The 56,881-nt window shown below is 62.5% G+C and carries 52 protein-coding genes, 5 tRNA genes and 1 other RNA gene (2 of these 58 only partly in view); 35 read left to right on the top strand and 23 right to left on the bottom strand.

Annotated elements, in window-relative coordinates; translation table 11 throughout:
- The 3 genes from A3M3_RS0118070 to aceE all read right to left on the bottom strand — a co-directional run.
- Nucleotides 1-271 carry the start of an ACP S-malonyltransferase gene (locus A3M3_RS0118070; protein ID WP_028267516.1) on the bottom strand. Its footprint begins 659 nt before the window's first position, so 271 of the gene's 930 nt are visible here — the first part of the coding sequence; it begins with the start codon at nt 269-271; its stop codon lies off the left edge, out of view.
- 88 nt (nt 272-359) lie between these two features.
- Entirely contained in the window at nt 360-1,604 is a 1,245-nt protein-coding gene (locus A3M3_RS0118065) for a PucR family transcriptional regulator (protein ID WP_028267515.1), read from the bottom strand.
- Between the two features lie 184 nt (nt 1,605-1,788).
- A complete protein-coding gene (gene aceE / locus A3M3_RS0118060) occupies nt 1,789-4,572 on the bottom strand; it encodes a pyruvate dehydrogenase (acetyl-transferring), homodimeric type (protein ID WP_197023290.1) in 2,784 nt (927 codons plus the stop codon).
- Nucleotides 4,573-4,945: 373 nt separating this feature from the next.
- Here aceE and A3M3_RS0118055 point away from each other — a divergent pair, with 373 nt between their 5' ends.
- The 8 genes from A3M3_RS0118055 (at nt 4,946) to A3M3_RS0118020 (ending at nt 10,696) form a co-directional block, all read left to right on the top strand.
- A complete protein-coding gene (locus A3M3_RS0118055; protein ID WP_028267513.1) occupies nt 4,946-5,368 on the top strand; it encodes a DUF3052 domain-containing protein in 423 nt (140 codons plus the stop codon).
- The gene (locus tag A3M3_RS0118050) at nt 5,365-5,868 is read left to right on the top strand and encodes a peroxiredoxin (protein ID WP_035742011.1); all 504 of its coding nucleotides are present in this window, start codon (nt 5,365-5,367) and stop codon (nt 5,866-5,868) included. The genes A3M3_RS0118055 and A3M3_RS0118050 overlap by 4 nt, the downstream gene beginning before the upstream one ends.
- 5 nt (nt 5,869-5,873) lie before the next feature.
- The gene (locus A3M3_RS0118045) at nt 5,874-6,830 is read left to right on the top strand and encodes an NAD-dependent protein deacetylase (RefSeq protein ID WP_028267511.1); all 957 of its coding nucleotides are present in this window, start codon (nt 5,874-5,876) and stop codon (nt 6,828-6,830) included.
- Between the two features lie 56 nt (nt 6,831-6,886).
- Nucleotides 6,887-6,962, top strand: a tRNA-Val gene (locus tag A3M3_RS0118040).
- 257 nt (nt 6,963-7,219) lie between these two features.
- Nucleotides 7,220-7,435, top strand: a complete 216-nt coding sequence (locus A3M3_RS0118035) for a hypothetical protein (RefSeq protein WP_028267510.1) — start codon at nt 7,220-7,222, stop codon at nt 7,433-7,435.
- A gap of 102 nt (nt 7,436-7,537) precedes the next feature.
- On the top strand, nt 7,538-8,062 hold the full coding sequence (locus tag A3M3_RS0118030) for a methyltransferase family protein (protein WP_051423262.1): 525 nt from the start codon (nt 7,538-7,540) through the stop codon (nt 8,060-8,062).
- A 313-nt stretch (nt 8,063-8,375) separates the two neighbouring features.
- The gene (locus A3M3_RS0118025) at nt 8,376-9,173 is read left to right on the top strand and encodes an IclR family transcriptional regulator (RefSeq protein ID WP_028267508.1); all 798 of its coding nucleotides are present in this window, start codon (nt 8,376-8,378) and stop codon (nt 9,171-9,173) included.
- 167 nt (nt 9,174-9,340) lie between these two features.
- Nucleotides 9,341-10,696 (top strand): MFS transporter, encoded by a 1,356-nt coding sequence (locus A3M3_RS0118020; RefSeq protein ID WP_035742009.1) that lies wholly within the window; start codon nt 9,341-9,343, stop codon nt 10,694-10,696.
- A 148-nt stretch (nt 10,697-10,844) separates the two neighbouring features.
- Here the strand turns inward: A3M3_RS0118020 and A3M3_RS0118015 are convergent, their stop codons facing one another.
- Nucleotides 10,845-11,912 carry a D-2-hydroxyacid dehydrogenase gene (locus tag A3M3_RS0118015; RefSeq protein ID WP_028267506.1) on the bottom strand — a complete coding sequence of 356 codons (1,068 nt, stop codon included), beginning with the start codon at nt 11,910-11,912 and terminating at the stop codon, nt 10,845-10,847.
- Between the two features lie 71 nt (nt 11,913-11,983).
- Between A3M3_RS0118015 and A3M3_RS0118010 the strand changes: the two genes are divergently transcribed.
- From A3M3_RS0118010 to A3M3_RS0118000, 3 genes are read left to right on the top strand one after another with little or no spacing between them, the layout of a single operon-like run.
- Nucleotides 11,984-12,895, top strand: coding sequence for an NAD(P)-dependent oxidoreductase (locus A3M3_RS0118010; protein ID WP_028267505.1), 912 nt, complete (start codon nt 11,984-11,986; stop codon nt 12,893-12,895).
- 14 nt (nt 12,896-12,909) lie between these two features.
- Nucleotides 12,910-13,680, top strand: a complete 771-nt coding sequence (locus A3M3_RS0118005) for an SDR family oxidoreductase (RefSeq protein WP_028267504.1) — start codon at nt 12,910-12,912, stop codon at nt 13,678-13,680.
- Nucleotides 13,680-14,753, top strand: coding sequence for an L-idonate 5-dehydrogenase (locus A3M3_RS0118000; protein ID WP_028267503.1), 1,074 nt, complete (start codon nt 13,680-13,682; stop codon nt 14,751-14,753). Before A3M3_RS0118005 ends, A3M3_RS0118000 begins: the two co-directional genes overlap by 1 nt.
- A gap of 50 nt (nt 14,754-14,803) precedes the next feature.
- Here A3M3_RS0118000 and A3M3_RS0117995 read toward each other — a convergent pair whose 3' ends face one another.
- Entirely contained in the window at nt 14,804-15,532 is a 729-nt protein-coding gene (locus tag A3M3_RS0117995; protein ID WP_028267502.1) for a FadR/GntR family transcriptional regulator, read from the bottom strand.
- A gap of 223 nt (nt 15,533-15,755) precedes the next feature.
- Between A3M3_RS0117995 and gndA the strand changes: the two genes are divergently transcribed.
- Both gndA and A3M3_RS0117985 read left to right on the top strand, forming a co-directional pair.
- Nucleotides 15,756-17,192, top strand: a complete 1,437-nt coding sequence (gndA, locus tag A3M3_RS0117990; protein ID WP_028267501.1) for an NADP-dependent phosphogluconate dehydrogenase — start codon at nt 15,756-15,758, stop codon at nt 17,190-17,192.
- 124 nt (nt 17,193-17,316) lie between these two features.
- Nucleotides 17,317-18,150, top strand: a complete 834-nt coding sequence (locus A3M3_RS0117985; protein ID WP_028267500.1) for an oxidoreductase — start codon at nt 17,317-17,319, stop codon at nt 18,148-18,150.
- Here the strand turns inward: A3M3_RS0117985 and epsC are convergent.
- From epsC to msrA, 3 genes are all read right to left on the bottom strand, one after another.
- A complete protein-coding gene (gene epsC, locus A3M3_RS0117980; protein WP_028267499.1) occupies nt 18,147-18,731 on the bottom strand; it encodes a serine O-acetyltransferase EpsC in 585 nt (194 codons plus the stop codon). The genes A3M3_RS0117985 and epsC overlap by 4 nt on opposite strands.
- Before the next feature lie 50 nt (nt 18,732-18,781).
- On the bottom strand, nt 18,782-19,717 hold the full coding sequence (gene cysK / locus A3M3_RS0117975) for a cysteine synthase A (protein WP_028267498.1): 936 nt from the start codon (nt 19,715-19,717) through the stop codon (nt 18,782-18,784).
- A 75-nt stretch (nt 19,718-19,792) separates the two neighbouring features.
- On the bottom strand, nt 19,793-20,317 hold the full coding sequence (gene msrA / locus A3M3_RS0117970; RefSeq protein ID WP_028267497.1) for a peptide-methionine (S)-S-oxide reductase MsrA: 525 nt from the start codon (nt 20,315-20,317) through the stop codon (nt 19,793-19,795).
- A 146-nt stretch (nt 20,318-20,463) separates the two neighbouring features.
- On the opposite strand from msrA, the gene A3M3_RS0117965 reads away from it, so the two are divergent.
- Both A3M3_RS0117965 and A3M3_RS0117960 read left to right on the top strand, forming a co-directional pair.
- Complete coding sequence (locus tag A3M3_RS0117965) at nt 20,464-21,381, top strand: Nif3-like dinuclear metal center hexameric protein (RefSeq protein ID WP_028267496.1); 918 nt, start codon at nt 20,464-20,466, stop codon at nt 21,379-21,381.
- A 188-nt stretch (nt 21,382-21,569) separates the two neighbouring features.
- A complete protein-coding gene (locus A3M3_RS0117960; protein WP_028267495.1) occupies nt 21,570-22,307 on the top strand; it encodes a zinc ribbon domain-containing protein in 738 nt (245 codons plus the stop codon).
- Between the two features lie 71 nt (nt 22,308-22,378).
- Here A3M3_RS0117960 and A3M3_RS0117955 read toward each other — a convergent pair whose 3' ends face one another.
- A complete protein-coding gene (locus tag A3M3_RS0117955) occupies nt 22,379-23,143 on the bottom strand; it encodes a YaaA family protein (protein ID WP_028267494.1) in 765 nt (254 codons plus the stop codon).
- An 87-nt stretch (nt 23,144-23,230) separates the two neighbouring features.
- Here A3M3_RS0117955 and rnpB point away from each other — a divergent pair.
- The 4 genes from rnpB (at nt 23,231) to A3M3_RS0117940 (ending at nt 26,613) form a co-directional block, all read left to right on the top strand.
- An RNA gene (gene rnpB, locus A3M3_RS27075) (RNase P RNA component class A) lies at nt 23,231-23,622 on the top strand.
- Nucleotides 23,623-23,867: 245 nt separating this feature from the next.
- Complete coding sequence (locus tag A3M3_RS0117950; protein WP_081736863.1) at nt 23,868-25,364, top strand: glyceraldehyde-3-phosphate dehydrogenase; 1,497 nt, start codon at nt 23,868-23,870, stop codon at nt 25,362-25,364.
- 87 nt (nt 25,365-25,451) lie between these two features.
- Nucleotides 25,452-25,661 carry a hypothetical protein gene (locus A3M3_RS0117945; RefSeq protein ID WP_028267492.1) on the top strand — a complete coding sequence of 70 codons (210 nt, stop codon included), beginning with the start codon at nt 25,452-25,454 and terminating at the stop codon, nt 25,659-25,661.
- Between the two features lie 154 nt (nt 25,662-25,815).
- Nucleotides 25,816-26,613: an HNH endonuclease family protein gene (locus tag A3M3_RS0117940; RefSeq protein ID WP_028267491.1), complete on the top strand. Its 798-nt coding sequence runs from the start codon at nt 25,816-25,818 to the stop codon at nt 26,611-26,613.
- A 72-nt stretch (nt 26,614-26,685) separates the two neighbouring features.
- Here A3M3_RS0117940 and def read toward each other — a convergent pair whose 3' ends face one another.
- The 3 genes from def to orn form a co-directional block, all read right to left on the bottom strand.
- Nucleotides 26,686-27,258 carry a peptide deformylase gene (gene def / locus A3M3_RS0117935; RefSeq protein WP_028267490.1) on the bottom strand — a complete coding sequence of 191 codons (573 nt, stop codon included), beginning with the start codon at nt 27,256-27,258 and terminating at the stop codon, nt 26,686-26,688.
- A 122-nt stretch (nt 27,259-27,380) separates the two neighbouring features.
- Nucleotides 27,381-27,453, bottom strand: a tRNA-His gene (locus A3M3_RS0117930).
- A 131-nt stretch (nt 27,454-27,584) separates the two neighbouring features.
- Complete coding sequence (gene orn, locus A3M3_RS0117925; RefSeq protein ID WP_081736862.1) at nt 27,585-28,211, bottom strand: oligoribonuclease; 627 nt, start codon at nt 28,209-28,211, stop codon at nt 27,585-27,587.
- A 151-nt stretch (nt 28,212-28,362) separates the two neighbouring features.
- Between orn and mptB (A3M3_RS0117920) the strand changes: the two genes are divergently transcribed.
- The gene (gene mptB / locus A3M3_RS0117920) at nt 28,363-29,979 is read left to right on the top strand and encodes a polyprenol phosphomannose-dependent alpha 1,6 mannosyltransferase MptB (protein WP_028267488.1); all 1,617 of its coding nucleotides are present in this window, start codon (nt 28,363-28,365) and stop codon (nt 29,977-29,979) included.
- 443 nt (nt 29,980-30,422) lie between these two features.
- Here mptB (A3M3_RS0117920) and A3M3_RS0117915 read toward each other — a convergent pair whose 3' ends face one another.
- Nucleotides 30,423-31,736, bottom strand: coding sequence for a glycosyltransferase family 87 protein (locus tag A3M3_RS0117915; RefSeq protein WP_028267487.1), 1,314 nt, complete (start codon nt 31,734-31,736; stop codon nt 30,423-30,425).
- A 336-nt stretch (nt 31,737-32,072) separates the two neighbouring features.
- Here A3M3_RS0117915 and mptB (A3M3_RS25790) point away from each other — a divergent pair, with 336 nt between their 5' ends.
- Nucleotides 32,073-33,644, top strand: a complete 1,572-nt coding sequence (gene mptB, locus A3M3_RS25790; RefSeq protein WP_051423261.1) for a polyprenol phosphomannose-dependent alpha 1,6 mannosyltransferase MptB — start codon at nt 32,073-32,075, stop codon at nt 33,642-33,644.
- A gap of 7 nt (nt 33,645-33,651) precedes the next feature.
- Here the strand turns inward: mptB (A3M3_RS25790) and A3M3_RS0117905 are convergent, their stop codons facing one another.
- Nucleotides 33,652-34,329 carry a DNA alkylation repair protein gene (locus A3M3_RS0117905; RefSeq protein WP_028267486.1) on the bottom strand — a complete coding sequence of 226 codons (678 nt, stop codon included), beginning with the start codon at nt 34,327-34,329 and terminating at the stop codon, nt 33,652-33,654.
- Between the two features lie 136 nt (nt 34,330-34,465).
- Here A3M3_RS0117905 and map point away from each other — a divergent pair, with 136 nt between their 5' ends.
- Nucleotides 34,466-35,233 carry a type I methionyl aminopeptidase gene (gene map, locus A3M3_RS0117900; protein ID WP_028267485.1) on the top strand — a complete coding sequence of 256 codons (768 nt, stop codon included), beginning with the start codon at nt 34,466-34,468 and terminating at the stop codon, nt 35,231-35,233.
- A gap of 538 nt (nt 35,234-35,771) precedes the next feature.
- Here the strand turns inward: map and A3M3_RS0117890 are convergent.
- Nucleotides 35,772-35,844 (bottom strand) — tRNA-Arg (locus tag A3M3_RS0117890).
- Nucleotides 35,845-36,061: 217 nt separating this feature from the next.
- On the opposite strand from A3M3_RS0117890, the gene A3M3_RS0117885 reads away from it, so the two are divergent.
- The 3 genes from A3M3_RS0117885 to ettA all read left to right on the top strand — a co-directional run bounded on the left by A3M3_RS0117885 (nt 36,062) and on the right by ettA (nt 38,983).
- Complete coding sequence (locus A3M3_RS0117885) at nt 36,062-36,628, top strand: single-stranded DNA-binding protein (RefSeq protein ID WP_028267484.1); 567 nt, start codon at nt 36,062-36,064, stop codon at nt 36,626-36,628.
- A 355-nt stretch (nt 36,629-36,983) separates the two neighbouring features.
- Nucleotides 36,984-37,253, top strand: coding sequence for a DUF6993 domain-containing protein (locus tag A3M3_RS25785; protein ID WP_035742006.1), 270 nt, complete (start codon nt 36,984-36,986; stop codon nt 37,251-37,253).
- A gap of 47 nt (nt 37,254-37,300) precedes the next feature.
- Nucleotides 37,301-38,983: an energy-dependent translational throttle protein EttA gene (ettA, locus tag A3M3_RS0117875; protein WP_028267482.1), complete on the top strand. Its 1,683-nt coding sequence runs from the start codon at nt 37,301-37,303 to the stop codon at nt 38,981-38,983.
- 90 nt (nt 38,984-39,073) lie between these two features.
- Here ettA and A3M3_RS0117870 read toward each other — a convergent pair whose 3' ends face one another.
- A complete protein-coding gene (locus A3M3_RS0117870) occupies nt 39,074-39,982 on the bottom strand; it encodes an acyl-CoA thioesterase (protein ID WP_028267481.1) in 909 nt (302 codons plus the stop codon).
- A 63-nt stretch (nt 39,983-40,045) separates the two neighbouring features.
- On the opposite strand from A3M3_RS0117870, the gene A3M3_RS0117865 reads away from it, so the two are divergent.
- Nucleotides 40,046-40,720 carry a hypothetical protein gene (locus A3M3_RS0117865; protein WP_028267480.1) on the top strand — a complete coding sequence of 225 codons (675 nt, stop codon included), beginning with the start codon at nt 40,046-40,048 and terminating at the stop codon, nt 40,718-40,720.
- Between the two features lie 5 nt (nt 40,721-40,725).
- Here A3M3_RS0117865 and A3M3_RS0117860 read toward each other — a convergent pair whose 3' ends face one another.
- From A3M3_RS0117860 to pepN, 4 genes are all read right to left on the bottom strand, one after another.
- Entirely contained in the window at nt 40,726-41,145 is a 420-nt protein-coding gene (locus A3M3_RS0117860; protein WP_155854466.1) for a globin, read from the bottom strand.
- Between the two features lie 55 nt (nt 41,146-41,200).
- Nucleotides 41,201-41,929: a mechanosensitive ion channel family protein gene (locus tag A3M3_RS0117855; protein ID WP_051423259.1), complete on the bottom strand. Its 729-nt coding sequence runs from the start codon at nt 41,927-41,929 to the stop codon at nt 41,201-41,203.
- 126 nt (nt 41,930-42,055) lie between these two features.
- On the bottom strand, nt 42,056-42,535 hold the full coding sequence (locus tag A3M3_RS0117850) for an OsmC family protein (RefSeq protein WP_028267477.1): 480 nt from the start codon (nt 42,533-42,535) through the stop codon (nt 42,056-42,058).
- 96 nt (nt 42,536-42,631) lie between these two features.
- Nucleotides 42,632-45,193, bottom strand: a complete 2,562-nt coding sequence (gene pepN / locus A3M3_RS0117845) for an aminopeptidase N (protein WP_231497352.1) — start codon at nt 45,191-45,193, stop codon at nt 42,632-42,634.
- Between the two features lie 140 nt (nt 45,194-45,333).
- Between pepN and A3M3_RS0117840 the strand changes: the two genes are divergently transcribed.
- From A3M3_RS0117840 to A3M3_RS0117830, 3 genes are all read left to right on the top strand, one after another.
- The gene (locus tag A3M3_RS0117840) at nt 45,334-46,335 is read left to right on the top strand and encodes a hypothetical protein (protein ID WP_028267475.1); all 1,002 of its coding nucleotides are present in this window, start codon (nt 45,334-45,336) and stop codon (nt 46,333-46,335) included.
- Nucleotides 46,336-46,472: 137 nt separating this feature from the next.
- Nucleotides 46,473-46,955, top strand: a complete 483-nt coding sequence (locus A3M3_RS0117835) for a ribose-5-phosphate isomerase (protein ID WP_028267474.1) — start codon at nt 46,473-46,475, stop codon at nt 46,953-46,955.
- Nucleotides 46,955-47,854, top strand: a complete 900-nt coding sequence (locus A3M3_RS0117830; RefSeq protein ID WP_028267473.1) for an Fpg/Nei family DNA glycosylase — start codon at nt 46,955-46,957, stop codon at nt 47,852-47,854. Before A3M3_RS0117835 ends, A3M3_RS0117830 begins: the two co-directional genes overlap by 1 nt.
- 79 nt (nt 47,855-47,933) lie before the next feature.
- On the opposite strand, the gene A3M3_RS0117825 is transcribed toward A3M3_RS0117830, so the two are convergent.
- Nucleotides 47,934-48,007, bottom strand: a tRNA-Gly gene (locus A3M3_RS0117825).
- Between the two features lie 152 nt (nt 48,008-48,159).
- Here A3M3_RS0117825 and A3M3_RS0117820 point away from each other — a divergent pair.
- From A3M3_RS0117820 to A3M3_RS0117795, 6 genes are all read left to right on the top strand, one after another.
- A tRNA-Pro gene (locus A3M3_RS0117820) sits at nt 48,160-48,234 on the top strand.
- 68 nt (nt 48,235-48,302) lie between these two features.
- Entirely contained in the window at nt 48,303-49,673 is a 1,371-nt protein-coding gene (gene tig / locus A3M3_RS0117815) for a trigger factor (RefSeq protein WP_028267472.1), read from the top strand.
- Between the two features lie 243 nt (nt 49,674-49,916).
- Nucleotides 49,917-50,537: an ATP-dependent Clp protease proteolytic subunit gene (locus A3M3_RS0117810; protein WP_028267471.1), complete on the top strand. Its 621-nt coding sequence runs from the start codon at nt 49,917-49,919 to the stop codon at nt 50,535-50,537.
- Nucleotides 50,538-50,573: 36 nt separating this feature from the next.
- The gene (locus tag A3M3_RS0117805) at nt 50,574-51,233 is read left to right on the top strand and encodes an ATP-dependent Clp protease proteolytic subunit (protein WP_028267470.1); all 660 of its coding nucleotides are present in this window, start codon (nt 50,574-50,576) and stop codon (nt 51,231-51,233) included.
- A gap of 184 nt (nt 51,234-51,417) precedes the next feature.
- Nucleotides 51,418-52,704 (top strand): ATP-dependent Clp protease ATP-binding subunit ClpX, encoded by a 1,287-nt coding sequence (clpX, locus tag A3M3_RS0117800; protein WP_028267469.1) that lies wholly within the window; start codon nt 51,418-51,420, stop codon nt 52,702-52,704.
- Between the two features lie 80 nt (nt 52,705-52,784).
- On the top strand, nt 52,785-53,399 hold the full coding sequence (locus A3M3_RS0117795; protein ID WP_028267468.1) for a mycothiol-dependent nitroreductase Rv2466c family protein: 615 nt from the start codon (nt 52,785-52,787) through the stop codon (nt 53,397-53,399).
- 39 nt (nt 53,400-53,438) lie between these two features.
- Here the strand turns inward: A3M3_RS0117795 and A3M3_RS0117790 are convergent, their stop codons facing one another.
- Complete coding sequence (locus A3M3_RS0117790) at nt 53,439-54,314, bottom strand: Fpg/Nei family DNA glycosylase (RefSeq protein WP_028267467.1); 876 nt, start codon at nt 54,312-54,314, stop codon at nt 53,439-53,441.
- 413 nt (nt 54,315-54,727) lie between these two features.
- Nucleotides 54,728-56,881, bottom strand: the 3' portion of a protein-coding gene (valS, locus tag A3M3_RS0117785; protein ID WP_028267466.1) for a valine--tRNA ligase. The gene runs 525 nt beyond the window's last position; only the last 2,154 of its 2,679 coding nucleotides appear in the window; the start codon falls outside the window, past its right edge; it ends in the stop codon at nt 54,728-54,730.

Here is a 56,881-nt window from a genome sequence, read left to right as displayed (position 1 = left end):
CCGAGTGTCCGGCGAGGACGACCGGAAGGGTGTTGAGGTCGACGTCGAACAACGACTTCGCTGCGACAAGCCCTGCGGCGACGATCAAGGGTTGCGCAATGGCGGTGTCCTTGATGGTTTCTTCATCGGAGGTGGTGCCGTGGGCTTTGAGGTCGATGCCTGCGATTTCGCTCAGGGAGGCCAGATGGCCTTCTACGGAAGGGAGCTCCAGCCAAGGGGCCAAAAATCCAGGGGTCTGGGAGCCCTGTCCAGGGCAGACGATTGCAAGCACTTAACCAGCTTTCCAAATTGCCGCGTGAACCAGCGGTGTTTGCTTACACCAAGCTCACTGGGTCAGTTTGTAGGAAGTCTACAACGGTTCACCCCGCGGAGCGGGTACCGTGACGCTCCGACGACGCCTTCGGCTGAGCCGAAAGCCTGCCCACAACCAGAGCAGTTTGGAGCACAAAAGCCTCTCGGGGCAGGAGCGGATCCCACCCTGTGACGTCGCAGACGCGCTTGAGACGATACCGCACGGTGTTTGCATGGACGAACAGCTCGCGGGCGGTCGCTTCGAGGGAATGGCCGAGCTCCAAGTAAGTGCTGAGCGTTTCGATGAGCCCGTTGGATGCGGCCAGAAGCGGCCGGTAGATGTTCTTGATGAGGGAGCGGCGCGCGGCGTCGTCGCCTGAGGCGACGCGTTCCGGAAGCAGGTCGTCAGCGGCTACCGGTCGCGGCGCCGAGGGCCAGGCCTTCGCCGCCGTGAGACCCGCGAACGCGGCTTGGGCTGAGCTGCTTGCTTCCAGCAGGGAGCCGGCCTCCGGACCGTAGACCACGGCGCCGGGGGCGAAAAGTTCGCTCAGCTTCAGATATGCGGTGTCGCGGTCTTGCACACCACCCAGAATCAGGATGAGCCGGTCACCCTGGATACCGACCAATGCGTCTTCCGCGTAGCGTCCGGCGGTCCGCCGCAACTCGCTCACATAGCTCGCGCTGGGTTCCGACGGCGAATTTCCCACCATCACCGTGAAGCGCTCCTGGGCCTTCCATCCGAGGGCGGCGATGCGGGAGCGAAGGGCATCGGTGTTCTCGCCACGGAGGATGGCGTCCACGATCAGGGCTTCGAGCCGGGTGTCCCAGGAACCGCGGGACTCCGCGGCGCGGGCATAGACGTCCGCAGCGGCGAATGCCACCTCGCGCGAATAGCGCAGGACCGCTTCGCGCAAGGAGGGCTGATCGGGTTCAGGCGCGATCACTGGGACCTGGTCTTCCACGACTTCGACGACAATCCTTATCAGCTGAAGGGCCTTTTGCAGGCTGATGGAACGGGTCAGCTCGGTCGGGGCATTGCCGAAGACGTCGGTCAGGATCCACGACGGCGAGCTGGGCCGTTCATACCACGTCACGAAAGCCGCGATTCCGTTTTGGGCAACAAGGCCCAAGGCGGAACGTTCGTCGGAGCTCAACCGGCTGTACCACGGCAGCGATTTCTCAAGCTTGCGCATAGTGGTGGTGGAAAGTTGCCCCACATTGGCGCGGAGCCGCTTGAGGGTCTCCGCCTTTTCCGGTGATACCACGCGCGCAGCCGCTTTGCGTTTGACGGGGGTGTGAATCGGCTCTGCCATGCCTTGAGCATACGGCCCATCATCCACAAGCTCCATTTGTGCGAAGGCTACAACTGCGTTTGGCGTGCGTCACGCGAAAGCCGGGCCGCTGCCGGGTTGCTGTGCGGTGATTGTTAAAGCCCGACGGCGGTCCGCACCTTTCGGTGTGGACCGCCGTCGGGATGTTGCTGGCTTCGCTGGATGCTTAGCTTTCGCCGCCTGCCCCGCCGGTGGTGCCGGCGTTGACGTCGAGAAGACGGTACTTCTCGATTGCCTGGGCCGGCGCGCTCGGGTCGACTTCGCCTCTGGCGGCGAGGAGTTGGAGGGTTTTGGTGACGATGGAGTGGGTGTCGTTTTTGAAGTAGCGGCGGGCGGCTTGGCGGGTGTCGGAGAAGCCGAAGCCGTCGGCGCCGAGGGAGGCGAATTCGTTGGGGATGAATTGGCGGATTTGGTCGGGGACGGCTTTCATGTAGTCGGTGACGGCGATGACGGGTCCGGTGGCGTTGGCGAGTTGTTGGGCCAGGAAGGGGGTGCGGGGTTCTTCGCCGGGGTTCAGGAAGGCGTGTTCTTCGGCGGCGAGTCCGTCGCGTCGGAGTTCGTTCCAGGAGGTCACGGACCAGACGTCGGCTGAGACTGCCCAGTCGGTGGCGAGGATGTGTTGGGCTTCGATGGCCCAGGGGACGGAGACGCCGGAGGCCAGGATGTGGGCGCGGGGCCGGTTGTTGTGTTGTTGTGTTGGTTCCGCGGGGGAGAGGAGGTAGATGCCTTTGAGGAGGCCTTCGGTGTCGAGGTTTTCCGGTTCCGCGGGTTGGTTGATGGGTTCGTTGTAGACGGTGAGGTAGTACATGAGGTTGCGGTCTTGGGAGTCCGGTCCGTACATGGTTTCGAGTCCGTGGCGGATGATGTGGCCGATTTCGTAGCCGTAGGCGGGGTCGTAGGTGCGGACGGCGGGGTTGGTGGAGGCCAGGATGGGGGAGTGGCCGTCGGCGTGTTGGAGTCCTTCGCCGGTGAGGGTGGTCCGTCCTGCGGTGGCGCCGATGATGAAGCCGCGGGTCATTTGGTCCGCGGCGGCCCAGAAGGCGTCGCCGGTGCGTTGGAAGCCGAACATGGAGTAGAACACGTAGATCGGCACGAGGGGTTCGCCGTGGGTGGCGTAGGCGGTGCCGGCGGCGGTGAACGCGGCGACGGCGCCGGCTTCGTTGATGCCGGGGTGGATGAGTTGTCCCATGGGGGATTCCTTGTAGGCCAGGACGAGGTCCCGGTCCACGGAGAGGTAGTTCTGGCCCTTGGGGTTGTAGATTTTCGCGGTGGGGAAGAACGCGTCCATGCCGAAGGTGCGTGATTCGTCCGGGACGACCGGGACGAAGCGTTTCCCGAAGTTCTTGTCCCGCATGAGGTCTTTCAGGAGCCTCACGAAGGCCATGGTGGTGGCGGCTTGTTGTTTGCCGGANCCGCGTTTGGCGACGTCGTAGGAGGTGGCCTCGGGCAGGGTGACGGGGGTGTGGGTGTGGCGGCGTTCGGGCACGGGCCCGCCCAGGGCGGCGCGGCGTTCCATCATGTACCGGATTTCCGGGGCGTCGGGGCCGGGGTGGTAGTACGGGGGCCGGTAGAGGTCGGTGTCGAGTTGTTCGTCGGTGATGGGGATGCGCAGGTGGTCCCGGAAGGCTTTGAGGTCTTCCATGGTGAGTTTCTTCATCTGGTGGGTCGCGTTGCGGCCTTCGAAGTGGGGTCCGAGTCCGTAGCCCTTGACGGTCTTGGCCAGGATCACGGTGGGTTTGCCCTTGAATTCGGTCGCGGCCTTGTACGCGGCGTAGACCTTGCGGTAGTCGTGGCCGCCGCGTTTGAGGTTCCAGATCTGTTCGTCGTCCAGGTCCGCGACCATGTCCTTGGTGGCCGGGGTCTTGCCGAAGAAGTGTTCGCGGACGAACCCGCCGGACTCGGCCTTGTAGGTCTGGTAGTCCCCGTCGACGGTTTCGTTCATGATCTTCACCAGGGACCCGTCGGTGTCCTTGGCCAGGAGGGCATCCCATTCCCGGCCCCAGACGACCTTGATCACGTTCCAGCCCGCGCCGCGGAAGAATGCTTCCAGTTCCTGCATGATCTTCCCGTTGCCCCGGACCGGTCCGTCCAGGCGCTGGAGGTTGCAGTTGATCACGAAGTTCAGGTTGTCCAGGTTCTCGTTCGCGGCGAGCTGGAGCAGGCCGCGGGACTCGGGCTCGTCCATTTCCCCGTCGCCCAGGAACGCCCAGACCTGCTGGTCACTGGTGTCTTTCAGGCCGCGGTCGTGCAGGTAGCGGTTGGACTGGGCCTGGTAGATCGCGTTCATCGGGCCGATCCCCATGGACACGGTGGGGAATTCCCAGAACGCGGGCATCAGGCGCGGGTGCGGGTACGAGGAAAGGGCATGGCCTTGTTTGGACTTTTCCTGCCGGAACCCGTTCAGGTCCTCTTCCGTGAGCCGGCCTTCCATGAACGCCCGGGCGTACATGCCCGGGGACGCGTGTCCCTGGAAGAAGACCTGGTCTCCGCCGCCGGGGTGGTCCTTGCCGCGGAAGAAATGATTGAAACCGACCTCGTACAAGGTCGCGGCACCGGCATAGGTCGAGATATGCCCGCCGACCCCGATATCGGCCCGCTGCGCCCGGTGCACCATCACGGCCGCGTTCCAGCGCATGTACGCCCGGTACCGTCGCTCGAATTCCTCGTTGCCCGGGAACTGCGGTTCCTGGTCCGCCGGGATCGTGTTCACGTAATCAGTCGTCGTGACCATCGGTACCCCGACCGACTGCGAACCCGCCCGCTGAAGCAGGCTACGCATGATGAACTGCGCCCGCTCCGTGCCCTGCTCCCTGATCAACGCATCCAAAGACTCAACCCACTCGGCAGTCTCTTCCGGATCACGATCAGGCAGCTGGGAAGTCAACCCGCTAAGGATGTGTGAGGTCTCTTCTCCTGCAGCCACGTCCAACCTCTCTTTTGGCGCATTCATCGTCGCCTCAGGTCCGGCAGGGTAACTGCCCGTCATGAACGCGGCGTGTGCGACATATCGGTTACAACAGTCCGGTCATGTGCGCCGGACAGGTTCTCTTGAGCTCAAGCTGCGCTATCGCGGCGGGCGGTTGCCCTGCAGCCAAAGTCTTCACTGGCCACTGTAGCTTTGTAGGAGCCGCGATGCGTAGCCGCGCTGCCGCGAAGGCGTTGTATGTCACACTCAAGCTGTTACATCGTATGCAGGCGCAGCGGTAACCAGGCTTGGGCTTGGCCGGGGCGCGGAATATGGTGGAACGGGGGACAATGGCTTGAAGCACACGCCCAAAGGGTGTTGGCTTGTAGTAATCGAAATCACTTCAAGAGGAGGAAACGTGAGCGAGGCCGACGCCGCCACATCGGTAAATGTGGCGGAAAGATTGGGTTTCAAAGATGGGGATCTAATTCAGGAACTCGGTTACGACGATGATGTCGATTTCGATTTGCGTGATGACATTGAGGAACTCACGGGTTCCGAACTGCTTGACGAAGACGATCACGAGGTAGTGGATGCGGTTATTTTCTGGTGGCGCGACGGCGACGGGGACCTTGTCGACGCCCTCGTGGATTCATTGACCACGCTGGGTGAAGGCGGCGTGGTGTGGGTGTTGACCCCGAAATCCGGCCGCGATAACTATGTTTCCCCGTCAGATATCCAGGACGCTGCTCCCACTGCTGGCTTGCATTGCACAACCTCAGCAGGCGTCTCCAAGGACTGGAGCGCCACGAGGCTTGTAGCGCGTAAGACGAACAAATGACGCATACCAAGTTGAACTCTGTCGGGCTGCATCCTGGAGTTCCTGCCGTAGGCCAGGAAGCCCCGGATTTTGAGCTAGTGAACCAATTCGGGGAGCCAATCCGCCTGTCCAGTCTTCGCGGCCGCAATGTGGTGGTGGTCTTCTACCCCTTCGCCTTCTCCGGTATCTGCACGGGGGAACTGTGTGAGATTCGCGACAATCTTGGTATTTTCGAACACGCCAACGCCACGGTCCTGGGGATCTCAGTGGACAGCAAGTTCGCCTTGAGGGCCTATGCGGACAAGGAAGGCTACGAGTTCGATCTCCTGGCCGACTTCTGGCCGCACGGGGCGGTTGCTGAGAAATATGGCGTTTTCGATGCCGCTACGGGCATGTCGTTACGGGGCACTTTCATTATTGATGCCGCAGGCATCCTCCGTTATGTGGTCGTCAATCCGCGCGGCCAAGCACGGGACCTTACGGAGTATCGTGAGGCATTGTCCGCCCTGGGACAGGCCTAGCGCCGATGAGCGCCCAACGGCCGGGCGTCGGAATGACCGGCTTCGCTGTTCTGCCGTCGGCCTCGACTACTGAGTTGGATCGGCAGGAACTCGACGTCCTCCGGCGGGCCGCCGGGATTCTCGGTGGTAAGCGGTTTGCCGTTCTGACCGGAGCCGGCCTGAGCACTGACTCCGGAATCCCCGATTACCGGGGCCCGGGGGCCGCACCCCGGAATCCCATGACCTTCCAGGAGTTCACAGGAAGCGCTGCGAACCGGCGCCGGTACTGGGCAAGGAACCACCTTGGATGGTCGCATCTCCGGCATGCGGACCCGAATGCCGGGCACGCCGCCGTCGCACTCCTTGAACGGCGGGGCCTGCTTACGGGACTCATCACTCAGAATGTGGACCGTCTGCACGAGGCCGCCGGCAGCGCCAATGTGGTGGACCTGCACGGTCGCTACGATCGCGTAATCTGCTTGGGCGGGGGGCATGTCTTCACCCGAAGCCTCCTCGCGTCGATCCTTGAGGAGATCAATCCCGGGTTCCTGGAGGCCGCCCAAGCGTCGGGCGTCGTGGAGATGGCGCCTGACGCCGATGCCGCGGTGGAGGATCCCCAAATTATTCGATCATTCGTCGTCGCTGTTTGTCCCGTGTGTGGAGGGACGCTCAAGCCCGATTTTGTGTACTTCGGTGAAAATGTCCCCAAGGATCGGGTGCAACGCGCCTATTCGATGGTGGATGACGCCGGGGCTTTGCTGGTTGCGGGTTCTTCCTTGACGGTGATGAGCGGGCTGAGGTTTGTCAGGCACGCCGCCAAGCTCGGCAAGCCTGTAGTCATCATCAACCGTGGACCCACACGCGGCGACGAGTTCGCGAGCCTCAAGATGGAAGCAGGGGTCAGCGGCGCCTTGGCCTGGCTCGCTGCTGAACTTCCCGAGCTGTTGGCTCCTCAGCAGCCGATTGGTGTTCCGGGCGATTGATCCGGTAGAGTACATGTTCGTTGGTTGAAGCGCCGAAGGCGCTGAAATCAGTCTTTGGGTCTTTAGCTCAGCTGGTAGAGCGCCACGTTTACACCGTGGATGTCATCGGTTCGATCCCGGTAGGACCCACCACGTAGAAAGAGTCCCTGAACTGCGAATAGCACTTCAGGGACTCTTTCTTTTGCGTCCGAGATCGATTGTGGGTTTTAGGACAAAGGTGTGCAATTCCCGGGCGCGTCAGCCCGCCAACACTGGGAAAGCCCCTCCCTTACACACGTCCTGTCTTATGACCCCGAGTTGCCGCACCCCACCGGACTTTGGATCCGAATCTGTAAGATTCGAGTTGTCACACAACGCGCTGGACAGCGCACTGGAGATGGGGAAGACATATGGGCCACAAACTCTTTTACGGCGGAGACGAAATCCGGCTGCACGATCACGAGGACCTTACGATCCTCAAGGAGACCATCCATTACGCGCTGGAGGCGAGGGATCCCTCGTTCGTTGTTATCAAAAACCAGAGCGGTGACCGGGTCCACCTGTTGATCACTCCAGGAGTCGCGGTCCGCATCGATGAGTACGCCGAACACGGGATCCAGGCCTGAACCGTCCCGAAACCGGGCGCTAAGGAACTCGACACCTCTTATCAGGTCAGTATTCGGGGCTGGTGGTTGTCCCGGGCCGTTGGGCGGTCCAGAATGGTCAGCATGACGGCGCCCAGTGATTCAGCCCGTGCCAAGAGGTTGGCGGTCATCGGCACGGCAGTGTTCGCCGCCGCCCCCGCAACCGTTGCAGGTTTGCTGCCGTGGGTGGTGACGCGGTGGAAAGTGCACGAGCCCGTGCCGGGCGGATTACCCGCCCAATGTGCGGGTGTCCTGCTGATCGGCGCCGGCGCGGCGGTGATCACCAATTCGTTTGTGCGGTTTGCCCTCGAGGGAATGGGTACCCCGGCGCCCTTTGCTCCGCCGAAGAACCTTGTGGTCGGCGGGTTCTACAGATACGTGCGGAACCCCATCTATGTAGCCATCGGGGCCGCGGTCGTCGGACAGGGCTTGCTATTCGGAGAGCCGAAGCTGTTTGGCCTGGCGGCCTTGGGAGCCGTTCCCGTGGTGGCATTCGTCAGGTTGCACGAGGAACCGACACTGGAACGCAAGTTTGGCGCCGAGTACGAGGAGTACCGCGCCAACGTCCCGCGCTGGTTGCCACGACCCACTCCGTGGCTACCGAATTAGCGGCGCGTGCAACCGGGGTAGCGGCGCGTGGGGAATTGGAAGAGCGGGGAATTGGAAGAGCTCTCCACCGCGACTATTGGGGGATGCCGCGGTGGAGAGCTCATAAATGAATATACAGAGAATTTCTGGATAAGGAAAGGAAGAGGTTCGGCCTCCGTCGCGACTCCCGCCAGCAGTCAGCCACTATGATGGTATTTGTTCAGTGGATTGAACAAGCGTGATTGCCGTGAATCGGAGTTCGGCCGCCTCAGGGCGGCATTTCCGTCTGGCACACGCCCACTCTGCGCCAGGCGCTCGATTGCGAAGGAGAATCATGGCCGATTCCCGCACCTCACGTTCCGCCGAAGGATTGGGGAGCTCCTCGCCGGCGCCGGCTGTGACCCGCGCAGCAGCGGTCATGGATGCCTTGGCTGCGGCTCCTTCGGGGCGCCTGACGCTTAGCGACCTTTCGAGGGAACTTGGGATTCCGAAGTCTTCCACCTCAAATCTGTTGCTGGCCCTCGAGGAAGCCCGGCTCATCACGCGCGAAGGTGCCGACTTTTCGCTCGGCAGGAAACTGGTTGAACTCGGTGCGGCCTACCTCAGCCGCCTCGATGAGGTGCAAGAGTTCTACAAGTTCTGCGAGCAGGCCCCAACATTGTCCGGTGAAACCGTGCGAATCGCGATGATCGACGGCGATCACATCATCTACCTTGCACGGTACGAGGGGCACCCGGCCGTCCGGCTCACCTCGAACATCGGCGACAAAATGCCCCTTTCGCTGAGTGCGGTCGGCAAAGTGCTTCTGGCCCAACTTCACGACCATGACATCGAGGAGATGTTCCCGGACGACGTGGAGCTCCCTGTCATGACCCCGAAGTCTCTCCGGAGTGCCGCTGAGCTCAAGGCCCAAGTGGCTGCGATCCGCAAGCAGGGCTATGCCCTGGAGGACGAGGAATCGACCCTAGGCGTGGTGTGCCTCGCCGTGCCCGTGCCTACCCACGGGGCACACGGCCCCAGCCTCGGTCTCTCGGTGACTGCATTGAAGGCCACCTTTTCCGAAGAGCAAGCCGCCTTGATGGTCAAGGAGCTCAAGGAGCTCGCCCACTCGCTGGGCAACCCCATGGGCTAAAAACTTTTGGTGCGCGGGAGTCACTCTTTGGTAACCCGCAGATAAATCTGATTACAGCACTTGCAACCTGTTCATTCTGCTGTACTCTGTTCACTATAGTGATTCACGCCATAGGTGGCTGACGCTATCTCGCCAGGCCAACGGGGGTCTGGAGTGTTCTTGAGGGAGTGCTTGTGACAACTCGTACTAAGACAAAGCTTGCTGATATGGACGGCGCCGTAGTCGAGCCGGAACAGCTGCGAAGGGCAACTCTTGCCAGTTCCGTAGGATCCGCCCTGGAGTACTACGACTTCTACATCTATGGTCTGGCCTCGGCCCTGATCTTCGGACCGCTGTTCTTCAAGCCCTTGGGCGAAAGCGGCGCGTTGATCGCCTCGTTCGCTACCTATGGAGTTGGATTCGCGGCCCGGCCCTTCGGCGGAATCGTCTTCGGATACATCGGCGACCGTTTCGGCCGCAAGATGGTCCTCCTGCTGACCATCGGCATGATGGGCTTCGCCAGCTTCGCGATCGGCCTGTTGCCGACCTTCGATCAGGCCGGCCTGCTTGGTGCCGTGCTGCTCGTGACGCTGCGTATCGTCCAGGGCCTCGGCGCGGGAGCCGAGCAGGCAGGAGCAACGACCCTGATCTCCGAAGTTGCTCCGCCCAAGCGTCGCGGCTACTTCGCTTCGCTGCCTTTCGTCGGTATCCAGCTCGGAACCCTTCTTGGCGCAGGTACTTTCGCTCTGATCGGAATGGCCAACAAGAGCGTGCTCGAAGGCTGGCTGTGGCGCGTGCCGTTCCTTGGCAGCATCGTCCTGATCATCGTGGCGGTCTTCATCCGTCTCCGGTTGAAGGAAACTCCTGTGTTCCAGGAGCTGGAGAAGCACAAGAACGTGGTGAAGAACCCCGTTGGCGAGCTGTTGAGGCACTCAAAGAAGAACGTGCTGATTGGCATTGGCCTCCGCATGGGCGAGAACGGCAACTCCTCGATCTATTCGACGCTGCTCATCTCCTTCATTTCCGTCAAGGAAGGTGTCTTCCCGGGCGACAAGTTCATCGGACCGGTGGGCCTCCTGATCGCAGCAGGTTTCGCGGCCGTCATGGTGGTTACCTTCGGCGCCTTGTCCGACCGCATTGGCCGAGTGAAGGTATATCGCTACGGGGCCCTGTTCCAGGCCATCTTCGCCATCCCGGCGTTCTACCTCGTCACTCTTGGCAATGTCACGCTCGTGTGGGCCGTCATGGTGGTCGGTATCGCCCTTGGCGTGCAGTCCATGCTCGGCCCGCAGTGCCCGCTGCTGCCGGAATTGTTCGGTTCGCAGTACCGCTTCACGGGTGTCGCTCTGAGCCGTGAAATATCGGCTGTCTTCGCCGGCGGGTTCGTTCCCCTGATCGGTGCCGCCTTTCTTGCCGCAACGGGAAACTCGTGGGTAGTTCTCGCGGTTTACTCGCTGGTCCTGGCGCTGATCTCATACATCACCACGTTCTTCACTCCGGAAACGGCCGGCCGCGACCTTCTGTCCCTGGAGGACGCCAAGTAGGCACCACCCGTACCCGACGTACGCAAGCAGCGGCGGCCTCTTCCGATTCCGGAGGAGGCCGCCGCTTTGTCGTCAACGGCGCCACACAGCAAAGCGGCCCCGCCGGAATGAACCGGAGGAGCCGCGAAGGTGGACTGATGGGGGCGGTTTAGTAGAAGTGCACTGTGTCCACGAGGTGGGGGAGCTCTCCGCCGTCGAGGAACGTCCGCAGGTTGCTGACGAAGCGCTCGGCGATGAGGCGGTTTTCGGCGGCGCTGAGTGCCGAGGTGTGGGGAGAGACCATGACCTTCGGGTGGTTCCACAGCGGGCTGTCCTGGGGGAGCGGCTCGACGGCGAAGACGTCCAGGCATGCGTAGGACACCTGGCCGTTGTTCAGCGCTTCGAGGAGTGCCTCCTCATCAATGACGGTTCCGCGTCCGACGTTGACAAGAACGGTACCGGGCTTCATGGCCGAGAAGATCTCGTGGTTGAAGAGCTTCTCGGTGTATGGCGTCCCGGGCAAGGTGTTGACGACGGCATCGGCGGAGGCCAGGAGTCCGGCCAGGCCTTGGTTGTCCACTACCTCGTTGATCCCCTCGATGGCTTCGATGTTCCGCTTGGTTCCGCTCACCTTCATGCCGAGTGCGCGGGCGATGCGGGCGGTTTCGAGGCCGATTTCGCCGAGTCCCGTGATGACCAGCCGGGAGCCGTTCACCAGCTTGGTGGGGGTGCGTAGCTCGGGCCAGACCTTGGCGGCTTGGTCTTGTGCGAGTTCCGCGCTGCGCTTGAATCCGTTGAGGATGCCCAGGGCCGCAAACTCGGCGAGCGGAAGCGCGTGCACGCCTGCGGAGGTGGTGACCTTGAACTTCTGCAAGGTTTCGCTGTCAAGGCCGGACGCTTTCACTGCGCCACCGGCGCCTGCAGCCATGGCGTGGATCCACTGCAGGTGGGGGTTGCTCTTGGCGATGCGGGCCAGGCCGGCCGGATTCTCGTTGGGGAAGCCGTAGAGGACCTGCGCCTTGTTCAGCATCGACCAGTAGCGCTCCTCCTGCTCCGGGGTGCGTTTGAAGTCCGGGTCTCCGGAGTGGTCGGCCGGGAAGCGTTCCGGCGGAAGCAGCTCGGGTTCGTAGAGCACTGTGATGCTCGGATCTACTGCACGGATACGCTCCACATGCTCGGTCTCGAGCGGGACTGCGATCGCGATGGTGAGTTCATCAGTCGTCATGGTGTTCATCATACTGAATTGCGGCTAGGATATTGAACAGTTTTTGAAAGATGAACCACAAAGAAGTGAGGTGCAAGCGAAAGATGACCGCCAAGACCGTAGGGTTTGTGGGACTCGGGCTCATGGGCTTCCCCATGGCAGCAAATCTACTAGCCAACGGCTGGGAGGTAACTGCGTGGAACCGCTCGGCTGGCGCGCTCGCAGAGTTGGAGAAGCTCGACGGCAAGCGCTCGGAGTCGGTTGCCGGGCTCCGGGACCAAGCCGTCATCATCTTCATGCTGCCCGATCTCTCCTACATCCAGGATGCCGCCGCGCCGCTGCTCGATTCCTGGCGTTTGGAGGCGCCGCTTCCGGGAACCACCCTCGTAGTCATGAGCAGTGTGTCCCCGACGGCCGTCCAGGACTTCGGGCGGACGGTCCACAGCGCAAGCGGCGGGAACGCCGTCGTCGTCGATGCACCGGTCAGCGGGGGCACCAAAGGTGCGCAGGACGGGACCCTGGCCATCATGGTCGGAGCCGGGGAAGAGCACTTCCAGCGCTTGCTTCCAGTGCTTCGAGCCATGGGCACCACCGTCCGCCGCATGGGCGACTTGGGCGCCGGTTCGCTGGCAAAGGCCTGCAACCAGCTCATCGTCGGGACCACGACGGCGGCGCTTGCGGAAGCCGCCGAACTCGCCGAGCGCTCGGGCATGGATGTATCTTCCCTGTTCGACGTCCTGGCCGGCGGCCTTGCCGGAAGCCGGGTCTTGGAGATCGTCGGCCCACGCCTGGCGGCCAAGGATTACGCTCCCACAGGTCCCGCGAAATTCATGCACAAGGACCTCACGTTCGTCCTCGAAAGCGCGGAGGCGGCCGGGACCGCGGTCCCGATGGCAACCGCCGGCGTCGAACTTTACCGCGAACTGATCGATCAAGGCCTTGGTGACCAGGATCTCGCCGTCGTCCGTCAGGCCATAGCGAATCTCAGCCACTCCGCCCCAAGCCCCCTGAACTAGTTAAGGAAACAACCATGAGTGGACTCTTTGATCTCACCGGGCGTGTGGCGCTCGTCACCGGATCCAGCCGCGGCATCGGCAACGCGTTGGCCCGCGGACTGGCCGACGCCGGTGCCACCGTCGTCCTCAACGGCATCAACACCGAACGGCTCAAGGACGCTGCAGCCGCCATGGCGGCGGACTTCGGACCCGGTCGCATCCACAGCTGCGCGTTCGATGTCACCAGCGATTCCGCGGCAGCCCGGGGCGTGGCCTGGGTCGAGGAGAACGTTGGCCCGCTCGATATCCTGGTCAACAATGCGGGCATCCAACACCGCGTCCCCATGCTGGACCTTGATGTGAAGGATTGGGACCGGGTCATCACTACCGACCTGACGAGCGCCTTCCTCGTGGGACGTGAAGCGGCCCGCCACATGATCCCGCGAGGCCGCGGCAAGATCATCAACATCTGCTCCGTACAGACTGACCTGGCGCGCCCCACGATCGCTCCCTACGTTGCCGCGAAGGGTGGCTTGCGCAACCTGACCCGCGCCATGACCGCCGAATGGGCGGCCTCCGGCCTCCAGATCAACGGTATCGCTCCGGGTTACATCCACACCGAAATGACCCAGAACCTCGTAGACGATCCCGACTTCAACTCTTGGATCCTCGGCCGGACGCCGGCCCACAGATGGGGGACCGTGGCCGATCTTGCCGGCCCGGCGGTGTGGCTCGCCTCCGAAGCTTCGAACTTCGTCAACGGCCAGACGATCTTCGTCGACGGCGGAATGACGGTGGTCGTCTAATGAGCGATATCCAGCACGCTGGCTTTCAGCTTCCCCAGTCCGCCCCCGCCGTCGTGGCCCACGCCGCGGGGGACCTCCGGATCGAGGACATCGCCCTCGTCGTTCCCACCCCGGAGCAAGCTGTCGTCGAGATTGCCTACGGTGGCATCTGCGGCTCGGATCTGCACTATTGGCTCCACGGCGCCGCGGGGGAATCAATCCTCAAGGCCCCGATGGTGCTTGGTCACGAAATCGTCGGCACGGTAGTCCAGCAGGCCGCCGATGGCAGCGGACCGGCGGCCGGCACCGCCGTCGCAGTCCACCCGGCAAGCCCTGCCCCGGGCGCCGCCAGGTATCCGGAGGACCGGCCCAACCTTTCGCCGGGCTGCACCTACCTTGGAAGTGCCGCGCGGTACCCGCACACCGACGGCGCCTTCAGCCGCTACGCCACTCTGCCGTCCCGCATGCTCCGGGTCCTGCCTGCCACGCTTGACTTGCGCACCGCGGCACTTGTGGAGCCGGCAAGCGTGGCGTGGCACGCGGTCGCCCGCGCCGGTGATGTGGCCGGAAAAACTGTGCTGGTGATCGGAAGCGGTCCGATCGGCGCGTTGGCCGTGGCAGTCCTCAAGCGCGCCGGGGCACGCCGGATCGTCGCTGTTGACATGTACGACAAGCCTCTTGAGATCGCCCGCGCAGTGGGCGCGGACGAAGTTCTCAAGGGGGACGACGCGGACGCTATCTCCGCGGTGGAGGCCGACGTCGTCATCGAGTCCTCCGGCAGCCACTTTGGACTGGCATCGGCCATCAAGGGCGCCGTGCGCGGTGGCAAGGTCGTGATGGTCGGGTTGTTGCCCTCCGGTCCGCAACCGGTCTTTATTTCGCTGGCCATCACGCGCGAGCTGGAACTGCTCGGCTCGTTCCGTTTCAACGACGAAATCGATGAGGTCATTGCCGCACTCGCGGACGGCTCGCTCTACGTCGATCCTGTCGTGACACACGAGTTCACGCTGGACCGGGGCCTGGAAGCCTTTGAAGTAGCCAGGAACTCAGCCGAATCCGGGAAAGTGCTCCTGAACTTCCAGCCGCCCGCCTAGCCGTTCAGTAGATCAAGCGGATCAGTCGGGCGGCGCCGGCGGGTCACCCGTCAGTGCCGCTCGACGGGAACAAATACCCGCGGCTGGCCTTCCCAGCTGGGCGCCAAGTCCGTGATGGTCTCCCGCATGATGTTGGACGAGGCCTCGCGGGCTTTGGGGCCGTCTCTGTCGCTAATTCCCTGGGCCACATCCACGTGCCACTGCAAAGCGGCTTCCTTGGGGTGTTCGGGCATGAGGCCGTGGACCGTCCGGCCGGTGAGCGTCTCGGTGACCTGGCCGATCAGGTTCGCGAACATCTCATTGCCGGAGCCGGAAAGCACCAGCGCGTGGAAACGGATGTCGAGATCGAGGAAAGTGGGCATGTCGCCCGCGCGGCCGGCCTCGCGCATGGCCAGCGAGATGTCCAACAGCTCCTTGCGCAGCGACTCCGGTGCGTTCTCAGCAGCCAGTTCCGCGGCTACGGGTTCGACGGCGGAGCGGAGTTCGGCGAGGGAACGCAACTGTGCGCCGCGGCCTTCCCCTGCCAGCCGCCAGCGGATGACCAACGGATCGAAGGGGTTCCAGCGATGGGCCGGAAGGACGCGGATGCCAACGCGCTTGATGGTTTCCACCAGTCCCAATGACTGCAGTACCCTTACAGCCTCGCGTACCACCGACCGTGAGACTTTGAGCTCGTCCTCCAGGTGCTCGGCCAACATGACATGACCCGTGGGCAACTTGCCGCCGACGATCCGGGTACCAAGATGCTCAACAGCGCGGTAGTGGAGACTGGTTGACATAGTGGTAAGCATAGTGGCGTTGGCAGCACCGGCATCGGTAGCCCGGCTGCCTGGCAACTCCCACGGCGCGAGCTCGCCACATAGACTCTTTTGTGACGCGGAAACGCGGGCGTAACTTTCCCGGACGTGGTCCGAATACGTATGGTTTATCGCAGCTACTGCTTTAGAAAGCGTTTCCTCGCGCTCCGCAGGACTCAATGCACAAGAATGAATTGGAGTTTTGATGTCAGCACACATCGGTGTCACCGGCCTCGCGGTGATGGGCGCCAATCTGGCCCGCAATTTGGCCCGCAACGGTTTCACCGTTGCTCTCCACAACCGTTCCGTCGAGAAGACCGACGCCCTGCTGGCTAAGCACGGCACGGACGGTGACTTCATCCGGACGGAAACCCTCCAGGAGCTCGTTGATTCCTTGGAGAAGCCCCGTCGTGTCCTGATCATGGTGAAGGCCGGCAAGCCGGTTGACGCTGTGATCGATCAGCTTGTTCCTTTGCTGGAGCCGGGTGACATTGTGATCGACGCCGGTAACTCGCATTTCGAGGACACCCGTCGCCGGGAAGCAGCATTGGCTGAGAAGGAGCTGCATTTCGTGGGCGTGGGTGTTTCCGGCGGCGAGGAGGGTGCGCTCAACGGCCCCTCGATCATGCCCGGTGGTTCCAAGGAGTCTTACGACGCTTTGGGTCCGTTGCTGGAGAAGATCTCTGCCAAGGTTGACGGGAAGCCTTGCTGTGCGTGGATCGGCACTGATGGTGCCGGTCACTTTGTCAAGATGGTCCACAACGGTATCGAGTACGCCGACATGCAGGTCATCGGTGAAGCGTTCGATCTCCTGCGCTCCGGTGCGGGCATCGAGCCGGCTGAGCAGTCCAGGATCTTCGCCGAGTGGAACAAGGGCGAACTCGCGTCGTTCCTGATCGAAATTTCCGCGGAGGTCCTGGGCCACGTTGATGCCAAGACGGGCAAGCCGTTCGTCGATGTCGTCGTGGACGCTGCCGGGCAGAAGGGCACCGGCCGTTGGACGGTCATCTCCGCCCTTGAGCTCGGTTCTCCGGTTTCGGGCATCGCGGAGTCGGTCTTCGCCCGGGCCCTGTCTTCCCAGGCGGAGCAGCGCAAGCTGGGCCAGGAGCTGCTTGCGGGGGAGGAAATCGCCGTCGAGGTTCCCGAGAACTTCGTCGAGGACNTCCGCCAGGCGCTGTACGCTTCCAAGCTGGTTTCCTATGCCCAGGGCCTGGACATGCTGACTTCGGCTGCGAAGGAGTACGGCTGGGACCTGAAGCTGGATGAGATCGCTTCGCTGTGGCGTGGTGGCTGCATCATCCGTGCCGAGCTGCTGAAGGAAATCACCAACGCGTACGCGGCCGAGGAGAAGCCGGCAAACCTGCTGTTCGCTCCGGCTTTCACGAAGGCGATTGCCGGTGCGCTGCCGGCGTGGCGGCGCGTGGTGGCCACGGCCGTCCAGCTGGGCATCCCGGTTCCGGTGTTCTCCTCCTCGCTGGCCTACTACGACGGACTGCGCCGCAAGCGCCTCGCCGCGGCGGTCATCCAGGGACAGCGCGACCTCTTCGGCGCGCACACCTACGGCCGCGTCGACGCCGAAGGCACCTTCCACACCCTCTGGGGCGAAGACAAGTCCGAAATCTCGGCAGTCGACACCCACTAGGGACCTCGCTGCCCCGATTCGCTACTAACAAAGGCCGGCACTTCCCCGATACTGTGGGAGGCGTCGGCCTTTGCCGTAGGTGGGCCACGAACCGCCACAACCCCCGCCAGACGAGGAGCAGTCCATGCCGCAACGCGTCGCATTTGTCACAGGTGCGTCAACCGGAATCGGATTCGAAGCCGCCATCAAGCTCAGCAAAGCAGGGATGGTGGTCTATGCGGGAGCGCGGAGGGTCGAGAAGATGGAGCCCCTCAAAGCCCACGGGATCAAGGTGTTGCCCCTGGACGTAACGGTGGAAGCCTCCATGAAGGCCGCCGTGGACCTTGTCCTGGCCGAGCAGGGTCGGATCGACGTACTGGTCAACAACGCCGGATACGGGTCCTACGGCTCGTTGGAGGAGGTACCGCTCGACGAGGGGCGGCGTCAGTTCGAGGTAAACGTCTTCGGTCTCGCGCGGATGTCCCAGCTGGTGATTCCCGCGATGCGCGCCGCAGGATCAGGCAGGATCATCAACGTGTCCTCGATCGGCGGCAAGATGTATGAACCCTTGGGAGCGTGGTACCACGCAACCAAGTTCGCCGTCGAAGGCCTCAGTGACTCGCTGCGGCTCGAGCTGAAGCCGTATGGCATCGACGTGGCCATCATCGAGCCCGCCGGAACCGACACCGAGTGGGGAACCATCGCCGGAGAGAGCCTGTTGACGGTCTCCGGACAGGGACCTTACCGGGAGCAGGCACGGGTCGTCGCTGCCGCTTTGGCGTCGACGTCTGGCACGGCATTGTCGACACACCCGCGGATTGTGGCGGGTGCCATTGCGCATGCAGCAAGTGCCCGCCGTCCACGGACCCGATACCCGGTGGGCAGGGGAGCCTGGACCATCTTGGCGTTGCGGCGGGTGCTCCCGGACCGGGCCTTCGACATGGTCTTCTGGAACGCCTACAAGCGTTTTGCCGCCTAGATCCGGTACTCGATGTAGTACTCGGCGGGGTCGACGGCCGGTTTGGTTTCGCTCTTGGCATCGCGGTGCCGCCATGTTGCGGGAACACCGGTAATGATCGACTCAGGCGGTGCGTCTTTGACCACGACGGCGTTGGCGCCTACTGCACTGTCCGCACCGATGGTGATGGGGCCAAGCACCTTCGCCCCGGCTCCGATGGTGACCCGGTCTCCGATGGTGGGGTGGCGCTTGACCTTGGCCAGTGAGCGGCCGCCCAGAGTCACGCCGTGGTAGATCATGACGTCTTCGCCGATTTCAGCGGTCTCACCGATCACCACACCCATACCGTGGTCAATGAAGAACCGGCGGCCGATGGTCGCGCCAGGGTGAATCTCGATGCCGGTCAGGAACCGGGCAAGCTGCGAAATAAGCCGTGCCGGGAAACGAAGATCAGGGTTCTGCCACAGTTTGTGCGTCAATCGGTGCGCCCAGATGGCGTGCAGTCCGGAATACGCGAAAAAGTTCTCAAAGGAGCCTCGGGCCGCCGGGTCATGTGACCGGGCGGCCTCGAGGTCCTCCACTAGTCTTGCGAAGAAGCTCACAAAGACCTTTCTACAGGAAATGAAAGAGAGCGGCGGCGCGGAGTCCGCAATCAGCCGCGGATATCGTCAAAAAGCACGGTGGAGATGTAACGTTCGCCGAAGTCGGGAACGATTGCCACGATGAGCTTGTCCTTGTTCTCCGGACGCTTGGCCAGTTCCAGGGCACCCCAGACAGCCGCGCCGGCCGAGATTCCGCCAAGGATGCCTTCCTTGGTACCAAGGGCGCGCGCTGTGGCAACGGAGTCCTCGAGGGTTGCGTCGAGGACCTCGTCGTACACGTTGGTGTCCAGGATTTCCGGAACGAAGTTCGCACCGAGGCCCTGGATCTTGTGCGGTCCGGGGGCACCGCCGTTCAGGATAGGGGAGTCCTTGGGCTCCACGGCCACGATCTGGATTCCGGGCTTGCGCTCCTTCAGCACCTGACCGACGCCGGTGATCGTACCGCCCGTCCCGACGCCGCCGACGAAGATGTCCACTCCGCCGTCGGTGTCCGCCCAGATTTCCTCGGCAGTGGTGGTGCGGTGGATTTCCGGGTTCGCCTCGTTGGCGAACTGCTGGGCCCAGACGGAATTCTCCGTGTTGGCCACGATCTCCTGGGCCTTTTCGACGGCGCCGCGCATGCCTTCGGAGCCGGGGGTCAGGACAATCTCGGCACCGTAGGCGCGCAGCATGACGCGGCGCTCGGTGGACATGGTTTCCGGCATGGTCAAGATGACTTTGTAACCGCGGGCAGCGCCAACCAAGGCCAATGCGATGCCGGTGTTGCCGGAAGTTCCTTCGACGATGGTGCCGCCAGGCTTCAGCGCGCCGGACTTCTCGGCGGCATCAACGATGGCCACGCCGATCCGGTCCTTCACGCTGTTGGCGGGGTTGTAGAACTCCAGCTTCACGGCAACCGTGGCATCCAAGCCTTCGGTGAGCCGGTTCAAGCGGACCAGGGGGGTTCCGCCGATCAGCTGGGTGACGTCGTCGTAGATCCGTGCCATGTAATCATGCCTATTCTCTGAATTCGCTGAAATAGCTATTGCTGAGGTCAGCCTAACGAGCGGTGGTACACGCTGCTACGCGCGGAGCCACGAGGAGTAATATTTCCGGGCCTTGGCGAGCTTGGGATTGATGATCACCTGACAATAGCCTTGCTCCGGGAATTTGGCGTAGTAGTCCTGGTGGATGGATTCGGCTTCGTAGAAGACCGGCAGCCTGCTGACCTCGGTCACAATCGGCTTGGACCACAGTTCCTGGTTCCGGAGGATGGCTTCCTCGAAGAGGATCTTCTCTTCCGTGGTGCTATAGAACATCGAGGAACGGTACTGGGTTCCAACGTCGTAGCCCTGGCGGTTGAGGGTGGTGGGATCGTGCAGGGCAAAGAACATGTCGAGGATGATGTCTGCGGGGATGATGTCGTCATCGAAAGTGACGGCGACAACCTCCGCATGGCCGGTCATGCCGGAGCAGACATCATAATAGTCGGGGTTGCGGATGTGTCCGCCCGTGTATCCGGAAACCACGGAACTGACGCCCTTGGTCTTCTGATAGACAGCATCAAGGCACCAGAAACAGCCTCCACCGAGTACAAAAGTTTTCATGATCTCTTCAATGGTTGGGAGTCCCGGATGATTCCCGCACAACCTTACGGGACTGTGACGGCGCAGAACCGGTCACCGCCAAGAATCTGGAACAGTACTCTGGGCGCAAGCGCGTCATGTGCACCGAATGCGCAAGAATGTAATGCATGGAAGCTGTGAACACCGCGGTTGCAGATACAGGATCCGGGAAAGAACCGGAAGACGGTGCAGCCGGAACTTCAAGAACCAGTACCCCCACCCTCGGCCAGGTCTTATTGGCGGTGGAGGAGCTCTGGCCGGAGTCACTCGCAGAGGACTGGGACGAGGTTGGGCTGGTGGTCGGACGCCCCACCGCCAACGTCACCAAGATCATGTTTGCCGTGGATCCCACCCTGGCCGCCATCGAGGAAGCCATTGAATGGGGTGCCGAACTCCTCGTCACGCACCATCCCCTGCTCCTCAAAGGCGTCACCTCCGTTGCCGCCACGAGTGCCAAGGGCCTTGCCGTCCATCGGCTCATTGAGTCGGGTACCGGGCTGCTGACGGTTCACACCAACGGGGACTCAGCCGTGGGGGGTGTCTCCGACGTGCTTGCCGACGCCTTCGGGCTCGACAACGTTGTACCGCTGGCCCCCGCGGCCCACGGCTTGCCGGAAGAAGGCATCGGACGGGTGGGAGACCTCCCCGAACTCATGACCCTCGGAGAGTTCGCTGCGCGCGTATTCGAGATCCTGCCCTCGGTGGCCGGTGGCGTGCGGGTTGCCGGAGACAAAGACGGACTGGTCAGGCGCGTGGCCGTTTGCGGTGGTGCCGGAGACAGTCTCTTCGACGCTGTTCGCGCCAGCCAAGCGGACATCTACGTCACGGCGGACATGCGCCACCACCCGGCGTCCGAAGCACGCGAAGCAGCCGTCGACGGAAGGCCCTACCTCGTTGATGTTTCGCACTTCGCGAGCGAATGGCTGTGGTTGCCCGCGGCGGCCGAAGCGCTCGGCAACGTGCTCGCGGACCAAGGGCACGACGTCGAGATCCGGGTCGCTTCCACCAACAGCGATCCCTGGGACTTCATTCTGACTCCCGGCTAAGCCTGGCGGGGGAGCTCCATCCCAGGGCCCACACCGGCGAGGGACCCATACCGAGCGAAGCGAGGTTTGGGAGCCGGTGGGGATGTAGCGAGGCAGAGGAGCACGCTAGGCGCTAGAGTCGACTCAAACAGGCCCAAGGCCTGGCTGGGGTTGAATGTCATCCCCGGCATGATCAAGCGGAGGTAAGCGTGGCCAAGGCAGCACCGGCGGAACAGTTGAAATTGCTCGAACTGCAGGGGTTGGATGCGAAGCTCAAATCCTTGGCCAGCCGCCGTCGTACTTTGGAGAACGATCCCCGCATCACCGATCTCCAGGACGCCCTCGGTGTGGCCAACGGGGCCCTCGGGGCGGCGAAGCTCGCAGTGCACGACGCCGAAGCCGAGCTGCGCAGGTCAGAGGCCGACGTCGAGCAAGTGGCTGGCCGTATTGAGCGGGACGAAGCCAGGCTGAACAGCGGCACCGGACTCTCCAAGGATCTCGTGGCGTTGCAGAGCGATATCGCCTCTCTGAACAAGCGCCGCTCGGACCTAGAGGATGTCGAGCTGGAAATCCTCGAGCGACTCGACGTGCTCAGGGAGCGGCAGGCGGCCCAACAGCAGATCGTCGATGACATCCAGGGTTCCTTCTCCGGGATCCGCTCCGATCTCGACGCCGCGATCGCCGAGATCGTCGCTGAAGAGACGGAGGTGCGCGCCCAGCGGACCGGCTTCGCCGAAGGGCTCGACGCCGGGATGCTGGCTATCTATGAAAAAACCCTTGCCAAGCGCGGGGTGGGTGCCGCCCGGTTGTTCCATGGCAAGTCTGAAGGCTCGGGGATGACGCTCAGTCCCGGCGACCTTGCCGAGGTGAAAGCCGCGGCCGAGGACGACATCGTGTTTTGCCCCGATTCGGGCTGCATCCTGGTGCGCTCCGCCGAGTGGAACTAGCCGCCTGTTCCCGTCCCAACTAGCTCGCATTTGTTGTCGTAATGAGCCCTCATAACGACAACAAATGCGAGCTAGTTGGGGAGGATGATGCTGAGGGAGTGCGGCTTGCGTGCCGTGCCTTCCGTCAACTCCGCGGTCCAGACTTCCGAGGCAGCCTTGAGCAATTGTCCGGGCGTTGCTGGAGCCTTGCCTCGACGACTCAACAGATGCCGGGCCAGTTCGCCGCGGGTGTGCTTGGCGAAGTGACTGACCACAGTGCGCTTGCCATTGGACTCGGAAAAGACGTTGATGGAGACGGTTTGCTCCGCGGGCGGAGCCCATGCCGCGGCGTAGGTGCTCGAGCGACAGTCCACCAGCAGCTCGCCTTCCACCCGCGAGGCGAGGGCCTGCGTGAGCTGCGGCTTCCAGAAAGACGCGAGGCGTCCGACGTCGGGCAGTGCTGTGGCCATGGAAAGGCGATAGGCGGGCACCCGGTCGCCGAAGCCAATGGCGCCCCACAGGGCGGAAATCACGAGGATCGACTCCGCCGCTTTGCGGCGTTGCGCGGGGGTTAAGGTCTTGTACCCCAGCGCGTCGTAGAGAACTCCGGAATACACCTGGTGGGCCGGGGCCGCTGGTTCGGCATGCAGCCGGGTATTGCGTTCGACGTCGTCCCGCAGCGATGCGCCCACCCCCAACAGGGCGAGTGCGTCCTCGTGCGCACTGACCAAGCCCAGGGCGTCGAGTACTTTGGCCCTGTAGCTGTTGAGTTCGGGAAAGCTCAGGGACTCCCATTCGACGGCGGGGCCCTTGGCAGCAGGGGTCTTGCCTTCGGAGGGGGGCAGGAGAATCAGCACCAGTCGATATTAGCTGTATTGCCCAAGTACAGGCGCCAGTTGCCGGGTCGGAGGGCAGGGCCCGACGCCGGTAGACTGTAAGGCGGATGGGTTGACTAGGCGACCGCGCGCCATGTGAGTGGCTCGAGGAACGTCCGGGCTCCACAGAGCGGGGTGGTGGGTAACGCCCACTCGGGGTAACCCGCAGGCCAGTGCCACAGAAAACAGACCGCCCGCGTCTGCTTGTGCCAGCACAAGCAGACAGCAGGTAAGGGTGAAACGGTGGTGTAAGAGACCACCAGCTCCTTGGGTGACCAGGGAGGCTAGGTAAACCCCACCCGGAGCAAGGCCAGACAGGGCACGATCGAGGGCTGCTCGCCCGAGTGTCCGGGTAGGCCGCTGGAGGGCGTCGGCAACGGCGTTCGTAGATGGATGGTCGCCACTCCTTCGCCGGCAACGGCGCGGGAGGACAGAACCCGGCGTATCGGTCAACCCATCCCTCAGCCTTGTGTGAGTGAATTCACGCATTCCGGCCACCAATGGCCCGTGTGCCAGACCTTAGAATGGACACTGAACGTAGAGGTTCCACCGCCGGTTCTGCGTTCGCAGCCGGCGGTTTTCCTTTGCATCGTTCGAGGTGTCCGGGCAGACCGAAGTCCCGCCGATACCAGTGCCGCAGGATTACTCCGGGCGGCCGCCATCTACGTACGAGGACGTATGTAGCTGACCCTAGGAAGGTAGTTCTGTGAGCCAGTCGTCAGATTCTTGTCTTGATACGTGGATGGGCCGGGAGGCGTTGGCTGAGGCCATGATTCCGGTGATCGGCCGGTTGTACCGGGAAAACAATGTGGTGACGAGCATCCATGGGCGCAGCCTGATCAACAAGTCCACGATGAACATCCTGAAGGCGCATCGTTTCGCGCGCCGGATGAGCAAGGACGAGCTGCCTTTGGAGGAGACGGCGCCGTTGTTGGATGTCCTGGCGGGGCTGGAGCTGGGGGCTGCGGCGATTGATATTGCCCGGTTGAATGAGAAGTTCAGGTCCGAGGGCGGTGGCCTGTCTTTGGAGGAATTCCTCCGGGCCGAGCTGGCCGGGGTTGTGGGGCGCCGGGGCGCGGATGACCGGAGCAGTACCGATGTGGTGTTGTATGGTTTCGGGCGGATCGGCCGGCTCCTGGCGCGGTTGCTGATTGAGAAGGCCGGTGGCGGGCACGGGCTGCGTCTGCGTGCGATCGTGGTGCGTAAGGGGGCGGAGAACGATCTGGTCAAGCGGGCGAGTCTGCTGCGCCGGGATTCGGTGCATGGTTCTTTCGAGGGGACCATCCGGGTGGACGAGGCTGCGAACACGATCACGGCCAACGGTGTGCAGATCCAGGTTATTTACTCGGAGAACCCTTCCACGGTCGATTACACGGCTTATGGCATCAAGGATGCCCTGGTGGTGGATAACACGGGCCGGTGGCGCGATGCCGAGGGCCTGTCCCAGCACTTGGCCAGCAAGGGCGTGGCGCGGGTGTTGCTCACGGCCCCGGGCAAGGGCGATTTGAAGAACATTGTTCATGGCATCAACCATTCCTCGATTCTGGACTCGGACACGATCGTCACCGCGGCGTCGTGCACCACGAACGCGATTACCCCGGTGCTCAAGGCGCTGAACGACAGGTTCGGGGTCATCCACGGGCACGTGGAGACCGTGCATTCGTTCACGAACGATCAGAACCTGATCGATAACTTCCATAAGGGCGACCGGCGGGGGCGTTCGGCTGCGCTGAACATGGTGATTACCGAGACGGGTGCGGCCAAGGCGGTGGCCAAGGCCCTGCCTGAGTTGCAGGGCAGGCTGACCGGCAACGCGATCCGGGTGCCGACTCCGGATGTGTCGATGGCCATTTTGAATCTGAGCCTGGAGACGGGGACCACGAAGGAGGAGGTCAACGACTACCTTCGTGAGATGTCGTTGCACTCGGAGCTGCGCAAGCAGATCGACTTCATCGATTCGCCCGAGGTTGTCTCCACGGACTTCGTGGGCTCCCGCCGGGCCGGCATCGTGGACGGTCTGGCCACGATCGCCAACGGCAAGAATCTGGTGGTCTATGTCTGGTACGACAACGAATTCGGCTACTCGTGCCAGGTGGTGCGCGTCATGGAAGAAATGGCAGGCGTGAACCCGCCGTCGTTCCCGGCGAAGAGCGTCGCTCTCGGCGCGGATTCCGACACCGCGTTGGCGACCGCCAGCGTCTAGCCGATTCTGGACCTGCGTCAGGAAATTCACAGGATTTTCCCGGCTGATGCGTTGGTATCAGTCGGGAAATCTGACCAGAATGGACGCATGGAACGCGAAAAGATTCTGGAACATGAAACCACCCTGGAACACGCATTGCACCTAGCGCGCTCCAATCATAAGGAGGCCCTGCGCCTGCTCGCTGAAGCCAAGACGGCGTTCGCGGCTGGCGAGATCGCTGAGGACCGGGTCATTCAGCTGGAGTCGCTCCTGGAGCTGGCGGCCGAAGACCTGAACCGGGTCACCAAGGAGCAGTAGCCCATCTCACGCAGCGCCCTGAGCGGGCGGGTTGGTCCCGCGTTGCGATTATTCACATAGTGACCTGTCCTCCCCACTGTGGATATCGGCAGTGGCTGTCGCTGCCCTGAATTAGTCTCAAGGGACGTAGTCTTCGCCGAAAGGATGCAATCCCTTGAGCACTACTTGGGCCGCCTATCGACGCGCCCGCCGCCAGTCTCGTCAGGCTTGGGTGCTCCTGTTCCTCTTAGTCGCGGCTGGCGTTGCCGGCATTGCGTGGTTCTTCGCGAGCGGCCAGTTCGCCGTGGCCGAAGCCGCCGGCGATGGGCCCACGGAGGCTCCCGTCTTCGACTCGAGCTGGATGAGGCCTGTGGAGTCCGTACAGCCCGTTCCCGTCGGTTCAGCCGCTGATGTCCTCGAAGCGCTTTCCGTGAAGGGACGCTCTGCCAACGACGATTACGACCGTAAGCAATTCGGCCAGGCATGGCTCGACGTCGACCGCAACGGCTGCGATACCCGAAACGACATCCTCCGGCGGGACCTCAGGTCGGTGGAGTTCACCGCGGGTTCCACGTGCAAGGTTGCGTCCGGGCAACTCCGCGAGCCGTATGCGGGCGAGGACATCCATTTCCGGAGGGGATCGGAAAGCAGCAGTGCCGTCCAGATTGACCACCTGGTGGCCCTTGCCGATGCTTGGCAGAAGGGTGCCAAGCACCTCACGGCGAAACAACGCCAGAGTCTCGCCAACGATCCCTTGAACCTCATTGCCGTTGACGGCCCCGCCAACGTAAAGAAGAGCGCGAGCGACGCCGCCAGCTGGCTGCCTGCGAACAAGGGCTTTCGTTGCCACTATGTAGCGCGGCAGATTTCCGTCAAGGCTGCGTACCGGCTCTGGATCACCCAAGCGGAGAAGGACGCCATGAAGCGTGTCCTAGGCTCGTGCCCGGGCCAGCAGACCATCAGGGCGATGTGACGGGGCGAGTGTCGCAGGGACGGGCCGGACAGCAATAGCGCGGTCCGCGTCTCCAATCATGGTCCGGTCCAATCAGTGTCCGAAAGGGTCTGGGTCGACGCCCGGCATCCAGCTCAGGCCCGGCACTCCCCAGCCGTTCTTCTTGGCCTGCTTCATGGCCTTCTTGGCGTAGCGGTCGATGAGACGGTTCACATAAAGCTTGCCGTCCAGATGATCGAATTCATGTTGCATGACCCTCGCGAACCAGCCCGTGGCCACGAAATCCACCGGCTCGCCCTCGCCGTCGAAGCCTTGCACGCGGGCCCACTCCGCCCTCTGCAGCGGGTAGTGCTCCCCGGGGAAGGACAGGCAGCCTTCGATGTCTTCCTCCGGGTCAGGAAGGGACCCGGGGATTTTTGACAGTGTCAGGACCGGGTTCACGAGCACCCCTTCGTCCGGTGCGTCGTCGTCATTGGGGTATTTGTAGACGAAGAGCCGCTTGCCAACTCCCACCTGGGGTGCGGCCAGGCCAACGCCGTTGGCGGCTTCGTTCGTCTCGAACATGTCGGCTATCAAGGTGCGCAGTTCGTCGTCGAACACTTCAACCTCGGCCGCCCGGCGGTGAAGCACAGGCTCGCCCCAGATCGTGACTGGCAGAACGGTCATGTCAAGTGTTCCTCTGGTTCTCTGGCCTGGAAGGCCGGAATTGGCCGGGACAAAGCAAAGGCCGCACTGGATAACCAGTACGGCCTTTGGCTGCGATCGGCGAACTTCACCGATCTCATGAGGGTGAGCGACGGGGGTTGAACCCGCGACCTCCTGGACCACAACCAGGCGCTCTGCCAACTGAGCTACGCCCACCATGTGCCTCTTGATGCTTCCGGAGTGACCCGCAAGCTGCGGAGGCAACGACAAAAACTATACCCCGTCTTGAGGGGTGGTTTCGCCAGTTTCGACGGTTTGGATGAAATTTCCCCAAAAGGTGCTGCAGATCACGTGCCTGCGGGAGCTTCCGGGCCGGCTGTAACTTGCTTGGAAATCCGCTGCGCCGTTGCTGTGTCCGGTCCTGGCGCCGGCACGAAGACCGCCTCGCGGTAGTACCGAAGCTCGTCGATCGAGTCCTTGATATCGCCGAGGGCGCGGTGGCCACCGTGTTTTGCAGGTGACTGGAAATACGCGCGCGGGAACCAGCGGCGCGAGAGTTCCTTGATGGTGCTGACATCGATGACCCGGTAGTGAAGGTGCTCGACGATGTTGGGCATATCGCGCGCGAGGAACATCCGGTCGGTTCCAACCGAGTTGCCGCCAAGTGGCGCCTTCTTGGGGTCGGGTACCCACTTCTCGATGTACTCAAGGACGATTGCTTCAGCTTCCGCCATGGTCTTGCCATGGGGGAGTTCGTCCAGGAGCTTCGAACGGGTGTGCATGTCGCGGACGAAGTCGTTCATCTGCTCAAGGGCGGCGTCAACAGGCTTGATGACGACGTCGACGCCGTCACCGAGAATGTTAAGGTCCGAATCGGTGACCAAAGCCGCCACCTCGATCAGGGCGTCGTTTTCAAGGTCCAGCCCGGTCATCTCACAGTCGATCCAGACGATGCGTTCATTAGTAATAGGCACCTGCCAAGCCTACCGTTCGGCTGTGTGGGAAGCGTGGCGGAGCGCCTGATTGCGCGTCTGCGGCGGACTCCGGCTGGTAAACTGGGCCGTTGTCGAGCGGTTGTTGCCTGCCTCGACGAGCTGGACCAATGTACGTAGGGACTGGAATATCATGACGGCAGGCGGATCGGGCGTGGGCACCTCAAACAGCCGGGATGAGGCAAAGGAACCCGCGGTGCCGTCGGAGACGATCGCCGCAGGCGCCCATTTTCCCAGTGCTGCGGGCATCGGTTCACCCAGGGTCAAGGCCTACGTGGCCATTTGGCAAGGATTCTTCGGCTCTCTCATGATCTTCGTCGGTTCGATCGGCGCGGGCTGGATCGCCAATGGATCGCCGATGGTCCGACACCCGCTTGTCATCGCCCTGCGCACGGAGGGCTGGGGCGTTACGACGTCCACCATCCTGTTGACTGCCGGCGCCATGCTCTTGGTCAGGTCTTGGTTGAGGCTAGGTCAAAGGCTCAAGGACTGGGGCCCGGGCTCGGTCCGATCGGTGGTTGTCGCAGTTGCGGCGTGGGCGGCGCCCATGATGTTCGCCGTGCCGATCTATTCGCGCGACGTGTACGCCTACACCGGCCAGGGAAGGCTGGTCCTTGAAGGCCAGAACCCCTACACCGCAGGCATATCCTCGCTCAGCAACTGGTTTGCCCTCGGAGCGGACCCCGCCTGGGCCGAGGCCAAGACGCCCTACGGACCATACTTCCTATGGCTCGCAAGGTGGGTAGTGGGTATCACTAACGCCCAGCCCGATTTATCCGTCCTGCTCTTTCGTGTCCTGGCGGCGGGGGGAGTGCTGCTTTGCGTGATCTACGTTCCCAAGCTGGCCGAACTCCACGGAATCAATCCTGGTCGCGCCCTGTGGATCGCCGTGGCGAACCCGCTTTTCCTCATCAGCTTTATCGCCAGCGCCCACAACGATGCCCTGCTGGTGGGCCTCGCCGTGGCAGGAATGTACTTTGCGGCCACCGGGCGCCATGTCACCGGTCTTCTCCTCGTCACAGCCTCCATCGGTATCAAACCGATCACGGTGCTTCTCCTGCCCTTCATCGGCCTGATGTGGGCGGGTCCAGCGGCGAATTGGACCCGCAAGTTCCTCTTCTGGGGCGCGACGGCGGCCATCAGTTTCGGTGTGCTGGCCGTGAGCGGAATCCCGTACAACCTAGGGTTCGGGTGGGCCTGGGCCATCCTCGATCCCACCCCCGGCTACACGGCATTCTCGCCTTCCGGGTTCCTGAGCCAACAGGTCGACGTGATCGCAAATCTCTTGGGCTTGCCCGGCGGAACGGTGGCGTCCGGGCTTCGCACGCTCTTGAAGTGGACCGGCATGGCGCTCGTGGTGGTTCTCATGTTCCGTGGGGACTATTCGCGACTGGTGCGACGCGCCGCTCTGGCGTTCGCCGCCGTCGTCATGCTCGCTCCCATCATCCAGCCTTGGTACATCCTGTGGTTCATACCGCTGCTCGCGGTAACCGGCATCCGGGATGACTGGCAGATCAAATGCCTCTATGTCGCCGTCACGTTCTTCGTGGCGTTCGGCGCGCAGGACCAGCTCTCAGTGCTGTCCTTCGTCGAGTTGAACGTCAAGGCCTCGTCCTTGGCATACGTGGTGGCGGTGGGATTCGCGATCTACCTGATGGTCCTGGACGTGCATACCCGTAGATTGTTGATCCGGTCCACTCCCGGGGAATTGCTCCGCAGGCTCGAGCAACGGCTCAGGCGTTCCGGATAGCGGGTACTGCGCCGGGCTTCGGACCGCATTCGACGCCGGTGTTGCTCCACGTGTTCCGAAAAGACGGGGCTATAGGCCAAAACGTGTGTATGAGAGAGGCTTGCTCCCCAGTGTTGGGGGCGAATTTCGGGGGTGGCTAAGCTTTGGAAGCATAGGGTGGCTGGGCTGCTTGCATACCTCCGGACTGTCTGGTTAGTGGTTCGGCCTGGTTGGTGGTCGGGCACTGAGACGGAACGGAAGTTGCCGGTCCCGTGAGTCTGTGAGTCCGAGGGGCCGGAATTTGTCCATTCGAATGTTTGAGCAGAATCCGACATCCGAGCGAAGACGATCCCTGGGCGGTCATGACGCGCCCGGGATTTACACACGTTTTGTCCTATAACCCAAAAGACGACGGCGGGCTGGCCGCGCACGCGACCAGCCCGCCCAAGAATCGAACGGAAGTCTCAGATCTCCTTGCCGGCATCGGCCGGTTCATTCGCGGGGGTCTTCTTGCCCAAAAGATACAGCCGGCGTACGGACCAGCAGAAGAGCACCACCAGCAAGGCATTGCGCACAGTCAAAACCAAGGCCATCCAAGGGTTGTTGTGGCTGAGGGCATCGTAGAAGAGGGGGTAGATAAAGTAGGTCGCCACAGCAATGGCAATGAGCATGGCTGCGGGGACGCGCCATTCACTCCGGCTGTGGACGAGTCCGACGGCCACAGCCGGCGCCAGCCAAACCATGAACTGTGGGGATCCGACCTTGTTGAAAACCACGAAGGCGGTGGCCATGGTCAGGGAGCCGGCCAACAATAGTTCCGTACGGTCAGCCCCACCGCTTCGCTTGCCGTTGTGCAGGGCCCAAAAAATCAGGGCAGCCACCACGAGCGCGGCCAAGACAAGAAGCGGCTGCATCAGTTGTGACATGAACGGTGTTCCCGGGCCGTCCACCTGCACCGAGTTGATGTCCGTGTTCATGTACATCCGTGCGTCACCGACATGGAGGACCGAGAGCCACAACCAAGGAGTGGTGAAAGTCGCTTCCAGTTGCATGCCACGATCGCCTTGTTGGGTGAGAAAGTTGAGGAGCTTGGGGAGCGCCCCTACGGCAGCGGCCAGAGCAATCACCACAGCGCTGGTCAGAATACCGGCTGCAACGACGCGGGTCCTGTCCTTGACTACGGTGAACAAGGAGAGCATGACGGCAGCCGGCCAGACCTTCATCCAGGTTGCAACACTCAGAAGCGTCGAGGCTATGAAAGGGTTCGACACTCCGTACGCCAACGCGATCAGTACGATGGGCGCGGTAAATCCATCCACCCGGGCGAATCCCAGCCAGCCCATGATGAAGACGAACACCAGCCACCACCATGCAGCCGGGATTGCCTCCCTACGCCGTCCCCACCCCGTGAGCTTGGCGATAGCCACGCCGTCGAGCACGGTGATCATGACCACCCATAGGAAGAAGAAGGGGCCGGGTCCAGCCAACCCGGCGATGGCCATCGGTATCAAGGCCAAGATGGGGTAGACCCATGGACTAGGTCCGCTGCTGAGGTTTTCATCCCTGAACCCCGCAGAGGTCCATTCCCGATAGATGAAGGTGTCGCTGAACGCTTCTCCACGAAGAGAAATGGTCAAAGCGAACACGAGGAACACCAAATGCACCACGCAGAAGGCCGCCAGCAGGCCTTTGGGGGTATTGAGCTTCGCCTCCCAGGAAGCTGGAAGAACACGATGACGGAACCGTGTGAGCGCGCTGAAGAATGAGTCCGTGGAAATGGGAGGATCCTTGTCGTAGTAATCGTCACAGGGGCACCGCAAGCCTTAGCGGCACCGGGCCACTGCAGACAACACCGGTTCCGTCCAATCTCATGGCGGAGCAGCATGGCTGGGGGTCTTCGGCATCGAGATAAGGCCCGTTCCATCCTATCTCAGGCCACTTTCGCAGGCCGACCCGTGGGCTGCAGACCCCCGGGAGGCTGCGGGCGACGATGCTAGAGTTGCAATAATCCATGGCAGCCGGCGAATCCATTTTGGCCGGGAGGCGGCAGGGAACCGGACAGGATTTTGTTTGATGGTTTGTCGAAGTTTCGCGAGCGTGAGGTGAGGAGTTCGTTGGCTCATCCAGAGGCGCTTGACGGCTCCAACGCGCCGGCGGACGCTACGGTAATCGCAAAGGCCGCAAGGACGGCGATCCTTCAGGGTTTCATCGGGTCTTTGCTCATGGTGGTCGGCTCTGTCGGAGTTGGTTGGCTCGCAAGCAGCAGTGCCCTGATCCGTATGCCCCTCTTCATCATGGCCAGGACATCTCCGGTCGGAGTGATCCTGTGCACGGTGATGCTCTGCCTCGGGGCACTCTTGCTCTTGCGCTCGTGGCTGCGAATTGCACAACGGATCGGCGGATGGAACGGCTCGGCGCATCCTGTGCTCCGGCGTGCGTTGTGGATGTGGTCAGTTCCGTTGATGTTCAGCTTGCCGCTGTTCAGCAGGGACTCCTACGCCTACATCGGCCAAGGCCGGCTCATGGAGCAAGGCGTGGATCCGTATACCAACGGCATTTCCGCGTTGAGTAACTACTTCTCGCTCGGACCCGACAAAATGTGGACGGAAGCACCCACCCCCTACGGTCCCCTGTGGCTATGGTTTGAACAGGGAGCCGTGTGGCTCAGCGCAGGCGTCCCCGAGCTTGCCCTGGTTCCCTTCCGACTGGCTGCGCTGGCCGGAGTCTTGCTGCTTGCCGTGTACGTTCCCCGATTGGCCGCGCTCCATGGCGTGAACCCGGAGCGGGCGCTTTGGCTCGGGGTCCTCAACCCTGTGCTCTTGTGCAACTTCATCGCCAGCGCCCATAACGACTCCTTGATGTTGGGACTTGTTGTTGCCGGGTTGTATTTCGCCTCGGTCAAGCGACCCGTGCTTGGAATCGTGCTGATCACCGCTTCGATCGCAATCAAGCCAATTACCTTGATTGCGTTGCCTTTCGCCGGGCTGCTGTGGGCTGGTGCCCGCGCCGGTTGGGGCCGCAGAATGATCTGTTGGACGGCCACGTTGGTCTTGTCCCTGGGCCTCCTGGCCGCCGCGGGTATGGTGAACGGTTTGGGATTTGGCTGGCTTGGTGCCCTGCAAACCCCTGGAACGGTGTGGATTTGGTACGCACCGGTGGGTCTGCTGGCCCACACAGCGGGCTTCGTCGTCGGACTTTTCGGCGGTCCTGGCGTTCCGGTGACTGACGTGATCCAAACCATCGGAACGGCGGTTTCGGCGCTTGCCATTGTTTGGCTCGCAGTGCGTACGCCGGGTCGCGGGATCGCTATGCGTGCGCCGATCGACGGCGAGTCCGAGTTCAACAAGACCGTGCTCCGGCGCATGGCCCGGGCCTTTGCCGCCGTCGTCGTGCTTGCGCCGGTCATCCAGCCTTGGTACATGGTCTGGCTGCTGGTGTTCTTTACGGTGACGGGTATCGCGGACGGCCCGCAGCTTCGGACGGTCTTCTATCTGACGGCGTTCTTCACCCTTATCGCTCTGACAGACCAATTGAGTGTCTTCCCGTGGATCCCCCTGGCTGTGGTGCGTGGGGTGGCCATCGCCATTGCGGTCCTTTTCATTGCCTACCTCGTGTTCTACGACAAGAAGACCCACGTCTTGTTCCGCCCGCGGCGAGGGATTCTGAAGTTCAAACCAAAGCCCTGAACGCGCTTCAGCCGAGGTGTTTCATCGCCTCTCGCATTGACAAAGGACTGAGTCCGGTTCGCCGGGCTTCCGCGTAATTCCGCACCCATCGGGGATCGGTTTTGGCGTACTCCCTTAGTGCCCAAGCGATGGCCTTTCTGATGAAGAACTCCTTGTCGGTGAGGTTGGCGTCGAGCACCGCGGCGAGAAGTTCCTTGTCGGTTGCCGACTTTGCCTTGAGCTGGGAGGTGATGGCGGCGCGGCGGATCCAGAGGTCTTCGTCCGTTGCCCACTCGCGCAGGAGAGGGGTCAGCGTGCTCCGGTGGTGCTGCAGAAGGGTGCAGATGCGGTCGGAGACTCCGTCCACGAAGTCCCACCATGAACCTGTCCGGATGATTTCCTCGTAGAGCGGCAACATCTCCAGGTCCTTGGCAACGGACTTGAGCGAGGTCAGATCGATGGCTGCATAGCGTTCCTCCCGCCAGGTGGCCTCGCGCCACAAGTGCCGGACGTCGTCACGCAGTTCAGCGGGCGACTCGAAAGGCAGTTCCTTCGCGGTCGCCAGGACTATGCGGCGGACTACAGGGACTCTGACCCCGAGGGAAGGCATGGATGACTTCATGTACGCTTGTGCCGCTTGTGCGCGGTCGGGATCCGCCTCCGCATGCAGACGTTCCCGGATAACAGCGATCCTTCGGTGTTCCATACATCGACTCTAGGACACTCCGGCGCAGGCTCGGACGCGCCACCCGGTTGACTGGCACCGGGGCGCCAATAGAGTGGTGGGAAGAGTTCACTTCGCGGCCCGGGCCCCTTGGTTACCCCCGTTTCGGAGGCTTGTTATGTCCATGGTGAAGACGCCAGAAGAGATTGCGCTCATGCGCGAAGCCGGGAGGGTTGTTGCCAACACGCTTTCCACGGTTCGTTCGCAAGCCGCGGTTGGAGTGTCGCTCAAGGAGCTCGACGACATCGCGGTTTCCGTCATCGAAGCCGCCGGAGCCAAGCCTGCATTCCTGAATTACCGTCCGCGGTGGGCGTCCACACCGTTCCCAGGGGTCATTTGCACGAGCGTCAACGACGCCGTGGTGCACGGCATCCCGAACGGATACGTCTTGCGGGACGGCGATCTGCTGAGCGTCGACTGCGGGGCATTCGTCGAGGGATGGTGCGGGGACGCCGCAATCAGCTTCATTGTGGGTAGTCCGGATCCGGTGGATCAGGATTTGATCGATGCTACGGCGGCCGCGCTCGCTCGCGGAGTCGAGGCCGCCCGGGTGGGAAACAAGATGGGCGACCTTGCGTACGCCGTTGGCGGGGAGGCCAAACGGAGTGGCTACGGGATCCTTGCCGATCACGGTGGACACGGTATTGGCCGGACTATGCACGCAGAACCGAGCGTGCCGAACATCGGCCGGCCGGGCCGCGGCATGAAGCTTGTGGAGGGCCTGGTCATCGCTATTGAGCCGATGTTGATCCTGGGTGGGAGCGATGATTATTACCATGACGACGATCAGTGGACCTTGCGCTCCGCCAACGGCCGGCGTGCGGCGCACAGCGAACATACGGTTGCGATTACCGCGGAAGGTCCGGTTATTTTGACACTGCCGTAGGCGGGGGCTCCGGAATCCGGACTGGTCAAAGTCGGCGCCCAAAGCGCATGAACGCCCTCTCCTCTACCGCTCTGGAAACTATCGTGAAACCGGCGTCCGCGAACAAGTTGATACCGTTCCTTGGTAGAGATCGGCCGAAGCGGCTTTGGGCCGAAGCGAGGGACCAACGGGGTAGCCTTCCACGATCTCGGCGCCAAGCGCGAATGCATGCCCGACGGCGGCATTCAGCAATGCGGCAGCCACACCGCTCCGGCAGTGGAGTGGTCTTCCGATCCTGGCCGACGAGAGCGAACCATCGGCACCAACAGCGCGACTACTCGCCGCAGACGTCGAAGAGTTTTTCGACGTCGGACCAGGTCGCGGGGTTGGTGGTGACGACACCGGAGCCGGCGACGTTCGGGATCATGGGAACAGCCCAGGGTGCAGCGAGGCCGGACGACACGGATTGGCTTGTGCGTTAGGCCGTGGGTCTTCACGGCTTAACGAAACCAGAAGCGGCCCTGATCTACGTTTCCGCAGGTCAGAGCCGCTCTTTGCGTGCCCCGGGAGGGAATCGAACCCCCGACCAAGAGATTAGAAGGCTCCTGCTCTATCCTCTGAGCTACCGAGGCAGGCGGCGCACGCACAGCACGTGGCTGAGGCGCCATCAAGAGTTTACATTGCGCCAGCAGCCTGTGTAGCCAGCTCAGCGGGTCCGCGACTCTTCCCCCACAGGCGGCGATGGGGTCTGGCTATCCACATACGCGAAGTGGATACTGCCGCGGAAGTTCGCGGCACGTGAAGCTGAAAGAGCCATACAGGCAGCTCAACTCACGTTAGGACAAGACTATGAATGACATCATCACTGTCCGGGGATTCGTTGCCTCGGAACCCAGGAGTTCGACGACCCCGGGCGGGACGGGGACGGCCTCGTTCCGGCTTGGCTCCACTGCGCGCAGGTTCGACCGCGCGAACGACGCCTGGGTGGATGGCAACACCAATTGGTTCAGCGTTCAAGCGTTCAGGCATCTTGCCGGAAACATCGGATGCAGCGTCAAGAAGGGCCAGCGGGTCATCGTGGTCGGGAAACTCAAGCTGAGGCAGTGGGAACACGACGGCAAGATCTACCATGTTGCCGAAATCGTGGCCGAGTCGGTGGGGCATGACCTCATGTGGGGCTCGGCGAACTTCATCCGGACCTCCGGTAGCACCAGCCCGCAGAGCGTGCCCGCGGCCACCGGGGTGGAGCCTGAAAACCCTTGGCCTTCGGCGGATGAAGACGGTGAAGAGGGCCCGCATGACGACGAGGACGGCAGTGTTGCAGCCGAGCGGGAGGTTATTCTTTCGGCCGGAGAAAACGATGAGGCGGTTCTTGTTCATGCTGACACCGGAGAACTTGTAGACGCCCGGGCCTGAGATGACGCTCGTGCCGAAAGAGCGGATGCCTCGGATATCCGCGGATGCCATGCGGTGCGGAAGATAGTGCGCCGCATGGCAGAATGGCCGGGTGATGAGCAGGGGAACGCCGCGAAAACCATCAGGACGCCGCCACGCGGCCGGAAGCCGGGGTTTGCTGCTTGCAGTCCCGTTACTTGTGGCCGGGCTGGTGGCCGGCTGCACGGCACCTGCTCCTGTGGTGTCAGGAAGTACGCCGGTCTCATCGCGTGCCCCATCGAGTACAGCCGGTGCTACTCCAGCTGTCACACCCAGTGCCGGAAACCCCTCAGCACCGGCTTCGCTCAGCGCGGGTGCGGCGACCCTGAAGCAGACCATGGAGACCGCCCTGATGACGCTTGCTGCGACATCCCCCAAACCGACGCAAGAAGCACTGCGATCGCAACTCGTTTCGGCCGGTATTCCTGCCCCGACGTTGGAGGTGACCGCCAGCAAGACACCGACCGGTCTGGACGTCGACGCCATTGAGGCAGCGGCCAGATTGGACAAGGACTGCGTCATGGGCGAGATCAGGGAAGGCCAGGTCTCAGTGTCCGTGCTGCCCGTGCTGGCGAGTGGCAAATGCTTCGTGGGAGATTCGCGCTAGCAGGCACGAATGTGAGTTATGCCTTGCCACCCATTAGATTTAACGGCATGGCGGAATTCATTTACACGATGACCAAGGCTCGCAAGGCCGTTGGCGAAAAACTAATCCTGGACGATGTCAGCATGTCGTTCTTCCCTGGCGCGAAGATCGGTGTGGTGGGCCCGAACGGAGCCGGCAAATCCACGATCCTGAAGATCATGGCCGGCATCGACACACCGTCGAATGGCGAAGCCCGCCTCAGCCCCGGCTACTCCGTGGGCATCCTCCTGCAGGAGCCGCCCCTGAACGAGGAAAAGACCGTCCTGGGCAACGTCCAGGAAGGCGTGGGCGAGATCTACTCGAAGATCCAGCGCTTTAACGAGATCTCCGAGGAAATGGCCAACCCGGATGCCGACTACGACACCCTGCTGGAGGAAATGGGCCACCTCCAGGAAGCCATCGACGCGGCAGATGCCTGGGACATCGATTCCCAGCTCGAACAAGCCATGGACGCACTCCGCTGCCCGCCGGGTGACTCTGACGTGACTGTCCTGTCCGGTGGTGAGCGCCGCCGTGTAGCGCTTTGCAAGCTGCTGCTCCAGAAGCCTGACCTCCTGCTCCTTGACGAACCCACCAACCACTTGGACGCAGAAAGTGTTCTGTGGTTGGAGCAGCACCTCTCGTCCTACCCTGGTGCCGTCCTCGCCATCACTCACGATCGCTACTTCCTGGACCACGTCGCCGAGTGGATTTGTGAAGTGGACCGCGGCCGCCTGTACCCGTACGAAGGCAATTACTCCACGTACTTGGAGAAGAAGCGCGCCCGCCTGGAAATCCAGGGCAAGAAGGACGCGAAGCAAGCCAAGCGCCTGACCGAAGAACTTGAGTGGGTCCGTTCCAACGCCAAGGGCCGTCAGACCAAGTCGAAGGCCCGTCTGGCCCGCTATGAGGAAATGGCAGCCGAGGCCGATCGCACCAGAAAGCTCGACTTCGAAGAAATCCAGATTCCGCCGGGACCGCGTCTTGGTGGCCTGGTCCTGGAGGCGAAGAACCTGCAAAAAGGCTTCGAAGACCGAACCCTCATCGATGGCCTGTCGTTCACGCTGCCCCGAAACGGCATCGTCGGCGTCATTGGCCCCAACGGCGTTGGCAAGACCACCTTGTTCAAGACGATCGTCGGGCTGGAACCGCTTGACGGCGGCGACCTGAAGATCGGTGACTCCGTCAAGATCTCCTACGCCGATCAGAGCCGCGGCGGCATCGATCCCAACAAGACCCTGTGGGAGGTCGTCTCCGACGGCCTGGACTTCATCCAGGTGGGCCACGTTGAAATGCCATCGCGTGCCTACGTGGCCGCCTTCGGCTTCAAAGGACCGGACCAGCAGAAGAAGGCCGGAGTGCTCTCGGGCGGTGAGCGTAACCGCCTGAACCTGGCCCTCACCCTCAAGCAGGGCGGAAACTTGCTGCTGCTTGACGAGCCCACCAACGACCTCGACGTCGAAACCCTCAGCAGCCTTGAGAACGCCTTGCTCGAGTTCCCCGGCTGCGCGGTAGTGGTCTCTCACGACAGGTGGTTCCTCGATCGGGTTGCCACCCATATCCTCGCCTACGAAGGTGACGAGGAAAACCCGTCGAAGTGGTACTGGTTCGAGGGTAACTTCGAGTCCTACGAGGAAAACAAGGTGGAGCGCCTCGGCGCGGACGCGGCCAAGCCGCACCGGGTCACGCACCGCAAGTTGACTCGCGACTAAGAGCGATACGACTCGAGAAGGCCGGCGCCCCGGGAATATCCCGGGGCGCCGGCCTTCTGTGTTACGCCGCAGCTACGCTAAAAACGGCAGCTACCGCGGAATCCGGAGCATACCCTCCTGCGCCACGGTGGCCACATGCTGTCCATCGCGGCTGAAGATCTTGCCGGTGGCCAGCCCGCGGGCGCCCTGGGCGCTGGGGGACTCCTGTACGTACAGTAGCCATTCGTCCACGCGGACGGGTCGATGCCACCACATGGCGTGGTCGAGGCTCGCCACGCTCATGCCCGGAGTCATCCAGCTCAATCCGTTCTTGCGCAACACCGATTCCAGGATGGTGTAGTCGCTCGCGTAGGCCAGGGCTGCCAGATGAAGATTGGGGTCGTCCGGCATCGGGCCGAAGGTCTTCATCCACACTGCGTTGCTGGCTACGTGCTCCGTGGGCGCTTCCACGTAAAGTGCGGGGTCGACGTGGCGGACGTCGAAGGGACGCTCGAAGGACATATGGCGCGCGAGTGGATGGTCGTACTTCTGCAGGATTTCCGCGGTACTTGGCAGGGTTTCGGGATCCGGAATTCCGGCCGGCATCGAGGACTGGTGCTCAACGCCGGCTGCCTCGGTCTGGAAGGAGGCGATCATCGACAGGATCGGTTGTCCCTCCTGGTACGCGTGCACCCGTCGCGCGGAGAATGAGCGTCCGTCGCGGAGCCGTTCAACGCTGAAAGTGATGGCCTGGTTGGCGTCTCCGGGACGAAGGAAGTAGCCATGCATGGAATGGACAGTGCGGTCCTCCGCCACAGTGCGCATACCGGCCACGAGCGATTGGGCCAGCACCTGTCCGCCGAACACGCGGTGGCGCGGCTGTTTCTGGGACGGCCCAAGGAAGATGTCCTCTGCTGTCCTCGCGCCGTCGAAGTCGGCCAGGGACAGTAGTTCGATGAGGGTGGATGTTGGGTCCTCAAGGGCAACCTGATGTTCCAGGCCCGCGTGCGCGTCAGTCATGGTTCGACTCTAGACGCCGCCCGGACCCCTCTCAACCGAGGACATGCCGGTAGAGTCGATGATGTGTCCGATGTACTGACCCAGTCCTTCCATTTCGTCGATCCCCGTGATCTGGCGGATCTCCGCACCTATGCCACGCGAGCCAAGAGCATCGATGACGGCGCTATCCGGCTGCAGGCTTCCGGACGCGTCCTGGCTGCCTATGTGTGCGTCCTGAGGCCGCGCCTCCTGGGCGAAGCGACACCGACCATCCTCGGGCTTCGGACCATCGCCCTCGCCGAGGATGCGCATGCGGACGTCACTGTGACCCTGTCCTCGGTCCTGGACCGCCTGGCGCGCTCCGGTGCCGACGACGTCGAGCTTCCGATCCCGCCGTCGACCGTTTCCGAATCTTGGGCCGGAGTCGGGGCGCCCCGCAGCGGCTGGGAACCACTGCGTTCAGTGCCCGACGCCGAACTCAAGTCAGTCGCAAATGCCGGCATTGCCGAGGTGGCCGGGATTGTTCCGGATCAGCCTGGTGCGTTGATCGTCAACAATGCCAGGGCAACAGTGTGGGGGCGGGAGATTCCAGGACTCGACGGCGTACCCGCAGGCGCGGCGTTCGCGGCCTTGGCGCTCGGTTTCCTTGGCGACGGTGAACACAGGCTCTTCCGCAACGGCCGTTGGTTCCGGCTTAGCGGGAGCCGGGGCCACATTCTGGCACGATCCGGATCCGGACTGGGCTTACAAGCTCGCTGAGCCGCTTAAGGTTTCTGGACCGATGGGCTGTTGACCATCGTGAGCGCAGCCCTCTCCATGTAGTCCCACAGCGTACCTTCGTGAAGCGGCGACAAGCCGAGGGAGTCCACTGCCGCGCGCATGTGGAAGAGCCAGCGGTCCTTGGCTTCCGGTGTCACCTGGAAGGGCATGTGCCGCATCCTCAAGCGGGGGTGCCCGCGTTCCGCGCTGTAGGTGCCCGGACCGCCCCAATACTGCTCAAGAAACATGAGGAACCGTCGCTTCGCCGGGGCGAGGTCTTGTTCGGGGTACATGGGCCGAAGCAATGGATCTCCGGCGACGCCGTCGTAAAAGACATCGATGAGTTTCGCGAAAGTCTCGTGCCCTCCGACGGCCTCGTAGAAGCTGTCGGTGTAGGCAGGCTGGCTGAACGGATCGTTTTGCATCAACTGCCGTCGTTCGGCCGGTTGCGGTGTTGCGGATTCCGGCTGGCTACTAATGTCACTCACCTGCTTTCTGCTCTTGAATCTTGAGGGATTCCTTTGACGATTGAGGCGCACCGGATGCAGCCGTTTCGGCAGGCGCAGCACCCGGGGGTGCAGGCGGAAGATCATTCGGGACGGCTGGTTCCTCCGGCACGTAGTCTCCCTGCGAGCGGTTGCCCACCCTCAGGATCTCCCCGTTGCGCAGATACCAGATGGCGCCGTCTTCAGCCCTGAGACGGGTGATCCGGAGACCGACCGATTCAACGGTGCCAATCACTTCGGTGGTCACGATCACATCGCCGATCCCGAACTGGTCCTCGATGGTGATGAAGATGCCGGACAGGAAATCGCGGATGAGTTGTTGGGCGCCAAAGCCGATGGCCACACCCAAAATCCCGACGCTTGTGAGCAGCGGGGCAATATCTACATTCAGGTATTTGAGGACGTAGATGATGACGATGACCACCACCACAACGCTCAGCACGCTTGTCAGCAGGGAGCCAATGGTGTGGGCGCGTTGGGCGCGCCGTTCATGGTCGAGTGCCCGGAAAGCCGGCTGGACCCACCTGAAATGAGGTTTCTTGAAGAAGCTGGTGCCCTCAGCTACGCGGCGCGTAATACGCAGAATGATGAACCGGGCTACCACCCAGACCACCAAGCCAATGCCCAGCGTCACGAAGATTGACGCGAAATCGATCTTGGCTGCATCGGCCACGATGTTGTCGGTCGACGAGGCGACGTTCATGTGCGGGAATGCTCCTCACGGGATCCAATTGTTCGCCGGGCCCTTTTCGCCGGGCGCGGAATACTCTTTCCACGGTCAACCCTATCCCCGTAGCGTGGCCGGAAGCGCATCAGGCGAGTGGTACGGCTAGCTGGCGGCCGCCGTCGTGTTCGGCTCATGCAGAACGGGAAAGTTGACGCTCCGGGCGATGAAGCACAGCCGGTTCGCCTCGCGGTGCAACTCGGCCACGAGGGAGACATGCGCCGGGTCTGCAACCGTGACGTGCGGCTTCAAGGTGACGCTCTCGAACTGGCCGCTGCCATCGCGATTGAGCCGCATCATGCCCTCGGCCTGATCGACGTAGTCGGTCACCACCACTCCATGTTTGACCGCGACATGCAGGAACGACAACATATGGCACTGGGACAGGGCGGCGAGGAGCAGTTGCTCAGGGTTGTATCGGCTCTTATCCCCGTGGAAGGCCGGGTCAGAGGAGCCCTTGAGGACGGGCACGCCGGGGATCTCGATGTCGTGGTCGCGGGCATAACCACGGTAGCTGGAGGTTCCACTGCCCAGGTTTCCGGTCCAGCGAACGGTCAAGGAGTAGCGGTGTTCGTCCAGGCTCATGCGGAAAGTCTAGCGGCGGTCCTTTCGCCCCCGCATACGCAAGGACCCGGTTCCGGCGAGCGGAAGCGGGCCCTTGCGGTGCTTTGTGCGCTGCGGCTAGACGTCTGCCGCGCGGGCCTTGAGGGCGCGGGCGACGCCGTCGCGGTTTTCGAGCATCATGCGCCGCAGAGCGTTGCTGTCCGCCTGCAGCTCAGCCAGGAACTTGTCCGTGCGATCCACGGTGGCCTGGGTGGTCAGCTGCGCAGGGTAGAGTCCGACGACGATCTGCTGGGCCAGCGCGTGGGTGCGGTTGGCGACAATTTCCGGGACTGCCTCGAAGTACTTTTCGGCGTACGGTTCAAGCAGGGAGGTGTCCAGCACCCGGGTGAAGCCCGCGACGGCGGAGCTTTGGATGGCGTTGGAGAGCTCGCCCGTCACAACAATCTTGTTCCACGCTTCGGCTTTGCCCTCGGGAGTGGGGAGGGCGGCTGTTGCCAAGGCGGCAGCATTCTGGCCGTTGGCCGTGTGATCGCGCTCAAGTTCGGCGTTGATCCGCTCCTGGCCCGCGCGGCTGCCCACCACCAGCGACGTCAGGAGTTCCCAACGCAGGTCCTGGTCGACAGTGAGGCCGTCCAGGACGGTACCGCCGTCCAAGACCGACTGGACGGTGTCCAGTTGGGAACTGCTGGCGGCGAGCAAAGCGAAGGACTTCACGAACTGGAGCTGGGCGTCCGATCCGGAGGCCACGGTGGAAGCGAGCTCCCACAGCTTGTCCGCGGCAGCTACGGTGGCCGCTTCCTTGTGTTCCGCGGCGACGTAGTAGCTGAGTGTGGTGGCGAGCTGCCGCAGCTGGACCAGGATCACGGAGGAATCGGTCTCGGAGGCGATGTTGGCCAGGATCAAGTCAACGTAGCCGCGGGCGGGGGTTTCGCCGTCGCGGGCGCCATCCCATGCCGAGCCCCACACCAGGGTTCGCGGGAGGCTGCCGGCGAAGTCCTTCAGGTGGGCCTTCGCGGTCGCCAGCGACACCGGGTCAAGGCGGACCTTCGCATACGCGAGATCGTCGTCGTTGAGCAGTACCAGGTCCGGACGCGCCAGCCCGGCAAGGGCACGGACATCGGTCCGGGGACCGTCGACGTCGAGCTCTTCCCTGTGGGTGCGTTCGAGCTTGCCTTCGGTTGAGAGGTTGTAGAAGCCCACGGCGAGGCGGTGTGGGCGCAGGGTGGGCTGTTCGTCGATGGCTGTCTGCCGGATCGCAAAAGACGTAATGGTGCCGTCGGAGTCGACATCGAGCTCGGGGGAGAGCGTGTTGACGCCTGCGGTCTCGAGCCAGAGCTTGCCCCACTGGTCCAAGTCGCGGCCGCTCGCGGCCTCGAGTTCCTTCATGAGGTCCGCGAGTTCGGTGTTCTGCCAAGCATGTTTCTGGAAGTATTCGCGGACGCCGGCCATGAATTGTTCAGGGCCGACCCAGGCAACAAGCTGCCTGAGGACCGAGGCACCCTTGGCATACGTGATGCCGTCAAAGTTCACCTCGACATCCTGAAGATCGTTGATCTCGGCGAAAATCGGGTGCGTCGTGGGCAGCTGGTCCTGCCGGTACGCCCAGGACTTCTCCACGGAAGCGAAAGTGGTCCACGCACGGTCAAATTCGGTGTTCTCGACTGCGGCGAGGTGGGACATGTACTCGGCAAAGGACTCGTTGAGCCAGAGGTCGTTCCACCAGCGCATCGTCACGAGGTCCCCGAACCACATGTGGGCCAGTTCGTGCAGCACGGTGATGGCGCGGCGTTCGATCTGGGCGTCGGTGACCTTGCTCCGGAAGACGTAGCCCTCGAGGATTGTCACTGCGCCGGCGTTTTCCATGGCGCCGGCGTTGAACTCGGGAACGAACAGTTGATCGTACTTCTCGAAGGGATACGGGAAGCCGAACTGGGCCTCGAAGAACTCGAAACCTTGTCGGGTCAGTTCGAAGATGTTGTCGGCGTCCAGGTACTGCATGAGGGATTTGCGGGCGAACACACCGAGCGGGATCACCCGGCCGTCGGAGCTGGTGACCTTGCTGCGGACCGATTGGTAGGGGCCCGCGATCAGGGCGGTGACATAGGAGGAGATACGGGGGGTGGGTGCGAAGTGCCAGACGGAGCGGGCACCGCCGTCGTCCCCGGGAGTGGTTTCCACGGGTACCGGGGTGGGGGAGTTGGAGATCAAGTCCCAGTGCGAGGGTGCGGTGACCGTGAACGTGAATGCCGCTTTCAGGTCCGGCTGCTCGAACACAGCGAACATGCGGCGGGAATCGGGCACCTCGAATTGGGTGTACAGGTAGACCTCGTTGTCGACGGGGTCCACGAAACGGTGCAGGCCCTCACCGGTGTTCATGTACGGCGCATCGGCGACGATCCTGAGCTCGTTCTCGGCGGCGAGCTCGGGCAGCTGGATGCGTACGCCGTCGGACACCACCGCGGGATCAAGTTCGGTGCCGTTGAGCGTCACGCTGTGCACCGTCTCCGTGATCGCGTCGATGAAGCTCGAGGAACCTTCGGCGGCCGTGAATTTCACCACCGTGGTGGAGCCGAAGACAGTGGCACCCTTCGTCAAGTCGAGGGCGACGTCATACGAAGTCACGGTGAGCAGTTCCGCGCGATGTCCGGCTTCGGTGCGCGTCAGGTTCAGGCCTGGCAAAGTGGTGCCTCCAAGAATGGGTTGCAAGAAGCCGGATGGGTTCAGCCAGCACCGGCACTGTGAAGTCATTCTTTCACTCGATGCCGGCTTGGCAAGGAAGCTGGATCATAGTGTCGCCGGCCAAGGGTAGCGTTGGAATCATGGGAAAGATGCGCGACTCGTTGGACCTCCGGGCACTCCGCTTTGCGGTGGCATTTCCGCTGCTGCTGGCCGCGGCATTCACGGTGTGCGCGCTCATGCTGCGCAACAACCTTCCGGATCCGGTCGCCATTGCGTGGAACGCCGACGGCGGAATCAGCTTCGCGCCGTTCGCCGCCTACGTTTTTGGCGGAGGCGGGTTCCTGGTCCTGGCGGGTTGGCTCGTGTTCGCCCAGGCCGTTCCCCTTGCCAGGCCAGTGATCATGCGGCGGGTCATGATGGGCATGGGACTCATGGTGACCCTCTTCATCACCGCTGTGCTGGCCGCCGGACTCGTAGGACAAACAGGCCTTGCCGATGCGCGCAGCTCGCACGTTGACGCTACTGTCCTCGCGCTGGGCGCCGGAGCGGCCCTGCCCCTTGGCGTGGTCATGATGATGGCTTTCAAACCTGATCCACACTGGACTCCGGAAGACGATGCCGCCCTCGAGACCGAAAGGAGCCTGGCGGAAGACCCGGCTCTGGCAGAGGATTCCATGTTGCTCTGGGTCCACGCGAGGAGTTCGGTGTTCGTCATGATCTGCGTGGCCACCGTGTTTCCCGCCGCGTTGATCGCCATTGCGCTGCCATGGCTCGGCGCGTTGCTGGCTGTGGTCGCCCTGATGGCAGCGTGTTTCCTCTTCGTCCGGGTGCGCGCCGACAGGGGAGGGGTGCAGGTCTTTGTCGCCGGCGTCCTCCGAGTCCTGACCGTGCCTGCCGTAGACATCGCGGGCGCGGCAGCCCAAGAAGTCAGGGCCGCCGACTTCGGCGGATGGGGGCTTCGGCACCACGGAGGAGCTACGGCCATGCTCGTGAGCAGCGGACCCGCCGTCGTCGTCCGCGAAGTCAGCGGCCACAGGGTGGCCTTCAGCGCCGGAACCTCGGCCACGGCGGACCGGCTCGCAGGAATTCTGAACCGCGTCGCGGCACGGGCCCAGCACGACGAGCAGCCACCTGCCCCCTGAGCGCCGGGAGTTCGCCGGGCCTTTCGGCTTCGTCTTAAGAGGTGGGCAACGGCCCGGTCCTAGTAATCTAGGAACCGCATCCCTCAACGCCGCGCCCGGCTTCGCCGCGTTCGCGCGCCAGACTGAATGGACTTTCCGTGACTACACCCCGCGTCCACATTGCTACGGATCACGCTGGCATGGAGCTCAGCGCCCACCTCGTAAGCCACCTGACCGCCAAGGGCTACGATGTGGTTGACCACGGCCCCAAGGTTTACGACGCCCTGGATGACTACCCTTCGTTCTGCATCAACGCGGCTGCCGCCGTGGTGGCAGACCAGAAAGCCGGCGTTCATGCATTGGGCATTGTCCTGGGCGGGTCCGGCAACGGTGAGCAAATTGCGGCAAACAAGGTCAAAGGCGTTCGCGCCGCACTTGCCTGGAACCTGTCCACGGCAAGGCTGGCCCGCGAACACAACGATGCCAACGTGGTTGCCGTGGGCGGCCGCCAGCACACCGTAGAGGAAGCCACGGAACTGATCGAGGCCTTCTTGGAGGAACCTTTCAGCAATGACGAACGCCACGTTCGCCGCATCGGAAAGATCGCCACCTATGAAAACACCGGCGAAATCGTCGCATAGTGCCTGAGGGGCATTCCATCCATCGCCTGGCGCGTCAGTTCCAGGATGTTTTCGCCGGCCACGCGCTGGGGGTTTCCAGTCCACAAGGGCGTTTCACCGCGGGTGCGTCCCTCTTGGACGGTCATGAGCTGCTGGAAGCAATGGCGCACGGCAAGCAGCTCTTCCTCCGCTTTGACCATGGCGTGGTTCTGCATGTCCATTTGGGTCTCTATGGCGCGTGGAATTTCGGCGGTGACGAATCCTTCCGGGGAGCCTCGAGTATCGGGGCTCCCCGGCGGATCGGCGAGCGGGAGGCTTTTTCACCGGATGCCGGGCCGGACGCAGGAATCAGCTACTCGGGGCCGCCCGAGCCGGTAGGTGCCGTGCGTGTCCGCCTCGTCTCGGCGAACGGCTGGGCGGACTTGCGGGGAGCCACTACCTGTGCGGCGATCACCGAGGCGGAGGTGGCGGCTGTCCTCGCCCGTCTGGGTACCGATCCCCTTCACAACCTCCCGGGAAACCGCGAGGAGTTCATGCGACGCGTGCGGCGCCGCAAGACCGCCGTCGGGCTCCTCCTGATGGATCAATCCGTGGTAGCCGGAATCGGCAACATCTACCGCGCGGAAGTGCTCTTCCGGCAACGCATTGATCCATGGGCTTCCGGCAGTTCCCTGGATGCTGAAACCGCCGGACTTCTGTGGGACGACACCGTGGCCGCCATGTCCGACGGCGTCCGGGACGGGCGGATTGTTACGACCCCTGCGGCGCTTTGGAGCGGCGGAAACGCCGGAGCGCTCGACGGCGAAGCCCACTTTGTCTACAAGCGGCAGGGCCAGCCCTGCCGTCGCTGTGGTGAGACCGTGGGGATGGCTGAAATCGGTGCGCGCAAGCTCTACTGGTGCCCGGGCTGCCAGAGCTGACGTTCGGCCCCGCCCCGCAAACACGCAGGAAACAACGCAGAAACGACGAAGGGCCCCTGGTGAGGGGCCCTTCGTTCCGTGGAGGGGACGACGGGAATCGAACCCGCGTAATCAGTTTGGAAGACTGAGGCTTTACCATTAAGCTACGTCCCCGGACAAGACTGCATGCACCTTTATGAACTTCCGGGTGTTCCGCGCATCTTTCCGGCGGCTGTTGAAGCCGGATATAACTAAACCTAATTCAGGGGCCAAGTGTCAAATGTGCATTCTCCGGCTAGATACCCGTAGACTGTCCTGTGCATTCACGGGGTGTAGCTCAGCTTGGCTAGAGCGCCTGCTTTGGGAGCAGGAAGTCGCAGGTTCAAATCCTGTCACCCCGACTCTGTGTGCCTGTCCCGATCCGGGGCGCGGCAGAACCCCATCCCACAAAACCAGGAGTACTTAGACTGTGAAGAGCGCTGTCGAGAACCTCACCGCCACGCGGGTCAAGCTCAACGTTGAGGTTCCCTTTGAGGAACTGAAGCCGAGCATCGACGCCGCTTACAAGACCGTTGCTTCGCAGATCCAGGTTCCCGGGTTCCGCAAGGGCAAGGTTCCCGCGAAGCTGGTTGACCAGCGCGTTGGCCGTGGCTATGTCTTGGAGACCGCCATCAACGATGGCCTAAACGGCTGGTACCAGGCTGCCGTGCAGGAAACCGGCGTTCGCCCGCTGAGCCGTCCCGAGGTTGAGATCACGGAGGTTCCGGACCCGACCTCGACCGACGGTGAGCTGAAGTTCCAGGTCGAGATCGACGTCCGCCCCGAGGTCGAACTCCCCGACTACGCCGGCATCAAGGTCGAGGTTGCCGCAGCGGACTCCTCCGACGCCGACGTCGACAAGGCGCTGGACGAACTCCGCGGCCGCTTCGGCACGCTGAAGTCCGTTGACCGCCCGGCCGCCGATGGCGACTTCCTGACGATCGACATCACCGCTACGATCGACGGCTCCGAAATCGACTCGGCTACCGGGCTTTCCTACCAGGTGGGCGCAGGCACCATGCTTGAGGGCCTGGACGAGGCCGTCACCGGCCTTTCCGCCGACGAGGAAGCAATCTTCAACACCACGCTGGTCGGCGGCGACCACGCCGGCGAGGAAGCCCAGGTCAAGGTCGTCGTCAAGACCGTCAAGGAGCGCGAGCTTCCTGAGGCCAACGACGACTTCGCCCAGTTGGCATCCGAGTTCGACACCCTTGCCGAACTGCGTGAAGACCTAGCCAAGCAGGCTGCTCAGTCGAAGGTCGTCGGCCAGGGCGTCGAAGCCCGCGACAAGGTCCTCGACAAGCTCGTGGAAATCATCGAGGTCCCGGTTCCGGACTCCGTTGTTGAAGAGCAGCTCGAGCAGCACTTCAACCCGGAGAACGCACACGGCGAAGGCGACCACGACACCGAAGAGCACCGCGCCGAGGTCAAGGCCAACGCTGCCCGTGCCTTCCAGAACGAGATCATCCTTGACGCTATTGCCGACAAGGAAGACGTGAGCGTCAGCCAGAACGAGCTGATCGACTACATCGTCAGCACGGCAAGCCAGTACGGCATGGACCCCAACCAGTTCGCCCAGATCATCGATCAGAGCGGCCAGGTACCCATGATGGTTTCCGAGGTTCGCCGCCGCAAGGCTCTCGCGGTTGTCCTTGGCCAGGCCGAGGTTGTGGACTCCGAAGGCAACAAGGTCGACCTGAGCGACTTCGTGCGCCCCGCAGGCGAAGAGGCTTCCGTTGTCGAGGAAGCCGAAGAAGCAGACGTTGTTCCGAGCGACGATCCTGCCGCAGTGAAGTTCTAGTTTTGCCTCAAGCCGCCCCCGGATCCTAGGATCCGGGGGCGGCTTGGTTTAAGCCCGGAAAGCATGGAAAGCGCGCCCTTCCGCAATCGTGCGCCGTCAGCGAACAGCGCGATTTGGGAGAACAAATCGCCGTGGAAAACGGTTAGTGTCCAAGTAGTGAAGATCAGGGATGGCAAGTTCAGCAATGGCCCTGTCACCAGCGAGAGGTAAGTACTTATGTCACAGCAAGCAGGGGCTCCCCGGATGGCAACCGTCGATCCAGCGGCCCAAGACAATTACATCTACAACCGCCTGCTGAAAGAGCGCATCATCTGGCTCGGATCCGAAGTCCGCGACGAGAATGCCAACGCGATCTGCTCCCAGCTCCTCCTCCTCTCGGCTGAAGACCCGGAGAAGGACATCTACCTGTACATCAACTCTCCTGGCGGCTCGGTGACCGCAGGCATGGCTATTTACGACACCATGCAGTTCATTCCGAACGACGTCGTAACCGTTGCCACCGGACTGGCGGCCTCCATGGGCCAGTTCCTTCTCTCTTCGGGCACCAAGGGCAAGCGGTACGCCACGCCCAACGCCCGCATCCTGATGCACCAGCCTTCCGGCGGTATCGGTGGCACGGCGTCGGACATCAAGATTCAGGCCGAGTTGATCCTGCACATGAAGAAGGTCATGGCGGAGTTGACCGCCGAACAGACCGGCCAGACCGTCGAGACCATCCTCAAGGACAACGACCGCGACAAGTGGTTCACAGCGGTCGACGCGCTCGAGTACGGCTTCTTCGACAAGATCGCCGCACACGCGGGATCGGTCGCCGGCGGCGGCGGAACGGCCAATGCTTCGAATTCCGAGAATTCCGAGAAGTAACCGGCACTAAGAAACATTCAGATCAGGAGCAATAAAATGAATTACAACTTTGGATGGTCTGCCGGTAATCTCCCGTCCAGCCGCTACGTCCTCCCGCAGTTCGAGGAGCGGACCCCCTACGGCTTCAAGCGCCAGGACCCGTACACCAAGCTTTTTGAGGACCGCATCATCTTCCTCGGTGTTCAGGTTGACGACGCTTCCGCTGACGACATCATGGCCCAGCTGTTGGTGCTCGAGTCCACGGACCCGGACCGTGACATCACTCTGTACATCAACTCCCCGGGTGGCTCGTTCACCGCTATGACTGCGATCTACGACACCATGACGTACATTCGTCCGGAGATCCAGACCGTTTGCCTGGGCCAGGCGGCGAGTGCGGCCGCTGTTCTGCTTGCGGCCGGTACGCCCGGCAAGCGCCTCGCCTTGCCAAACGCGCGGGTTCTGATCCACCAACCGTCGCTGTCCGGCGGCCAGGGCGGACAGGCTTCCGATCTTGAGATCCAGGCCGCGGAAGTCATGCGTATGCGCTCCTGGCTTGAGGACACGCTGGCCAAGCACTCTGGCCGGACGCCTGAACAGGTCAACAACGACATCGAGCGCGACAAGATCCTTACTGCCGCGGAAGCTATGAACTATGGATTGATCGACCAGGTGCTCGATTCCCGCAAGATCAAGCCCCAGGCGATCGCCAGGTAACTGGTAAGAATTCGACGCCGGTGCGGTTCAGGAAATATGGACCGCATCGGCGTTCTGGTTCAACCCAAGCAGCCCATTGTGTCCTACAGTGGAAGTTGTCATGGTGGCGCCCCCGCTGCGATCCCGCCAATTCGGCGGATTGGTACGGGGCTGCACCACCCGCATGAAACGAAGGGATTCCCACATGGCTCGGATTGGCGAGAGCACGGATCTGCTGAAGTGTTCTTTCTGCGGAAAGAGCCAAAAGCAGGTTCGGAAGCTGATTGCCGGGCCCGGCGTATACATCTGCGACGAGTGCATCGAACTCTGTAACGAGATCATCGAAGAGGAACTCGCGGAAGTATCGGATCTTGGTAGTTTCGAGTTGCCCAAACCGCGGGAGATCTTCGATTTTCTCCAGGAATACGTCATTGGCCAGGAGCCCGCAAAACGCTCCCTCGCCGTCGCGGTCTACAACCACTACAAGCGCATCCAGGCAGGCCACGCACCAAAGACCGGTCTTGGCGAGGGCGGACACCACGAGGACGTGGAGATCGCCAAATCCAATATCCTCCTGATCGGCCCCACTGGCTGCGGCAAGACCTACTTGGCCCAGACCTTGGCGCGCCGCTTGAACGTACCGTTCGCCGTCGCTGACGCCACAGCCTTGACGGAGGCCGGATACGTGGGCGAAGACGTTGAGAACATCTTGCTGAAGCTCATCCAGGCCGCGGACTACGACGTCAAGAAGGCCGAGCAAGGCATCATCTACATCGATGAGATTGATAAGATCTCCCGCAAGAGCGAGAACCCGTCAATCACGCGTGATGTGTCCGGCGAAGGCGTGCAACAGGCGCTCCTGAAAATCCTGGAAGGCACGGTAGCCTCGGTTCCGCCGCAGGGCGGACGCAAGCACCCGCACCAGGAATTCATCCAGATCGACACCACCAACGTGTTGTTCATCGTTGCCGGGGCCTTTGCCGGTTTGGAGGACATCATTGGATCGCGCTCAGGCCGCAAGGGCATTGGTTTCGGGGCCCCGCTCAATGAGGTCAAGGACAACGTGGACAGTTACGGTGAGGTGATGCCGGAGGATCTGCTCAAGTTTGGGCTGATTCCTGAGTTCATCGGACGTCTGCCTGTAATCACCACGGTTTCCAACCTTGACCGATCGGCACTCATCCAAATCCTCTCCAAGCCCAAGAACGCCCTGATCAAGCAGTACCAGAAGATGTTCCAGCTGGACGGCGTGGAGCTCCTGTTCGACGACGACGCCCTGGATTCGATCGCCGACCAAGCCCTTGAACGCGGTACCGGCGCCCGTGGTCTGCGGGCCATCATGGAGGAAGTGCTCCTGCCGGTGATGTTCGATCTTCCGAGCCGGGACGACATCGCCAGCGTCGTCATCACTGCAGACGCCGTGACCAAGAAGGGCCAGCCCACCATGATCGCGCACGAGGTCGTGGCGAAGCGTCGGAATAAGTCCGCCTAGCCTGGGGTTTGCATGATTGGTGCCGGACCCAGATTCTTCCGGTCAACCGCCCCCCGTACGTGCTATCCAAGGAGTTCCCTGTGCCCGCACAGACCGCCAACAAGGTTGATTTCTGGTTCGATCCATTGTGCCCTTTCGCCTGGGTGACGTCCCGCTGGATTGGCGAAGTGGAAGACGTTCGTGACATCGAGACCACATGGAACGTCATGAGTCTCTCCGTCCTCAACGAGGGCCGGGAGCTGCCCGCTGAGTACGCCGAAAAGATGAAGCTGGGTTGGGGCCCTGTCCGCGTCATCATTGCGGCCCGAGACTTGCACGGAGACAAATACACCAAGCCGCTCTACGACGCGATGGGTGTCCTGATTCACCACGAAGGCATCAAAGACTTTGCCGAGGTCATCTCCAAGGCACTGGCTGAAACCGGTCTGCCGGCCGAGTTGGCCCGCTTTGCCGATTCCGAGGAATACGATGTCCAGCTACGAGCCAGCCACGAAGCGGGTATCTCGCTGGTAGGCCAGGACGTCGGCACCCCGGTTGTTTCTGTCAACGGCACTGCCTTCTTCGGGCCCGTCCTGACCCGTATTCCCCGCGGCGAGGAAGCCGGCCGAATCTGGGATGCCGCGGTGACGCTGGCCGGGTACCCGCACTTCTTCGAGCTCAAGCGCAGCCGCACGGAGAGCCCCGAATTCAACTAGCCCGAATCCTTGCAGTCGTTTGAACCACGCACTGCACGGCTATTTCAGGAATCGCGACGTTCTGCGGTCCGCCAAGATCTTTCCGTTTGTCTGGCACCCGGGGCAGTACTGCAAAGCGGTGTCCGCAAAGGACACTTCGCGGATGGTGGTGCCGCATACGGGGCAGGGCTGGCCCGCTCTGCCATGAACCCGCATGGTGTTCCGCTTGGCGTCTTTGAGCTCGTTTGAAGCTTTCCCGACCGCGGCGGCGACAGCTGCACCCAAGACCCCCTCGATGGACTCATAGAGGACTTGGGTTGTGTCCCTGTCCAAGGACTTGGAGATGGCGAAGGGCGAGATTCTGGCGGCGTGGAGGATTTCATCGCTATATGCGTTGCCGATACCCGCGATGACGCTTTGGCTCCGAAGCAGTCCCTTGATCTGGTGCGAGCTGCCGGCAAGGATCCCGGCCAAAGTCTCTGCCGTGAATTCGGGGCTAAGGGGGTCCGGGCCGAGCGCCGCGATGCCAGGGACGTCGAGGGGGCTCCGGACCACGTAGATGGCGAGGCTCTTCTTCGTTCCGGCCTCGGTCAGGTCCACCCCCACGTGCGTTGAGCCGTCGCCCTTGGTGAAGCTGAGCCTCGCCGCGATATTGCTGCCACCCATCCGCAAATGGGTCTGCGAGGGTTGCTCTGTATAGCGCAACCAGCCGGCCTTGGCGAGGTGGAAAATGAATTGGATCCCCTCGGCGTCGAGACTGACGAACTTTCCGAAACGCTCCACCCCGACGATTTTCCGGCCCTCCAAGGCCGAGTAGGGCGGATCCGCCGTCTTGAGCACGGCGAAGGAGGTGATCTGGATCTTCGTCAGTTCGGCGCCGAGAAGATTCCTGCCCAGGAAGGCAGCTAGCCCGGCTACTTCGGGAAGTTCTGGCATAGCAACACTGTGCCACAAAGCATCCAAATGGCCAGAACCTTGGGACCCGTCAAACAGCCCGTTTCGACCGCCGGAATTACATGCCAGTAGTTCCTGAAGAGGGCTTGTGCTTGCTGGGGAGCGGGTCAAGAATAGTACTTACCCACTTCGAAAGAAGAGGGACGCGGAAACCAAAGATTCAGTGATATGTGTCTGACGCAGCCTTCGGCAAAGCTGGATACAAGCTACCAGTGACGAGGTAGGAAGACCTGAAAGTCTGAGGATTCCGCCAGACTGTCAGTCGTTACCGGACAGCCGAAAAGTCGAAGCCCCACCAACGGCTAAACGCTGATGGGGCTTCCCCTTTGCCCGCAAGCTTCCAAGCACTGCCCGAAAGCGTCCAGGCACCGCCCGGATACTCCGGGTCTTCGAGACTATGCCTGAGCGGGCTCCTCGGCAGGTGCCAGGACCACGTCGCTCACCGTGAGTTCGCCGTCAGCGGCCACCAGTGAGATCTCCTGCGCGTTGGCTGCGGCCTTCAGATCGCCCAGGCCGGCTTGCAGCTGTGCAACAAAGGACTCTCCCGCGCTGATCGTGGCCCGGAGAACTTCCGTGCGCTGCTTGACCTTTGCCTCGGACTTGGCCTTGCGGATGCCGCTGAGGGCGATGCCGACGGTGCCCAGCAGGGTGGTGTCGCCGTCGACGATCTCCACGGCTGCCGGCCACGCCGAACGGTGGACGGAACCGGCACGCCACCAGCTCCAGACCTCTTCTGTGGCGAAAGGCAGGAACGGTGCGAACAGGCGCAACAGCGCATCCAATGTGGTGGCGAGGGCCGCAAGCACAGAGGCTTGCTCCGTTTCGCCGGCAGCACCATAGGCACGGTCCTTGATGAGCTCCACGTAGTCGTCAGTGAACTGCCAGAAGAAGGATTCCGTGATCTGCAGTGCGCGGGCGTAGTCGTAGTTCTCGAACGCCTGGGTGGATTGTGCCACGACGTCGGCCAGCTGCGCCAACAATGCCCGGTCCAAGGGGTTGGTCAGGGGTCCCCACGCGGGCGTTTTTTCCGCGTGGGGGAGACCAACCAAGGGGTTGGTCTGGGCGGACAGATCCGCGCCGACAACGGAGTTTTCCGTGGCACCCAGGTTCAGCACGAACTTCGAGGCGTTGAGCAGCTTGATCGCCAGTCGGCGGCCGATCTTCATCTGGGCAATCTCGTAGGCAGTGTCCGCGCCGAGCTTGGCGGAGGCGGCCCAGTAACGGACCGCATCGGAGCCGAATTCGTTCAGGACATCGGTCGGAACAACCACGTTGCCCTTGGATTTGGACATTTTCTTGCGGTCCGGGTCCAGGATCCAGCCCGAAATGGCGGCGTGTTTCCACGGTGCGCTGTCCTGCAAGGCGTCTGCACGCACAGCGGAGGAGAAGAGCCAGGTACGGATGATGTCGTGGCCCTGCGGACGGAGGTCGAAGGGATAGACCTTGCCGAACAATTCCTCGTCACGGCTCCAGCCGCCCACGATCTGCGGGGTCAGTGAAGACGTGGCCCAGGTATCCAGGACGTCGGCGTCGCCAATGAAGCCGTTGGGTTGCTCGCGCTGGGACTCGTCGAAGCCCGGCGCCGCGTCAGCGGCGGGGTCCACGGGCAGCGACTCGTCGGACGGCAGGATCGGGTTTGCGTAGTCCGGATTGCCTTGGGCGTCCAGCGGGTACCAGACGGGGATCGGAACGCCGAAGAAGCGCTGGCGTGAAACAAGCCAGTCGCCGTTCAGGCCCGAAATCCAGTTCTCGTAGCGGGAGCGCATGAACGACGGGTGGAACTCGATCTCGTGTCCACGCGCGATCAACCGTTCGCGGCGGTCTTCGTCCCGTCCGCCATTGCGGATGTACCACTGCCGCGATGTGACAACTTCAAGGGGCTTGTCGCCCTTTTCGAAGAAGTTCACCGGGTGCGTGATCTTCTTTGGCTCGCCATCCAGCAAGCCGGCGGCGTTAAGGAGCTCCACCACGGTCTCCTTGGCAGAGAACGCCGTCTTGCCGGCGATCGCGGCGTAGGCTTCCTTACCGGCGTCGGTGGTGATCCACTCCGGTGTCTCAGCGATGATGCGGCCGTCGCGGCCCATGATGGCGCGGGTGGGCAACTGCAGCTCGCGCCACCAGGTGACGTCGGTCAGGTCGCCGAAGGTGCAGACCATGGCGATGCCGGAGCCCTTGTCCGCTTTGGCGAGCGGATGGGCTTTGACCTCGAGCTCGACGTCGAACAGGGGAGACTTCACAGTCTTGCCGAACAGCGGGAGGTAGCGCTCGTCGTCGGGGTTTGCCACCAGCGCCGCACAGGCGGCGAGCAGTTCCGGACGCGTGGTCTCGATAAAGATCTTCTCACCGTCTGCGGTGAAGAACGGGTAGCGGTAGTACGCTCCGGCAACCTCGCGGTCCTCTAGCTCGGCCTGAGCGACGGCAGTCCGGAAGGTCACGTCCCAGAGAGTGGGAGCCTCGGCCATGTAGGCGTCCCCGGCGTTCAGGTTCGCGAGGAAGGCACGTTGGGAGACTGCTCGGGACGTGTCGTCGATGGTGCGGTAGCTCAGGTC

The sequence above is a fragment of the Arthrobacter sp. MA-N2 genome (assembly GCF_000517125.1).
Lineage (GTDB): Bacteria > Actinomycetota > Actinomycetes > Actinomycetales > Micrococcaceae > Arthrobacter > Arthrobacter methylotrophus.
This window is presented reverse-complemented; position numbering and strand designations above follow the sequence as displayed.

Bases quoted from the DNA above. Each gene is read 5' to 3' on its own strand.
- A3M3_RS0118065 (WP_028267515.1), bottom strand. From the start codon at position 1,604: ATGGCAGAGCCGATTCACACCCCCGTCAAACGCAAAGCGGCTGCGCGC.
- A3M3_RS0118050 (WP_035742011.1), top strand. From the start codon at position 5,365: ATGACGCATACCAAGTTGAACTCTGTCGGGCTGCATCCTGGAGTTCCT.
- A3M3_RS0118045 (WP_028267511.1), top strand. From the start codon at position 5,874: ATGAGCGCCCAACGGCCGGGCGTCGGAATGACCGGCTTCGCTGTTCTG.
- A3M3_RS0118035 (WP_028267510.1), top strand. From the start codon at position 7,220: ATGGGCCACAAACTCTTTTACGGCGGAGACGAAATCCGGCTGCACGAT.
- A3M3_RS0118030 (WP_051423262.1), top strand. From the start codon at position 7,538: ATGACGGCGCCCAGTGATTCAGCCCGTGCCAAGAGGTTGGCGGTCATC.
- A3M3_RS0118025 (WP_028267508.1), top strand. From the start codon at position 8,376: ATGGCCGATTCCCGCACCTCACGTTCCGCCGAAGGATTGGGGAGCTCC.
- A3M3_RS0118015 (WP_028267506.1), bottom strand. From the start codon at position 11,912: ATGATGAACACCATGACGACTGATGAACTCACCATCGCGATCGCAGTC.
- A3M3_RS0118010 (WP_028267505.1), top strand. From the start codon at position 11,984: ATGACCGCCAAGACCGTAGGGTTTGTGGGACTCGGGCTCATGGGCTTC.
- A3M3_RS0118005 (WP_028267504.1), top strand. From the start codon at position 12,910: ATGAGTGGACTCTTTGATCTCACCGGGCGTGTGGCGCTCGTCACCGGA.
- A3M3_RS0118000 (WP_028267503.1), top strand. From the start codon at position 13,680: ATGAGCGATATCCAGCACGCTGGCTTTCAGCTTCCCCAGTCCGCCCCC.
- A3M3_RS0117995 (WP_028267502.1), bottom strand. From the start codon at position 15,532: ATGTCAACCAGTCTCCACTACCGCGCTGTTGAGCATCTTGGTACCCGG.
- A3M3_RS0117985 (WP_028267500.1), top strand. From the start codon at position 17,317: ATGCCGCAACGCGTCGCATTTGTCACAGGTGCGTCAACCGGAATCGGA.
- cysK (WP_028267498.1), bottom strand. From the start codon at position 19,717: ATGGCACGGATCTACGACGACGTCACCCAGCTGATCGGCGGAACCCCC.
- msrA (WP_028267497.1), bottom strand. From the start codon at position 20,317: ATGAAAACTTTTGTACTCGGTGGAGGCTGTTTCTGGTGCCTTGATGCT.
- A3M3_RS0117965 (WP_028267496.1), top strand. From the start codon at position 20,464: ATGGAAGCTGTGAACACCGCGGTTGCAGATACAGGATCCGGGAAAGAA.
- A3M3_RS0117945 (WP_028267492.1), top strand. From the start codon at position 25,452: ATGGAACGCGAAAAGATTCTGGAACATGAAACCACCCTGGAACACGCA.
- def (WP_028267490.1), bottom strand. From the start codon at position 27,258: ATGACCGTTCTGCCAGTCACGATCTGGGGCGAGCCTGTGCTTCACCGC.
- mptB (WP_028267488.1), top strand. From the start codon at position 28,363: ATGACGGCAGGCGGATCGGGCGTGGGCACCTCAAACAGCCGGGATGAG.
- A3M3_RS0117905 (WP_028267486.1), bottom strand. From the start codon at position 34,329: ATGGAACACCGAAGGATCGCTGTTATCCGGGAACGTCTGCATGCGGAG.
- map (WP_028267485.1), top strand. From the start codon at position 34,466: ATGTCCATGGTGAAGACGCCAGAAGAGATTGCGCTCATGCGCGAAGCC.
- A3M3_RS0117885 (WP_028267484.1), top strand. From the start codon at position 36,062: ATGAATGACATCATCACTGTCCGGGGATTCGTTGCCTCGGAACCCAGG.
- A3M3_RS25785 (WP_035742006.1), top strand. From the start codon at position 36,984: ATGGAGACCGCCCTGATGACGCTTGCTGCGACATCCCCCAAACCGACG.
- ettA (WP_028267482.1), top strand. From the start codon at position 37,301: ATGGCGGAATTCATTTACACGATGACCAAGGCTCGCAAGGCCGTTGGC.
- A3M3_RS0117870 (WP_028267481.1), bottom strand. From the start codon at position 39,982: ATGACTGACGCGCACGCGGGCCTGGAACATCAGGTTGCCCTTGAGGAC.
- A3M3_RS0117860 (WP_155854466.1), bottom strand. From the start codon at position 41,145: ATGCAAAACGATCCGTTCAGCCAGCCTGCCTACACCGACAGCTTCTAC.
- A3M3_RS0117855 (WP_051423259.1), bottom strand. From the start codon at position 41,929: ATGAACGTCGCCTCGTCGACCGACAACATCGTGGCCGATGCAGCCAAG.
- A3M3_RS0117850 (WP_028267477.1), bottom strand. From the start codon at position 42,535: ATGAGCCTGGACGAACACCGCTACTCCTTGACCGTTCGCTGGACCGGA.
- A3M3_RS0117840 (WP_028267475.1), top strand. From the start codon at position 45,334: ATGGGAAAGATGCGCGACTCGTTGGACCTCCGGGCACTCCGCTTTGCG.
- A3M3_RS0117810 (WP_028267471.1), top strand. From the start codon at position 49,917: ATGGCAACCGTCGATCCAGCGGCCCAAGACAATTACATCTACAACCGC.
- A3M3_RS0117805 (WP_028267470.1), top strand. From the start codon at position 50,574: ATGAATTACAACTTTGGATGGTCTGCCGGTAATCTCCCGTCCAGCCGC.
- clpX (WP_028267469.1), top strand. From the start codon at position 51,418: ATGGCTCGGATTGGCGAGAGCACGGATCTGCTGAAGTGTTCTTTCTGC.
- A3M3_RS0117790 (WP_028267467.1), bottom strand. From the start codon at position 54,314: ATGCCAGAACTTCCCGAAGTAGCCGGGCTAGCTGCCTTCCTGGGCAGG.